Origin of the sequence: Streptomyces flavotricini (genome assembly GCF_020639365.1) — a bacterium.
Lineage (GTDB): Bacteria > Actinomycetota > Actinomycetes > Streptomycetales > Streptomycetaceae > Streptomyces > Streptomyces flavotricini.
Genome location: NZ_JAINUL010000001.1, coordinates 7,528,412 through 7,571,531 on the forward strand (window position 1 = coordinate 7,528,412; position 43,120 = coordinate 7,571,531).

General features: G+C 74.2%; 40 protein-coding genes and 1 pseudogene. 20 read left to right on the plus strand and 21 right to left on the minus strand.

The window, feature by feature from the left end; translation table 11 throughout:
* Nucleotides 1-3 precede the first annotated feature (3 nt).
* Nucleotides 4-1,827, plus strand: coding sequence for a glycoside hydrolase family 5 protein (locus K7B10_RS34450; RefSeq protein ID WP_229345627.1), 1,824 nt, complete (start codon nucleotides 4-6; stop codon nucleotides 1,825-1,827).
* An 88-nt stretch (nucleotides 1,828-1,915) separates the two neighbouring features.
* Here K7B10_RS34450 and K7B10_RS34455 read toward each other — a convergent pair whose 3' ends face one another.
* Nucleotides 1,916-2,356, minus strand: coding sequence for a hypothetical protein (locus K7B10_RS34455; protein WP_229342772.1), 441 nt, complete (start codon nucleotides 2,354-2,356; stop codon nucleotides 1,916-1,918).
* A 276-nt stretch (nucleotides 2,357-2,632) separates the two neighbouring features.
* On the opposite strand from K7B10_RS34455, the gene K7B10_RS34460 reads away from it, so the two are divergent.
* Nucleotides 2,633-5,371 (plus strand): DNRLRE domain-containing protein, encoded by a 2,739-nt coding sequence (locus tag K7B10_RS34460; protein WP_229342773.1) that lies wholly within the window; start codon nucleotides 2,633-2,635, stop codon nucleotides 5,369-5,371.
* 64 nt (nucleotides 5,372-5,435) lie between these two features.
* Here the strand turns inward: K7B10_RS34460 and K7B10_RS34465 are convergent, their stop codons facing one another.
* Nucleotides 5,436-5,843 (minus strand): DUF3224 domain-containing protein, encoded by a 408-nt coding sequence (locus K7B10_RS34465; protein WP_229342774.1) that lies wholly within the window; start codon nucleotides 5,841-5,843, stop codon nucleotides 5,436-5,438.
* A gap of 137 nt (nucleotides 5,844-5,980) precedes the next feature.
* On the opposite strand from K7B10_RS34465, the gene K7B10_RS34470 reads away from it, so the two are divergent.
* Nucleotides 5,981-6,961, plus strand: a complete 981-nt coding sequence (locus K7B10_RS34470; protein ID WP_229342775.1) for a helix-turn-helix transcriptional regulator — start codon at nucleotides 5,981-5,983, stop codon at nucleotides 6,959-6,961.
* Nucleotide 6,962: 1 nt separating this feature from the next.
* On the opposite strand, the gene K7B10_RS34475 is transcribed toward K7B10_RS34470, so the two are convergent.
* The gene (locus tag K7B10_RS34475) at nucleotides 6,963-7,454 is read right to left on the minus strand and encodes a GNAT family N-acetyltransferase (protein WP_229345630.1); all 492 of its coding nucleotides are present in this window, start codon (nucleotides 7,452-7,454) and stop codon (nucleotides 6,963-6,965) included.
* Between the two features lie 447 nt (nucleotides 7,455-7,901).
* Nucleotides 7,902-8,354: a hypothetical protein gene (locus tag K7B10_RS34480; protein WP_229342776.1), complete on the minus strand. Its 453-nt coding sequence runs from the start codon at nucleotides 8,352-8,354 to the stop codon at nucleotides 7,902-7,904.
* 97 nt (nucleotides 8,355-8,451) lie between these two features.
* Here K7B10_RS34480 and K7B10_RS34485 point away from each other — a divergent pair, with 97 nt between their 5' ends.
* Nucleotides 8,452-8,781: a hypothetical protein gene (locus K7B10_RS34485; protein WP_229342777.1), complete on the plus strand. Its 330-nt coding sequence runs from the start codon at nucleotides 8,452-8,454 to the stop codon at nucleotides 8,779-8,781.
* A gap of 12 nt (nucleotides 8,782-8,793) precedes the next feature.
* Here K7B10_RS34485 and K7B10_RS34490 read toward each other — a convergent pair whose 3' ends face one another.
* Together K7B10_RS34490 and K7B10_RS34495 are read right to left on the minus strand one after the other, a co-directional pair.
* Nucleotides 8,794-9,633 (minus strand): MerR family transcriptional regulator, encoded by an 840-nt coding sequence (locus K7B10_RS34490; protein ID WP_229345633.1) that lies wholly within the window; start codon nucleotides 9,631-9,633, stop codon nucleotides 8,794-8,796.
* Between the two features lie 62 nt (nucleotides 9,634-9,695).
* Nucleotides 9,696-10,136, minus strand: a complete 441-nt coding sequence (locus tag K7B10_RS34495; protein WP_229342778.1) for a hypothetical protein — start codon at nucleotides 10,134-10,136, stop codon at nucleotides 9,696-9,698.
* A gap of 421 nt (nucleotides 10,137-10,557) precedes the next feature.
* On the opposite strand from K7B10_RS34495, the gene K7B10_RS41390 reads away from it, so the two are divergent.
* A complete protein-coding gene (locus K7B10_RS41390) occupies nucleotides 10,558-11,295 on the plus strand; it encodes a peptidoglycan-binding domain-containing protein (protein ID WP_229342779.1) in 738 nt (245 codons plus the stop codon).
* A 9-nt stretch (nucleotides 11,296-11,304) separates the two neighbouring features.
* Here K7B10_RS41390 and K7B10_RS34505 read toward each other — a convergent pair whose 3' ends face one another.
* Nucleotides 11,305-12,048: an SDR family NAD(P)-dependent oxidoreductase gene (locus K7B10_RS34505; protein ID WP_229342780.1), complete on the minus strand. Its 744-nt coding sequence runs from the start codon at nucleotides 12,046-12,048 to the stop codon at nucleotides 11,305-11,307.
* Nucleotides 12,049-12,236: 188 nt separating this feature from the next.
* Here K7B10_RS34505 and K7B10_RS34510 point away from each other — a divergent pair, with 188 nt between their 5' ends.
* Nucleotides 12,237-13,313 (plus strand): RNA ligase (ATP), encoded by a 1,077-nt coding sequence (locus tag K7B10_RS34510; RefSeq protein ID WP_229342781.1) that lies wholly within the window; start codon nucleotides 12,237-12,239, stop codon nucleotides 13,311-13,313.
* A gap of 28 nt (nucleotides 13,314-13,341) precedes the next feature.
* Here the strand turns inward: K7B10_RS34510 and K7B10_RS34515 are convergent, their stop codons facing one another.
* Entirely contained in the window at nucleotides 13,342-13,761 is a 420-nt protein-coding gene (locus K7B10_RS34515; RefSeq protein ID WP_229342782.1) for a cupin domain-containing protein, read from the minus strand.
* Nucleotides 13,754-14,491 carry an SDR family oxidoreductase gene (locus K7B10_RS34520; protein WP_229342783.1) on the minus strand — a complete coding sequence of 246 codons (738 nt, stop codon included), beginning with the start codon at nucleotides 14,489-14,491 and terminating at the stop codon, nucleotides 13,754-13,756. Before K7B10_RS34520 ends, K7B10_RS34515 begins: the two co-directional genes overlap by 8 nt.
* A 142-nt stretch (nucleotides 14,492-14,633) precedes the next feature.
* Between K7B10_RS34520 and K7B10_RS34525 the strand changes: the two genes are divergently transcribed.
* On the plus strand, nucleotides 14,634-15,509 hold the full coding sequence (locus K7B10_RS34525) for a LysR family transcriptional regulator (RefSeq protein ID WP_229342784.1): 876 nt from the start codon (nucleotides 14,634-14,636) through the stop codon (nucleotides 15,507-15,509).
* A gap of 2 nt (nucleotides 15,510-15,511) precedes the next feature.
* On the opposite strand, the gene K7B10_RS34530 is transcribed toward K7B10_RS34525, so the two are convergent.
* Complete coding sequence (locus K7B10_RS34530) at nucleotides 15,512-16,822, minus strand: ROK family transcriptional regulator (RefSeq protein ID WP_229342785.1); 1,311 nt, start codon at nucleotides 16,820-16,822, stop codon at nucleotides 15,512-15,514.
* Between the two features lie 285 nt (nucleotides 16,823-17,107).
* On the opposite strand from K7B10_RS34530, the gene K7B10_RS34535 reads away from it, so the two are divergent.
* From K7B10_RS34535 to K7B10_RS34555, 5 genes are all read left to right on the plus strand, one after another.
* Nucleotides 17,108-18,424 carry an ABC transporter substrate-binding protein gene (locus K7B10_RS34535; RefSeq protein WP_229342786.1) on the plus strand — a complete coding sequence of 439 codons (1,317 nt, stop codon included), beginning with the start codon at nucleotides 17,108-17,110 and terminating at the stop codon, nucleotides 18,422-18,424.
* 10 nt (nucleotides 18,425-18,434) lie between these two features.
* Nucleotides 18,435-19,400: a carbohydrate ABC transporter permease gene (locus tag K7B10_RS34540; RefSeq protein ID WP_229342787.1), complete on the plus strand. Its 966-nt coding sequence runs from the start codon at nucleotides 18,435-18,437 to the stop codon at nucleotides 19,398-19,400.
* Nucleotides 19,393-20,265 (plus strand): carbohydrate ABC transporter permease, encoded by an 873-nt coding sequence (locus K7B10_RS34545; RefSeq protein WP_229342788.1) that lies wholly within the window; start codon nucleotides 19,393-19,395, stop codon nucleotides 20,263-20,265. Before K7B10_RS34540 ends, K7B10_RS34545 begins: the two co-directional genes overlap by 8 nt.
* A 22-nt stretch (nucleotides 20,266-20,287) precedes the next feature.
* A complete protein-coding gene (locus K7B10_RS34550) occupies nucleotides 20,288-21,673 on the plus strand; it encodes a GH1 family beta-glucosidase (RefSeq protein WP_229342789.1) in 1,386 nt (461 codons plus the stop codon).
* Between the two features lie 141 nt (nucleotides 21,674-21,814).
* Entirely contained in the window at nucleotides 21,815-22,732 is a 918-nt protein-coding gene (locus K7B10_RS34555; RefSeq protein ID WP_229345635.1) for an NADP-dependent oxidoreductase, read from the plus strand.
* 136 nt (nucleotides 22,733-22,868) lie between these two features.
* On the opposite strand, the gene K7B10_RS34560 is transcribed toward K7B10_RS34555, so the two are convergent.
* From K7B10_RS34560 to K7B10_RS34575, 4 genes are all read right to left on the minus strand, one after another.
* Nucleotides 22,869-25,025, minus strand: a complete 2,157-nt coding sequence (locus tag K7B10_RS34560; RefSeq protein WP_229342790.1) for a discoidin domain-containing protein — start codon at nucleotides 25,023-25,025, stop codon at nucleotides 22,869-22,871.
* A 327-nt stretch (nucleotides 25,026-25,352) separates the two neighbouring features.
* The gene (locus K7B10_RS34565; protein ID WP_229342791.1) at nucleotides 25,353-28,214 is read right to left on the minus strand and encodes a poly(A) polymerase; all 2,862 of its coding nucleotides are present in this window, start codon (nucleotides 28,212-28,214) and stop codon (nucleotides 25,353-25,355) included.
* Nucleotides 28,214-30,067 (minus strand): RNA ligase family protein, encoded by a 1,854-nt coding sequence (locus tag K7B10_RS34570; protein ID WP_229342792.1) that lies wholly within the window; start codon nucleotides 30,065-30,067, stop codon nucleotides 28,214-28,216. The genes K7B10_RS34565 and K7B10_RS34570 overlap by 1 nt, the downstream gene beginning before the upstream one ends.
* Nucleotides 30,068-30,155: 88 nt before the next feature.
* Nucleotides 30,156-30,815, minus strand: a complete 660-nt coding sequence (locus tag K7B10_RS34575; RefSeq protein WP_229342793.1) for a TIGR03086 family metal-binding protein — start codon at nucleotides 30,813-30,815, stop codon at nucleotides 30,156-30,158.
* 108 nt (nucleotides 30,816-30,923) lie between these two features.
* On the opposite strand from K7B10_RS34575, the gene K7B10_RS34580 reads away from it, so the two are divergent.
* Nucleotides 30,924-31,967 (plus strand): helix-turn-helix transcriptional regulator, encoded by a 1,044-nt coding sequence (locus K7B10_RS34580; protein ID WP_229342794.1) that lies wholly within the window; start codon nucleotides 30,924-30,926, stop codon nucleotides 31,965-31,967.
* Here K7B10_RS34580 and K7B10_RS34585 read toward each other — a convergent pair.
* The 4 genes from K7B10_RS34585 to K7B10_RS34600 form a co-directional block, all read right to left on the minus strand.
* A complete protein-coding gene (locus K7B10_RS34585) occupies nucleotides 31,951-32,604 on the minus strand; it encodes an NAD(P)-dependent oxidoreductase (RefSeq protein ID WP_229342795.1) in 654 nt (217 codons plus the stop codon). The genes K7B10_RS34580 and K7B10_RS34585 overlap by 17 nt on opposite strands.
* 277 nt (nucleotides 32,605-32,881) lie before the next feature.
* On the minus strand, nucleotides 32,882-33,325 hold the full coding sequence (locus K7B10_RS41015; RefSeq protein ID WP_267501531.1) for a hypothetical protein: 444 nt from the start codon (nucleotides 33,323-33,325) through the stop codon (nucleotides 32,882-32,884).
* A 79-nt stretch (nucleotides 33,326-33,404) separates the two neighbouring features.
* Nucleotides 33,405-34,628 carry a DUF418 domain-containing protein gene (locus K7B10_RS34595; protein ID WP_229342796.1) on the minus strand — a complete coding sequence of 408 codons (1,224 nt, stop codon included), beginning with the start codon at nucleotides 34,626-34,628 and terminating at the stop codon, nucleotides 33,405-33,407.
* On the minus strand, nucleotides 34,625-35,437 hold the full coding sequence (locus tag K7B10_RS34600) for a hypothetical protein (protein WP_229342797.1): 813 nt from the start codon (nucleotides 35,435-35,437) through the stop codon (nucleotides 34,625-34,627). The genes K7B10_RS34595 and K7B10_RS34600 overlap by 4 nt, the downstream gene beginning before the upstream one ends.
* A gap of 265 nt (nucleotides 35,438-35,702) precedes the next feature.
* Here K7B10_RS34600 and K7B10_RS34605 point away from each other — a divergent pair, with 265 nt between their 5' ends.
* The 5 genes from K7B10_RS34605 (at nucleotide 35,703) to K7B10_RS34625 (ending at nucleotide 39,885) form a co-directional block, all read left to right on the plus strand.
* Complete coding sequence (locus tag K7B10_RS34605) at nucleotides 35,703-36,716, plus strand: NUDIX domain-containing protein (RefSeq protein ID WP_229342798.1); 1,014 nt, start codon at nucleotides 35,703-35,705, stop codon at nucleotides 36,714-36,716.
* 112 nt (nucleotides 36,717-36,828) lie between these two features.
* A complete protein-coding gene (locus K7B10_RS34610) occupies nucleotides 36,829-37,563 on the plus strand; it encodes an SDR family oxidoreductase (protein ID WP_229342799.1) in 735 nt (244 codons plus the stop codon).
* 5 nt (nucleotides 37,564-37,568) lie between these two features.
* Nucleotides 37,569-38,225: a GNAT family N-acetyltransferase gene (locus K7B10_RS34615; RefSeq protein WP_229342800.1), complete on the plus strand. Its 657-nt coding sequence runs from the start codon at nucleotides 37,569-37,571 to the stop codon at nucleotides 38,223-38,225.
* A gap of 48 nt (nucleotides 38,226-38,273) precedes the next feature.
* A complete protein-coding gene (locus K7B10_RS41020) occupies nucleotides 38,274-38,768 on the plus strand; it encodes a hypothetical protein (protein WP_267501532.1) in 495 nt (164 codons plus the stop codon).
* 169 nt (nucleotides 38,769-38,937) lie between these two features.
* Nucleotides 38,938-39,885, plus strand: a complete 948-nt coding sequence (locus tag K7B10_RS34625; RefSeq protein ID WP_229342801.1) for a class I SAM-dependent methyltransferase — start codon at nucleotides 38,938-38,940, stop codon at nucleotides 39,883-39,885.
* Nucleotides 39,886-40,005: 120 nt separating this feature from the next.
* On the opposite strand, the gene K7B10_RS34630 is transcribed toward K7B10_RS34625, so the two are convergent.
* Together K7B10_RS34630 and K7B10_RS41025 are read right to left on the minus strand one after the other, a co-directional pair.
* On the minus strand, nucleotides 40,006-41,505 hold the full coding sequence (locus tag K7B10_RS34630) for a DEAD/DEAH box helicase (RefSeq protein WP_229342802.1): 1,500 nt from the start codon (nucleotides 41,503-41,505) through the stop codon (nucleotides 40,006-40,008).
* Between the two features lie 46 nt (nucleotides 41,506-41,551).
* Complete coding sequence (locus K7B10_RS41025) at nucleotides 41,552-42,046, minus strand: MarR family winged helix-turn-helix transcriptional regulator (RefSeq protein WP_308284661.1); 495 nt, start codon at nucleotides 42,044-42,046, stop codon at nucleotides 41,552-41,554.
* Between the two features lie 108 nt (nucleotides 42,047-42,154).
* Between K7B10_RS41025 and K7B10_RS34645 the strand changes: the two genes are divergently transcribed.
* A complete protein-coding gene (locus K7B10_RS34645; RefSeq protein ID WP_229342803.1) occupies nucleotides 42,155-42,535 on the plus strand; it encodes an HGxxPAAW family protein in 381 nt (126 codons plus the stop codon).
* Nucleotides 42,536-42,622: 87 nt separating this feature from the next.
* Nucleotides 42,623-42,829 (plus strand): cold-shock protein, encoded by a 207-nt coding sequence (locus K7B10_RS34650; RefSeq protein ID WP_030864884.1) that lies wholly within the window; start codon nucleotides 42,623-42,625, stop codon nucleotides 42,827-42,829.
* A gap of 76 nt (nucleotides 42,830-42,905) precedes the next feature.
* Here the strand turns inward: K7B10_RS34650 and K7B10_RS34655 are convergent.
* A pseudogene (locus tag K7B10_RS34655) lies at nucleotides 42,906-43,120 on the minus strand (hypothetical protein); the annotation flags it as partial.

Below are 43,120 nucleotides of genomic sequence, written 5' to 3' on the forward strand. Positions count from 1 at the left end.
CCGGTGTCCGCCGCCGCGCCCGCGGCCGAGGCGTGGACCCCGCCGCTGTCCACCCGCGGCCGCTACATCGTCGACGCCCAGGGCAACCGCTTCCGGCTGCGCTCCGGCAACTGGGACGGTGCCCAGGGCTCCTGGAACGGCAGCGGCGACCGCAACGACCCGGCCACGCACCACGCCGGCCAGAACTCCAACGGCATCCCGATCGGCCTGGACCGGGTCCCGCTGCCCACCCTGCTGGCCGACTTCCGGGCCCTCGGGCTCAACAGCATCCGGCTGCCCTTCTCCAACGAGATGCTCCGCACCACCGTCCCGGTCCCGGACGCGGCCGTCGCCGCCAACCCGGCACTGCGCGGCCGCACCCCGCTCCAGGTCTACGACGCCGTCGTCGCCGCACTCACCGACGCCGGTTTCGCCGTCATCCTCAACAACCACACCGTCACCACACGCTGGTGCTGTGGACTCGACGGCAACGAGCGCTGGAACAGCGGCCGTTCCACCGCCCAGTGGGCCGACGACTGGGTGTTCCTGGCCCGCCGCTACCGCGACAACCCGCGCGTGGTCGGCGCCGACCTCTACAACGAGGTCCGCCGCGACGTGCTCGACGACCCCAACTGGGGGCTCGGCGACAACCACGACTGGCAGGCGGCCGCCCAGGAGGCGGGTGACCGGATCCTCGCCGAGGCCAACCCGAACCTGCTCATCGTGATCGAGGGCATCAACTGGACGGGCATCCCCGTGGACGGCTTCGCCCACGGGCGTCCCACCCTCACCCCCGTCCGCACCCTGTCGCACACCCTCGTCGTGTCCGGCAAGCTCGTGTACTCGGCCCACTTCTACGGGTACACCGGCCCCCGGCACAGCGGCGCGACCGGCATCGGCGAGACCAGCGATCTGCGCTACCAGGACATGAGCCGGGCCCAGCTCGAACAGACCCTCTACGACCAGGCCCTCTACGTCTCCGCCGAGACCGGCACCCACTTCACCGCACCCGTCTGGGTCAGCGAGTTCGGCATCGGCGCCGACGAGACGGGCGCCCTCCCGCGCGCCTGGTTCCAGAACATGACCGGCTATCTGAACGCCGTCGACGCCGACTTCGCGTACTGGCCGCTGGTCGGCTGGAGCACCACCGCCCAGGGCGCACCGGGCGGCGACTCCTGGGCGATGCTCCGCTACGACGCCTCCGGCCGCCGCTCCGGTCTGCTCGACGCGGGCGACTGGCGCACGCAGCCGTGGACGGCCCTCGCCGGTGCCGCGGGGCGCACCGGACAGATCCCCGTCACCCCCGCGTGGTACCAGCTGACCACCGACCACCGCGACCACAACGCCTCGCTGCGCACGCGGGCCACGGGCGACTGGGACAACGGCGCCCGCAAGGCGGTCTGCCCCGACGGCGCCCGGCTGGCGGGACTCGGCCACACGGACGGGCGCGGCCTGTGCGGCACCTCCGACCTGCGGGCCCCGACGGGCGGGCACACCGTGGTCCGCGACGAGGCGTACGTCCCGCCGGGCGGTGACTGGGCCACCGGCTATACGAAGTTCCAGTGCCCGGCGGGCCAGTTCCTGATCGGCTACAGCCTGCGCGGCGAGCGGGTCTCGGCGGCCCTGTGCGCCCCGAGCCGGACGGCTCTGCCGGCGGGCGGCCGCACGCTCTGGTTCGACCGCGGCGACAACCGCCCGCCCGGCGCCCCCGGCGGCGAGTTCGCGTACGGGGACTACAAGGGCCAGTGCCTGCCGACCGAGTACGCGGCGGGCATCGCCTTCACGACCCGCGCGGCCTCCCGCCCGGGCCCGGCAGCCCTCCTGTGCCGCCCCCTGCCGCCGGTCTGAGCCGCCGCTGTTCCCCGTCCCGGCGGGCCCGCCGGTCCCGGTGGCGCGGCCCGCCGGGACCGGCCGCCCCCGGCTCCCGCCGGGGCTGTCATTCGGGCTGGAGCACGGCGAGGCCCCACCGTATGCCCCCGTCCGACGCGGTCACCTGGACGCCGAACGACCCCGACAGCCCGTCCCCGAGCTGCACCGTCCTGCGCGCCACCGCTCCGGCCGGGCACTCCAGCGTGAAGGTGACGGGCACGGACCCCGGCGTCCCGGAGGCCTCGAAGCCGACCTCGACGCTGCCGCCGCCCTCGCACGCGACCGCGATCTCGGTGCCCAGCCGGGCGTTCAGCCCACTGCTCACCAGGCCCCCCGACCCCGTGTGCTCGGAGATCCACACCACCGCGTCCGGTCCCGGGTACGGCACCAGCTCCCCGTCGGCGGCCCGCGCCACGCCCCCGCCCCCGACCAGCGCCACCGTCGTCGCCACGGCCGCGGCCGTCATCGCGGCCGCCCGCACGTACCCCACGTACCTCACGTACCCCATGTCTCCCCCATGCGCCGGTTGCTCGATCAGTCACGTACGACGCTAGCGGCCACCACTGACAACGACCCCGCCGACCGCGCGGTCCGGAAATGATCATGGCGCGAAGAGGAGGGGGCCCGGAGAGGCTCCGATTTGGCATCCGATTGCGTCAAGTGGGGTGAACGAGGGAGCAAAGGGGCCTAGGGTGCGCCCGTACGCACCGTCGAGGACAGCGACTCCACGTCTGTTTTCGGCCATCACCGCACAGCGACACAGTGACACCGAACTGGGGGGTTCATGCGTAGATCCAGAGGGTTCGCGGCCGCTCTCGCCCTGTCCCTGGCGGGGACCGGAGCGGGCATAGGCCTCGGCCTCGTCCCACAGGCGGCGGCCGTCACCCCGCCCGTGGCCTTCACCGCCGACGCGCTGTCCACCTGGCAGCCCAACGGCGTCGTCTGGGCCCTCGCCGAGGCGGGCGGCACCGTCTTCGTCGGCGGCACCTTCTCCGCCGTCCGCCCGCCCGAAGGCGACGGCTCCGGCGCTGCCGAGCAGCCCGCGGTGAACTTCGCCGCGCTCGACGCCGCGACCGGCGCCCCGACCTCCTGCCACCTCTCCTTCACCGTCGGCGGCGGCACCGCCACCGTCCGCGCCCTCACCCTCTCCCCGGACAAGAAGACCCTCTACGCGGGCGGCTATTTCGGCGCCGTCAACGGCACCCCGGTCTCCAGCCTCGCCGCCATCGACGTGGCCACCTGCACCGTCAAGACCGGCTTCCGCCCCGCCTTCGCGGCCACCGTGCGGGCCCTGGCCGTCACGGACGACACCGTCTACGCGGGCGGCGACTTCCTGACCGTCGCCGGCCAGCCGCGCGAGCGCTTCGCCGCCGTCGCCGCGTCCGACGGTGCGCTGCGGCCCTTCACCGCCGACGCCGACGAGCCCGGCCGCGCCGTCGAGGTCACCCCCGACGGCAACCACGTCGTCCTCGGCGGCGACTTCTTCACCGTCAACGGCACGAACACCCACGCCCTGGCCGTCGTCGACTCCACCAGCGGCGCGCTCACCAAGACGTACGCCGGCTTCATCGAGACCAACTCCGTCGTCAAGGACATCGCGACCGACGCGACCGGGTTCTACACCGCCAACGAAGGCACCGGCGGCGGCGTCTTCGACGGCCGGATCGCGCTCAACCTCAGCGACTTCAACCAGCGCTGGCGCGACACCTGCCTCGGCGCCACCCAGGCCGTGCTGCCGTACCAGAACGTGCTGTACAGCGCCTCGCACGCCCACGACTGCTCCAGCGTGGGCGAGTACCCGGACGGCCAGCGCCACCACCTCCTCGCCCAGCCGACCACCAGCGTCGGCAAGCTGGGCTGGGCCCCCGACACCAACGACGGCATCGGCGAGGGCATCGGCCCGCGCGTGATGGCGGTCGGCTCCAAGGGCGGCGTCCAGTACCTGTGGGTCGGCGGCGAGTTCACGACCGTCAACGGTTCCGCGCAGCAGAGCCTGACCCGGTTCGCGTCCACCGGCGACACGGGCGCGCCCACCGTCCCCGTGGCGACCGCGGCGAGCTTCAGGCCCGGCGAGGTGCAGGTGCGCTGGCGCACCAGCCTCGACCTGGACGACAGCGCGCTGACGTACCGGATCTACCGGAACGGCTCGGGCACGCCGATCGCCACGGTCACGGCGGACTCGCTGTTCTTCAAGCGCCCGCAGGCCTCCTGGACCGACACCACCGTCGCCGCGGGCCAGTCGTACACGTACCGGGTGACGGCCACCGACGCGGCCGGCAACACCAGCGCCCTTTCGGCGACCGCCAGCGTGACCGTCCCGACCTCGGTCGACTCCTACCCCAACCAGGTCCGCGCGGACGGCGCCCAGCTGTTCTGGCGCTACGACGACGCGGCCCTGCCGAACGTCGCCGACTCCTCCGCGAGCGGCAACCAGAACGGCGTGCACCTGAACGCCCCGGCCCTGCGCCAGACGCCCGGCGCGGTCTCGGGCGCGAGCACGGCGATCGGTTTCAACGGCACGGACACCCGTGTCTACGGGGACCAGCGGCAGAGCATCGGCAGCAGCTACACCATCGAGACCTGGTTCAAGACGAACACCACCCGGGGCGGCAAGCTCTTCGGTTTCGGCAACAACCAGGTGCGCGGCAGCAACCAGTACGACAAGCACATCTACATGACCAATGACGGACGCCTCGTCTACGGCGTGTACACCGGGGCCACCCGCACCATCACCACCGGCACCGCGTACAACGACAACACGTGGCACCACGTGGTCGCCACCCAGGGACCGGGCGGCATGGTGCTCTACGTGGACGGCGTGCAGAAGGGCACCCTGGCCGTCACCACGCACGAGAACTACGCCGGCTACTGGCACGCCGGCGGCGACAGCCTCGGCGGCTGGCCCAACCCCCCGACCAGCGAGTTCTGGGCGGGCCAGCTCGACGAGACCGCCGTCTACCCGAGCGTCCTGAGCGCGGCCCAGGTGCAGAACCACCACGCCCTGGCCACCGCGCCCGCCGACTCGGTCGTCCAGGTGCAGGCCGCCGAGGACACCTACGTCAACGCCGGCGCGCCGGACGGCAATTACGGGAGCTCTTCCTCGCTCGCCGTGCGGGGCAGCTCGCTGTACACGAGCTACCTGCGCTTCAACCTGCCCGCCGCGCCCGCGGGCACCGTCCTGAAATCGGCCTCCCTCAGCGTGAAGACCAGCACGATGAGCGGAGCCGGTACGGCGGATACGGTCTCGGTGGTCCCGGTCACCGGCACGTGGACGGAGGCGGGCACCACCTACAACAACCGCCCCGCCACCGGCAGCCCGGCCCTGGGCAGCTTCGCCGGAGTCCCGGACGGTTCGGCGGTGCACACCACCGGGCTGAGCACGGCCGCCCTGTCGGGCGCGCTCGGTACGAGCTACGGCCTGGCACTGACCAGCCCGGGTACGGACGCGCTGTGGCTGTGGTCCTCCGAGGCCGCGGCGAACGAGGGCACGCCGCAGCTGACGCTGACCTTCGGCGCACCGTAGCCGCGGCAGGCGGACGAAGGCGACAGGGGGCGCGGGCCGTCATGGTCCGCGCCCCTGCCGCCGTCTACCCCACCGTGTAGCCGAACTCGTACGCGACGGACGTGTCGCCGTGCCGGTAGGTGAAGGCCCCGGAGCCCGAGAGCCCGGCCAGCTCGCCCGATCCCGAGCCGGGGACCACTTCGAACGTGCACCGGGTGCCGGAGGCGTCGAAGGTGCCGCGCTGCTCCAGGACGAACGCGCCCTCGCGGCCGTCGACGGCGCCCGAGAGCAGCTCCAGACCGGTGTAGGAGCCGGTTCCCTCCCCGGTGTACGTGATCGTGTAGCCGGCGTGGGTCGCCCCGGCCTCGATGCCGCCCGCGAAGGCGTTGACGACCGTCGAGCGGGCCAGGCGCGGAGTGGAGCCGGCCGGGCCGATCGGCTGCTCCTCCCAGTCGGCGAACGTGAAACGACCGGTGGTGGTACGGGCGGACATGGAGGACCTCCTGGTTCACGGCCGGGAGGGACCGTTTCCCCCGGCGCGAGAACAGCCTGTCCGGCATACCTGACACCCTCTGTCAGGTACCGGTGTCCGGGTCCCGGCCGCACCGGCCCGCCGGACACAATGACCCCATGCGCGCGGACCGGCTCCTCTCCCTCCTCCTGCTGCTGCAGAACCGCGGCCCGATGACCGCACCCGAACTGGCCACCGAGCTGGAGGTGTCGGTCCGGACCGTCTACCGGGACGTCGAAGCCCTCGGCGCCTCCGGCGTCCCGGTCCACGCGGAGCGCGGACCGGCCGGCGGCTACCGGCTGATGGACGGCTACCGCACCCGGCTCACCGGCCTCACCGACGCCCAGGCCGGCTCCCTCTTCCTCGCCGGTGCGCCCGGGCCGGCGCAGGAACTGGGCCTCGGCGCCGATCTGGCCGCCGCCCAGCTCAAGCTCCAGGCGGCGCTGCCCGCCGCCCTCGCCGAACGGGCCCGCCGCCTCCAGGACCGCTTCCACCTGGACGCCCCGGCCTGGTTCCGCGATGCCGACCCCGTCCCGCACCTCGCGGCGATCGCCCGGGCCGTGTGGGACCAGCGCGTACTGCTCACCCACTACCGGCGCTGGAACGGCGAAGAGCGGGCCGGGCGCCCGCTGCACCCGCTCGGGCTCGTCCTCAAGGGAGGCATCTGGTACCTGGTGGCGAGGGCCGCCGACGAGCGCGTACGCAGCTACCGGGTCTCGCGGTTCCTCGCCGTGGACACCGCGGAGGAGGGATTCGAGCGTCCGGCCGGCTTCGGACTCGCCGCGTACTGGGCGGAGTCCGCCCGCCGGATGGAGCAGGCCACCCGACAGGGGACCGCCCGCCTGCTGCTGTCCCCGCGCGGGCGCCGGCTGCTCCCGATGCAGTTCGGCGCCGCCGGCGTACGGGCGCTGGCCGGGGCCTCCCCGGCCGAGCCGGGGGACCCGGAGGGCTGGATCCGCGTGGAGCTGGAAGTCGAGTCCGCGGCCGTCGCGGTCGGCGACCTGCTCCGCCTCGGCACCGAAACCGAGGTACTGGCCCCGCCGGAGCTCCGCCGGGCCCTGGCGGACACCGTCGCCGCCCTGGCAGAGCGCTACGGCTGACCTACGCCCCGGGCGGGCGAGCTGCCCGCGGGCGGAGCTCCCAGCGGGTCTCGCCGTCCTCCAGGTGGGGGGTCGGGGCGAAGCCGCAGGCCGCGGCGACCGCCGCCGAGGCGTGGTGGCCGGGGTGGACGTGGGCGATCAGCAGCCCGACGGGGAGCTGCGCCAGCCACGCCGTGAGGGCGCGGGCCGCCTCGGTGGCGAAGCCCCGGCCCTGCCAGGGGGTTCCGATCACCCAGGCCAGTTCGGCGGTGTCCCGCGCGGGCGTGACCGTGGCCTGTACGGTCCCCACCAGCTGCCCGTCCCCGCGCAGCCGCAGCACCCAGTTGCACCACACGACCGCGGGGTCGGGCGAGCCGGCCGCCAGCCGGGCGTAGCGTTCGCGCAGCGCACCGGCCGTGAGCGGGGCGCCGCCGGTGAACTCGTGGAGCACGGGATCGCCCAGCACGCGGGCCATCTCCGCGGCGTGCTCGACGCGCAGGGGGAGCAGTTCCAGCCGGGCGGAGCCGAGCCGGCCGGTGCCCTCCGTACGGACCGGCGGTCGCCGGACCTTGGCGGACGCGCCCGCGCGGGGTACGTCGTCCACGGCGAGGCAGATCCCGAAGACGCGGTCACATCCGGTCCAGCCGTTGACCCGGCCCCGGTTGTTGCCGATCTGCACGCGGCGGCGCGCGGCGTCCACGGCCGAGACCAGGTGCAGGTACACCGTGCCGGAGACCCGGGCCAGGACGATGTCCCCGGGCTCGACGAGCGCCGGATCGACGGGGGCCACCCGGACCCGCTGCCTGCTGCGGATCAGCGGCACCATCGAGTCGCCGGTCGGCCGGAACTCCACGGTCTCGCCCCGGCCGATGCGGTCCGCCACTGCGTCGAGCATGCCCATCGGGCGAGTGTGCCCGGCGCGGCGGGTTTCCGGAAACCGCATTTCCTTCCCGGACCCCGGTCAGCGGGGCGGTTCCACCTCCAGGAAGCGGCGCCGACGCGGTCCCCGGTAGAGCAGGCAGCCCCAGCCCAGGGGCTCCAGCGCGGCCGCACAGACCGTCAGCCGCTCCCGCTCCGCCTCGGCCGCGCCCCCGCCTGGCGGGCCCGGCCAGGTCACCTCCACCGTCGCGCTCCCGGACGGCCCGGGCGCCACCCGGTACCCCGTCCGCGTACGACGGCCCTGCGCGTCGACCGCCGACGGCGGGATCCCCGCGGCCTCGAGCACGAGGGCCACCGCGCGCGGCATCTGCCGCAGCTCCCAGGGAGCGGGAACCGCCGTCCCCGCCGGGCCGTTCACCAGGCGGCGGATCTGCAGCAGGCCCTCGTAGGCCGTGCGGACCTCGGCCTCCCGCGCCGCGGAGGCGGGCCGCTCCGGTCCGTCGCCGGTCGCGGGCTCGAAGGACGTGTCCACCACCCACCACCCCCTGCCCGTGCGCTCTGAGTACCTCACACCCAACGACCTGAGTATCCGCCCCGATTCCCCGCGGGCCCGCCGCTGGTCGAATGGGGGCATGACCTTCGACGCCACCGTCGCCGCTCGCCCGCGCCGCATGCAGCACGTGACCACCGCCGGCTCCGCACTGGCCGTGGCCCTGGTCCCGCTCGTGGTCGGCGTCCTGGTGGCCAAGGGCATCGCCGCCGACCCCCACACCCCGGTCAACGCCCTCATCACGGGCGGCGGCCAGCGTGCGGGCCTCCCGCGGGCCGAATGGCGCCGCCGCGGCCACGCCACACTGCACCGCCTCCGCACGGCCCGCCGCCTCACCGCCCGCCGCCGGCCCGTCTCCCCCCTCACGTGCCCGCGCCGCCCCGCTGCCGCGCCCGCGGACCGTGCGGCCTGACCGCCCGGCCGCCTACCCGGCGGGCGCGAGGGGCTCCTGGAGCTCCGTGACCCATTGGGTCCGGTCCTCCGGGCAGGCCAGGGTCAGTTCGCGCGCGTAGCCCGCCGAGCGGTGGCCGTTCGCGTCGATCCAGTGCGCGAGCGCCTGGGCGGTGGGCAGGATGCCGTCCATCGAGCCCCGGTGCACCACCGTCGCGGCCCGTTCCACCCCGGGCAGCTCCACCACCCGTACCGCGCCCCCGAGGGCCTCGGCGCGTACCGCGGGCCCCACCGGCAGCCCGGCGTGGACCAGGACGGCGCCGGCCTCCGCGCCCGGCGCGTCCTCGTAGTAGGCGATCCCCGGGCCGGTCGGGACCACCCCGGCGGCTTCGATCCGGCGGCAGAGCTCTTCGTAGAGCGGGCCGATGACCGGCCCGATGTCCTGAGGCTCGTAGCTCCCCGCGACCCCGGTCAGCTCGACGAGCCGGACGGGCGGGAGGCTTTTGACGACGATGTCGACGCTGGACATGGATCCCTCGCTCTCGATGGTCCGGAGCCTCGTCTCGACCTGGGTCAGCCGGGCCGCCGCGGCGGCCATGGCCGACTCCAGTTCGGCCCGCCGCAGCCGCAGCATGCCGCGCAACTCCTCCGAGCCCAGCCGCTCGTCGAGGATCGACCCCACTTCTTCCAGGCTGAAGCCGAGCTCCTTGAGCGCGATGACACGGTTGAGGCGGGCGAGTTGCCCGGCCTCGTAGTAGCGGTAGCCGCTGGCGGGGTCGACACGCGCCGGGCGCAGCAGTCCGATGGCGTCGTAGTGGCGCAGCATGCGGACCGATACCCGGCCGTGCTTGGCGAAGTCTCCGATGGTGAACATGACGTCCTCCAGTGCAGGCCCTGACACGGGGGGAGGGTCAAGTCCTGAGCGATATCTGCTGGTCAGCGGCCATACTGCCGGATGCACAGATCCACGATGGAGGGCGGTACGGCCCCCTCGGCGGCGGCGCACAGCTCGTCGGGGCGGGGCAGGCGCGGCGCGGCAGGCTGTCGCGGGGTGCGCGGCGGCGCGGGCTTGGCCGGGCGCGCCCGGCGGGGCGCCGCGGGCGGTTCGGCGCCGCGTACGGCGGGAGGCCGCTCCGGGGCGGCACGGACCGGCGGAGGGCCCGGCGGTTCGGGGAGCCGCCCAAGCGGGAGGGGAAGGGGCTCCGCGTGAGCCGGCGGCCGGTCGGGGGCGGCCGACGCATCGGCCGTGTCCTGCGCGTCCGCGGCCGCCGAGGAGTCGCGCGACGGAGCCGGAACCGCCTCCGGTCCCACACAGACGCAGCCGGCGCTCGCGAGCAGCGCGACGAGGGACAGGGGCAGGGCCCGGCGTAACTGCATCCGACCACCATGCCGCACCGCGGACCGCTCGCAGGGCCGCGCTCACGCGTCCGGGTGAAGCGGCGGCGGAGTCGGCCCCGCGGGTCCCACCGTCACGGTCCGGATGCCGAGGGCTACCGGGGTCGAGAAGCGGAACGGACGGATGGTGCAGATCGGACACCCGGCTTGACCGGGGCCATCCCGGGGGGAAAGAGTGCGCCGATCAAGCACTCAAGAACCATCGCATGAGCTGCACTTCGGAGATGTCTCATATGTTCGTACCGGTCCGCGATTCGCTTGACCCCATGACGACCCGAGGCGCACTTCAGCCGTGCGCCGCCACGGGCACGGTCCTGGTCGCGCGGCGGCGCAGGGCCTGACCGGGAGGGTGGGGGCCGACACCGCACCGCCGCGCCGGTCCCCACCCCCGCCGGGAGACACCGTGTCCCACCACTCCGACGAGAGCGCAGGCGCGCCCGACGACCGCCTGTTCGTGCGCCCGTACGTGGCCCCCTCCGCGCGGCCGCCCCGAGCGGCGACGCCCGCCTGGCCGCACACCGGGCCCGTCCCCGTGTCCTTCGACGCGCCCGGAACCCGGGGCGAGGGAGCTGCCGCGGAGCCGGCCGGCGCACCCGCCGCTCCGGAGCGCGGCAGCCGGGTCCCGCTGGCGGCCCTCGCCCTGCTCGCCCTCGCCGCGGCCGGCGGACTGGCGTTCTGGCTCAGCGGACCCGACCCGGAGCCCCGGCGGGCCGTGAGGGCACCGCAGTTGTCCCTGCCGGTGCTCCCGGCGCGCAGCCCCGGGGCCGACGCGGAGACCCCGCCCGAAGGGTCCGGGCGGGCCTCCGCGCCGCCCGCGGCGGCATCAGGGCCGGCAACGGCGTCGAGCCCGGGCCCGGCGGGACCCTCCGCGGGACGGACCCCCGCGCCGGCGAGGCCGAGCGGCCCGTCCGGGGCGGCGTCCCCGGGAGGTTCCGGGACGCTGCGCATGGGTGACCGCGGGCCCGAGGTGCGCGCCCTCCAGGAGCGGCTCTACGCCCAGGGGTTCACGTACGTCCAGGTCACCGGCGAGTACGACAGCCAGACCAAGCGCGGGGTCGCCCAGCTGCAGCGCGACCGGGACATCAAGGGCGACCAGCCCGGGGTCTACGGCCCGGCCACGCGCGCGGCCTTCGGGGGCTGACCCCCGAGGTCAGCGGCCTCCCGAGACCCGCAGGACGGCGCCCGTCGTGTACGAGGCGTCCGGGGACAGCAGCCAGGCCACGGCCCCGGCGACCTCCTCCGGCTGCCCGGCCCGCCCGAGCGGGATCCCGGCCGCCGCCCGGGCCGGCCGCCCGGGGTCGCCCATCGCGGCGTGCATGTCGGTCTCGATGATGCCGGGCGCCACCGCGTTGACCCGGATCCCGTCCGGCCCGAGCTCCTTGGACAGCCCCACCGTCAGGGCGTCGGTGGCGGCCTTGGTCGCCGCGTAGTGGACGTAGTCGCCGGGGCTGCCGAGCGTGGCTGCCGCCGAGGACACGTTCACGATGGCCCCGCCGCCCGCCCCCGCCATGTCCCGGGCGGCGCGGCGGCAGCACAGCAGGTACCCGAGCAGATTGACCTCGACCACGCGCCGCAGGTCCTCGGTCGAGGTGTCCGCGAGCCGGCCGAGCGGGCCGGTCACGCCGGCGTTGTTCACGAGCCCCGTCACCGCGCCGAACTCCGCGCCGGCGATGTCGAAGAGCCGCTCCACCCCGCACTCGTCGGCGGTGTCCGCGCGGACGGTCAGACACTGCGCGCCACTCGCCCGTACGCGCCGCGCGACGGCCTCGGCGGCCGCTTCGTCGCGGAGGTATCCGAGCACCACGTCATGGCCGTCCTCGGCCAGGCGCAGGCAGGTCGCGGCGCCGATGCCCCGGCTGCCTCCGGTGACGACGGTGACCGGACGACGTGGCACGAGGACCTCCTGGGGGCGGCGGACGGCGGGACGGCGGGACGGTGGGGTGGCGGGACGGTGGGGTGGCGCGGACGCGGGGGCGGGGCGCGTCAGGCTAACACCGGGATTTCGGCTGGACCAGCGCAAATGCCGGGCCGCACAGTGGACGCCGTCGTACACGACGCCGTCACATCCGAGGAGTTGCGCACATGTCGACCTTGCGGGTCACCGCCGAAGAGCTGACCGTCCACGAGCATCCGAACGCCGACGCGCTGGAGCTGGCCCAGGTGGGCCTCTACCGGGCCGTCGTCGCCAAGGGGGCCTATCGCACCGGCGAGTTCGCCCTCTACATACCCGAACAGGCCGTGCTGCCCGCCGACCTGATCGCGGAGCTCGGCCTGACCGGCCGCCTCGCGGGAGGCTCCGCCGACCGGGTCAAGGCGGTCCGGCTGCGCGGCGAGCTGTCGCAGGGGCTGGTGTGCCGGCCGAGGGCGCTGGCCGATGTGGACCTGGCGCGGGCGGCCGAGGAGGGCGTGGACTTCGCCGAGCTGCTCGGGATCACGAAATGGGCGCCGCCCGTCCCGACGACGATGAACGGCGAGGTGGAGTCGGCGCCCGAGCTGCTGCCGTGGGTGGACATCGAGAACCTCCAGCGTTACCCGGACCTGTTCGAGCCCGGCGAGCCGGTCGTCCTCACCGAGAAGCTGCACGGCACGGCCTGCCTGTCGACGTACGTCGTCGACGGCGGCCGGGTGTTCGTCTCCTCGAAGGGGTTCGGCTCCAAGGGGCTGGCCCTGCGGGAGGACGAGCGCAACCTGTACTGGCGGGCGGTGCGCGGGCACGGCGTACCGGAGGTCGCCGCGAAGCTGGCCGAGCGGCTGGGCGCCACCCGGATCGGAGTGTTCGGCGAGGTGTACGGCGCGGGCGTCCAGGACCTGGCGTACGGAACGGACGCGCGCACCGCCGCCACCGGGCCGGGCTACGCCGTCTTCGACATAGCGGCGGAGATCGACGGCCAGGTGCGGTGGCTGGACCCGCGGGAGCTGCTCCAGGACGGCGAACTGCCCCTGGTGCCGACGCTCTTCGAGGGCCCGTACGAGCTCGACACGGTGCTGGGGCTGGCGAGCGGCCGGGAGACGGTGTCCGGACGGTCCGCGCACCTGCGCGAGGGCGTGGTGATCCGCCCGGTGACGGAGCGCCACAGCCCGGTGGTCGGCGGCCGCGCCATAGCCAAGGCCGTCAGCCCGGCCTACCTCACCCGCAAGGGGGGCACGGAATACGAGTGACCCCGGCCCGCGGGCCGGGGTCTCCCGTTCACGCCGGCGGTCCTGCGGAGGGAATGAGGGGGAGGGGGGTGTTGGGGCCCCTCATGAACTCCACCGTCGTGAAGACGAGCGGGGCCGGGCCGATGTTCTCCAGGTCGTGCAGGAGGAACTCGCCCGGCCCGAAGGTGAGATGGCGGGTCTCGCCCTGTGCGTACGTGACCTCTCGGGTGACGCCGTCGGCGGTGTGCTGGCGGCTGCGGCCGGGGGTCACCGCCGTCCAGAAGTAGTCGAGCACGTGCCGGTGCGCCGGCAGCCGCTCGCCCGGCGCGAGCCGGATCTCCCAGACCCGGACCCGGCCCGTCTCGGTGAGCAGCCGCTGCCCGACGTGCCCGTTGAACGCGCAGGCCTCGAACTCCGCCCGCAGCGCGGGCGACCACCCCTCGAAGCCGGAGCCGGTGATCTCAGACAAGGCGCGCGCCGCCGTCCACGTGCAGCACGGTGCCGGTGACGAACGGGTTGGTGACCGCGTACAGCACCGACCGCACCACGTCCTGCGGGGTGCCGGTCCTCCTGGCCGGGTTGCGTTCCGCGACCCCGCGCAGGAAGGCCTCCTTGTCCTCGCCGAGCCGGTCCCACGCCCCGGAGTCGATGATGCCGGGGGAGACGGCGTTGACCCGCAGCGGCGCCAGCTCGACGGCCAGCGCCTCCACGAGGAACGACAGGGCGCCGTTGGTGGTGGCCATGACCACCCGCTCCGGTGCGGGCCGCCAGGCCGCGAAGCCGGAGAAGAAGGTGAGGGACCCGCCCTCGTCCATCCGCCCCGCCAGGTGCTTGGCGAGCAGCAGCGGCCCGAACACCTTCGCGGCGAAGGCCCGCTGGACGTCGGCGAGCACGAGCCCCGACACCGGCCCGTTGGCGGGGACGGCGGCCGTCGAGACGACGTGGTCGACGCGGCCCGCGGCTTCGGCGAGGGCGGCGACAGACCCCTCGTCGGTGAGGTCGGTCGGCTGGATGAGGGCCGGTCCGGGCAGGGCGGCCGCCGTCGCCGACAGCCGGTCCGCGTCGGGCCCGGCGAGGACGAGCTCGGCACCGGCCGCGGACGCCGTACGGGCCAGTGCCCGCCCGATGTGCGAGCCGGCGCCGACGACGACGATCCGCTTGCCGTCGAAGGAGTCCTGGAAGGGAGCAGCAGTGGTCATGGGATGTCCTGAGGTCGAAGTGGCCGAAGTGGCCCAAGTGATCGAAATGCTGAGGTCCTGCGTCGTGTACCTCCACGACTCTCCGCCCAGCGGATCCCATACGTCCAAGACATCGTTTCTACCGTTGCCATAAAATCTGCTCATGACCACGCTGCGGCAGCTCGAATACCTCGTCACCATCGTCGACACGGGCTCCTTCACCCGGGCCGCCGAGCTCCTGCACGTCTCCCAGCCCGCCCTGTCCCACCAGGTCCGCGCGCTGGAGCGGGATGCCGGCGGGCCGCTGCTGGAGCGGCTGCCGCGCGCGGTCCGGCTGACCCCGATGGGCCGCGCGATGCTCCCGCACGCCCGCGCCGCGCTCGCCGACGCCGAACGGGCCCGGACCGCCGCCCGCCGCGCCGTCGGCCTGGACGGCGGCGAGATCCAGGTCGCCGCCGTCTACTCGGTCACGCTCGGGATCCTGCTCCCGGTGCTGCGCACCTGGCACGAGCGCCACCCGCAGGTACGCGTCCGGCTGATGGAGTTCCCGCACACCGACGCACTGCTCGCCGCGATGACCGCGGGCCGCGCCGACCTCGCCGTGGGTCCTCGGCCCGGCGGATGGGACGGCCCGGTGACGGAGTTGGGGGAGGAGGAGTTCGTACTGGCCGTCCCCGCCGGGGATCCGGCCCCGGACCGGGTGCGCCTCGTGGACCTGGCGGACCGGTCATGGGTGCACTACGCCCCCGGCAACGGCCTGGCCGAGGTGGTGGACCAGGCCTGTGCCGCGGCCGGATTCCGGCCGCGGGCCGCCGTACGGACCGAACAGACCGCGGCCGCGCCGTTGTTGGCCGCCACCGGGCTCGGCCCGGCCCTGGTCCCGGAAAGCGTCGTGCCGCCCGGCTTCGCGGGCCGGGTGCTGCGCCCCGAGCCGCCGGTGCGCCGGATGCTGGCCGCCTACACGCGCCCGCACCCCGACCCGCTCACCACGGCCTTCCTGGGCACCCTCGCCCGGCACGCTGCGGACGGCGGTGCCTGAGCTCAGGGACGCCGGGCCGGAGATCCGGCGCGGACCTCGAGGGAGGTGCGCCAGCCCGGGGCCTCCGGCTGCGGGGGCCGGGGCGCGGGGCGGCCGCCCGTGGCGAAGAACGCCGACAGGGGGAGCGTCGCGGCGCCGACCGTGACCGCGTCCGGGCCGAGGGAGCCCAGACCGATGGAGACGCGGTCGGCGGGATGGCGCAGGGAGTACCGGGCCGCGTGCTCCCGTACGGCGGGCAGGATGTGCGGGCCCAGCAGCAGACCGGCCCAGCCGCCGATCAGGATGCGCTCCGGCCGGAACAGGTTGATCACGTCCGACAGGCCCGCGCCGAGGTATTCCGCGGTCTCCTCCAGGACCTCCAGGGCCACCGGATCCGCCGCTGCCGCCGCCGCCAGCAGCCCGGACAGGGCCTCCTCCTCGTCCGCCGCGTCCGCGGCGCCACCGCCCCGTTCCGCCCACCGCGCCAGCAGCGACTCCGCCCCCGTGTACGCCTCCAGGCAGCCCAGCGCCCCGCACCGGCAGCGCCGTCCCCGTACCGAAACCGTCAGGTGCCCCCACTCCAGCGGGGTGCCCTCCGTCGTCCCCCCGTCGGGCGAGCCGTCCGTGATCAGGCTGGCGCCGACGCCCGAGCCGAACAGGACGACGACGGCCTCGCGGGCGCCGCGGCCCGCCCCGAACCACATCTCGGCCTGGCCGAGCGTGCGCGCGCCGTTGTCGATGATGTACGGCACCTCCGGCGGCACGGCTCCGGTCGCGCGCAGCAGCGCCTCCAGCGGGACCGCGTCCCAGCCGATGGTCTGGCCGTGGACGACCGTCCCGCCCGGCGCCTCGCGGTCCACTATGCCGGGGACGCCGACGCCCACGCCGAGCAGTCGGTCGGTCCCGACCCGGGCCTGCGCGAGGACGGCGGTGATCCCGGTCCGGACGTGGTCCACGATCGGGCCGACGTCGTAGCAACCGCGCGGCTGCAACGGCACTTCCGAACGGGCGAGTTCGGTCAGGGCAAGGTCGAACAGCTCGACGCGGACCCGGGTTTCACCGACGTCGACCCCGATCATGTGGGCGCTGCCGGGGGCCACGCGCAGCAGGGTGCGCGGCCGGCCGCCGTCGGAGTCGACGACGCCGGCCTCCTCCAGGAGTCCGTCCGCGACGAGTTCGCCGACCACGTTGCTGACGGAGCCGGAGCTCAGCCCGGTGGCGGGCCCGAGTTCCTGCCGGCTCATCGGCCCGCCGAAGTACAGCCGCTGGAGTACGGCGCTGCGGTTGCCGCGCCGCAGGTCCCGCACCGTACGGCCGCCACGCCCTGTGGTCATCTGGCTCCTTCCGTCCTGCCGTCCGCCCTGTCGTCGCTCGCAACATACCCCTGCGAGACCTCTTGACGCGACCCTTTCGCAAGGCTTAACTCACGTCCTGAATTAAGGGCTTGAGGCACTCGACTCCCACGAGGCGGGTGCCGCCGAAGCGTGACGGTCGAAGCGTCCCGTCGATGCGCCACCGCTGAAGCACCACCGCTGAAGCACCACCGCCGAAGCACCACCGCCCGAGCCGAGAACACCCGCCGGCCTTCCCCCGACCCTGCCGAAAGGGGCCGATCCGCCATGCGCAGAACCAGAGCCGCCGCTGCCGCCGTCACCGCATCCCTGCTCGCCGCCGCCACCGCCTGCGGCGGCGGCACCGCGAACACCGGCGGCGGCTCCGACACCGCCCCCAAAGAGCTCACGTACTGGGCCTCCAACCAGGGCCCCGACCTCGCGGCGGACCAGGCGACCCTCACCCCGGAGCTGAAGAAGTTCGAGGAGCGGACAGGCATCAAGGTCAAGCTCGAAGTCGTCCCCTGGTCGGACCTGCTCAACCGGATCCTCGCCGCGACCGCCTCCGGCCAGGGTCCCGACGTCCTCAACATCGGCAACACCTGGTCCTCCTCCCTCCAGGCCACCGGCGCCCTGCTCCCGTGGAACGCCGAGAACTTCGGGGCGATAGGCGGCAAGGACCGCTTCGTGGAGTCCGCCATCGGCTCGTCGGGCGCCACCGGCCAGGACCCGGCCGCCGTACCGCTGTACTCCATGGCGTACGCGCTCTACTACAACAAGAAGATGTTCCAGGAGGCGGGCATAGCCAAGCCCCCGGCCACCTGGGACGAGATGGTCACCATCGGCCGGCAGCTGTCCAAGGACGGCAAGTGGGCGCTCGGCGCCGAGGGGGCCAACCTCTCCAACAACATCCACCAGGCCTTCGTCCTCGCCAAGCAGCACGGAGCGGACTTCTTCGACGCGGCCGGCAAGCCCACCTTCGACTCCCCGGGCGCGGTCGGCGCCGTCAAGCAGTACGTCGACCTGATGGCCAAGGACAAGATCATCGCGCCGGGCAACGCCGAGTACGCCCAGAACCAGTCGCTCCAGGACTTCGCCAACGGCAAGACCGCCATGGTCCTGTGGCAGAGCGCCGCCTCCTCCTTCAAGAGCCACGGGATGAAGGAGGGCGACTGGGGCGTGGCCCCGGTCCCGGTGCCCGCGGGCGGCGCACCCGGCCCGGGCGGCAACACCAACTCCATGGTCGCCGGCATCAACCTCGCCGTCTTCAAGAACACCGACAACATCGACGGCTCGCTGAAGTTCGTGAAGTTCATGACCAGCGACGAGGAGCAGAAGATCCTCAACAAGACGTACGGCTCCATCCCGCCGGTCAAGGCCGCACAGAGCGACCCCGCCTTCGCCACCGACGACCTCACCGTGCTCCGCACCACCCTGGGCACCAGCGCCGCCCCGCTCCCGCAGGTCCCGCAGGAATCCCAGTTCGAGACCGCCGTCGGCACCGCCGTCAAGGAGCTCTTCGCCGACGCCGCGGCGGGCCGCCCCGTCACCACCGAGTCGGTCAAGGCCAAACTGACCAAGGCCCAGCAGCAGATGGCGAGCTGAGCCCGACCCGATGAGCACCAAGAGCCGCGTGAGCCGGGTGAGTGGCACCCGTCCCAAGTCCGCACGTCCGCGCCGTAGTCACGTCCCCTACCTGCTGCTCCTTCCCGCCCTGCTCCTCGAACTGCTCATCCACCTCGTCCCGATGGCGATGGGCATCCTGATGAGCTTCCGCGGGCTGACCCAGTTCTTCATCCGCGACTGGTCCCGCGCCCCCTGGACGGGCTGGGCCAACTACGAGCTCGTCCTCGACGTCAACCGGCCCGTCGGCGAAGCCCTCCTGCGGTCCTTCCTCACCACCTGCCTCTTCACCCTGCTCTCCGTCGGCCTGTGCTGGCTGCTGGGCACCGCGGCGGCGGTGTTCATGCAGGAGAGCTTCCGCGGCCGCGGCCTCCTGCGGGCCCTGTTCCTCGTCCCGTACGCCCTGCCCGTGTACGCGGCAGTCATCACCTGGGCGTTCATGTTCCAGCGGGACAACGGCCTGGTGAACCACGTCCTCCACGACCAACTGGGCCTGGGCGGCTCCGGGCACACCTTCTGGCTGCTGGGCGACAACAGCTTCTGGGCCCTGCTGACCGTCTCCGTCTGGAAGGGCTGGCCGTTCGCCTTCCTCATCGTGACCGCCGCCCTCCAGAACATCCCCGGCGAGCTGTACGAGGCCGCCGCGCTGGACGGCGCCGGCATCTGGCAGCAGATCAGCCGGATCACCCTTCCCTCGGTCGGCGCGGTCAACCAGGTACTGGTCCTGGTGCTGTTCCTGTGGACCTTCAACGACTTCAACACGCCGTTCGTGCTGTTCGGCAAGGCGGCCCCCGAGGCCGCCGACCTGATCTCCCTCCACATCTACCAATCGAGCTTCGTCACCTGGAACTTCGGCACCGGATCGGCCATGTCCGTCCTGCTGCTGCTCTTCCTGCTGCTGGCCACCGCCGGATACCTGCTCGTCACGACCCGCGGAAGGAGGAACGGACATGGCTGACCACCGCGGCCGACCCTCGTCCCCGCTGGCCCCGCCCCTCACCTTCCGGGTGATCCGCGCGGCCTTCCTCACCCTGCTCTCCGGTTTCGTGCTGCTGCCCGTGTACGTCATGGTCACCAGCTCCCTCAAACCGCTCCAGGACGTCGCGGGCCGCTTCCGCTGGATCCCCACCGGTCTCACCGCCCGCCCCTACATCGACATCTGGCACACCGTCCCGCTCGGCCGGTACTTCGTGAACTCCCTGATCGTGGCGGGCGCCGCCACCGCCGCCTCCGTCGTCATCGCCGTCTTCGCGGCCTACGCGGTCAGCCGCCACCGCTTCCGCGGCAAGCGGCTGTTCACCGTCACCGTGCTCTCCACCCAGATGTTCCCCGGGATCCTCTTCCTCCTCCCGCTGTTCCTGATCTTCGTGAACATCGGCAACGCCACGGGAATCGCCCTCTACGGCTCCCGCGGCGCCCTGATCCTCACGTACCTGACCTTCTCCCTCCCCTTCTCCATCTGGATGCTCATCGGCTACTTCGACTCGGTGCCCCGCGATCTCGACGAAGCGGCCACCGTCGACGGCTGCGGACCGCTCGGCGCGCTGCTGCGGGTCGTGGTCCCGGCGGCCGTCCCGGGCATCGTCGCCGTCGCCGTGTACGCCTTCATGACGGCCTGGGGCGAGGTCCTCTTCGCCTCCGTCATGACGAACGACACCACCCGCACCCTCGCCGTCGGACTGCAGGGCTACTCCACGCAGACCGACGTCTACTGGAACCAGATCATGGCCGCCTCGCTCGTCGTCAGCATCCCCGTCGTCGCCGGATTCCTGCTGCTCCAGCGGTACTTGGTGGCCGGCCTCACGGCGGGAGCCGTCAAATGAACCCTTCGGCAGGAGCCGTCGAATGACCCTTTCCGACACCCGTTCCGACACCGGCGGCGAACTCCGCGGTATCGATCTCGCCGCCCTGCCCCCCGAGTTCGCCTGGGGCACCGCGACCTCCGCCTACCAGATCGAGGGCGCCGTCGCCGAGGACGGCCGGGCCCCCTCCATCTGGGACACCTTCTCCCACACCCCCGGCGCCGTCGACGGCGGCCACACCGGCGACACCGCCTGCGACCACTACCACCGCTGGCGCGAGGACATCGCCCTGATGCGGGAGCTCGGCACCAACGCCTACCGGATGTCCGTGGCCTGGCCGCGCGTGGTCCCCGGCGGGGACGGCCCGGCCAACGCCAAGGGGCTGGCCTTCTACGACCGGCTCGTCGACGGCCTCCTCGACGCCGGGATCACCCCCTCCGTCACCCTCTACCACTGGGACCTGCCCCAGGCCCTCCAGGACCGGGGGGGATGGCCCGAGCGGGCGACCGCCGAGCACTTCGCCGCGTACGCCGGGACCGTCGCCGCCCGCCTCGGCGACCGGGTCACCCAGTGGGCCACCCTGAACGAGCCCCTGTGCTCGGCGTGGATCGGCCACCTGGAGGGCAGGATGGCCCCGGGCTGGACCGACCTGACCGCCGCCGTCCGCGCCTCGTACCACCTGCTGCTCGGCCACGGGCTCGCCACGCAGGCCGTACGGGACGCCGCCCCCGGCGCGCGGATCGGCATCGTCAACAACCTCTCCACCATCGAGCCCGCCACCGACCGCGAGGCCGACCGCGAGGCCGCCCTGCGCATGGACGGCCACGTCAACCGCTGGTGGCTGGACCCCGTCCACGGCCGCGGCTTCCCCGCCGACATGCGCGAGGTCTACGCCGTCGACCTCCCCGAACGCCCCGGCGACCTGGCCGCCATCGCCGCCCCGCTCGACTGGACCGGCCTGAACTACTACTTCCCGCAGACGGTCACCGCCGACCCGGCCGGCCCCGCCCCGTACGCCCGCCAGATCGACCGGCCCGGCGTCCCGCGCACCGGCATGGACTGGGAGGTCGACGCGAACGGCCTGGAGTCCCTGCTCATGCGGCTGACCGAGGAGTACGGGGCCCGGCGCATCCACGTCACCGAGAACGGCTCCTCGTACGAGGACACCGTCGGCCCCGACGGCAGCGTCCACGACCCCGAGCGCGCCCGCTACCTGACCGGCCACCTCGCGGCCTGCGCCCGCGCCGCACGCCGCGGCGCACCACTGGCCGGGTACTACGCCTGGTCGCTCCTGGACAACTTCGAGTGGGCCTACGGCTACGACAAGCGCTTCGGCCTCGTCCGCGTCGACTACGCCACCCAGCGCCGCACGATCAAGACCAGCGGCCGCCGCTACGCCGAGGTCATCGCCGCGCACCGGGCCCTGTGAGACCGCGAGCCCCGCGCCGCGCCGTGCCCGCCCCGCTTCACGGGGCGGGCACGGCCTTTCGTGATGGGATGGGAAGGCGGTGCTTCCACCAGCTCACGGCTCATGGCACACGGAGAGGTCGGGTACATGTCCCAGGACACCATGCGGGCGATGGCGTACGAGACGTACGGCGGAACGGAGGTGCTCACCGAGACCGAGCTGCCGATGCCCAAGCTGGCCCCCGGCGAGCTCCTCGTCCGGGTCAAGTGCGCCTCGGTCAACCCCGTCGACTGGAAGATCATGGCGGGCGGGCTCGACCCCCTGATGGACGTCGTGTACCCGGTCGTCCCCGGCTGGGACGTCGCCGGCACGGTCGAGCGGGTCGGCATCGACACCCCCGAGTTCGCGGTCGGCGACGAGGTCATGGCGTACGCCCGCAAGGACTACGTGCACGGGGGGACCTTCGCCGAGTACGTGAGCGTGCCCGTACGGGCCGCCGCCGCCAAGCCGGCCTCGCTGTCCTGGCAGGAGGCGGCAGGCCTGCCGCTGGCCGGGCTCACCGCCTACCAGCTGCTCACCCGGCTCGCCACCGGCAAGGACGACGTCGTCCTCATCCACGGGGCCGCGGGCGGCGTCGGCTCCTTCGGCGTGCAGATCGCCCGCGCGCTGGGCGCCCGGGTCATCGGCACCGCCTCCCCGCGCAATCACGACCGGTTGCGCGAACTGGGCTGCGAGCCCGTGGAGTACGGGGAGGGCCTGGTCGACCGGGTCCGTGCGCTCGCCCCCGACGGGGTCACCGTCGCCGCGGACTTCGTCGGCGGCGTCCTCGACGTCACCCAGGCGGTCCTCGCGGAGGGCGGCCGGCACGCCTCCATCGCCGACCCCACCGTGCTCGGAGCGGGAGGCCAGTGGATGTGGGTCCGGCCGGACGCCGAGGGCCTGGCCGAGCTGGCCCGGCTCGCCGACAGCGGGCGGCTCAAGGTCACCGTCGCCAAGACCTTCCCGCTCGCGCAGCTCGCGGAGGCCTTCGAACTCAGCCAGACGGGCCGCACCGCCGGAAAGATCGTCATCGAGGTCTGAGACCGACGCCTTCTCGATCTGCCGTGAGGGCGGGCGGGTTGTGCGGACCTCCCGCCGCTTCCACCGCCGGCGGGAAGACGCGGGGAAGGGCGCGTGGCGGCCGAGGCCGCCACGCGCCTGCGTCGCCTCCCGCGGGTCAGGGGAAGGAGACGACCGTGGACGGGGTCGTCGAGGTTCCCGAGGTCGGTGCGCCCGTGGTGTTGATGACGTGCTCGTACTGGCCCTTGCCGCCCAGCGAGACGACGAGCAGGTCGTGGAACTTCACGCCCGGCTTCACCGGTGCCTGGAACCCGTGGTCCTGGCGGATCGTCGGGTCCACGTTGTAGTAGCAGTAGCTGCCCAGGCCCCAGCCCTCGTGGACGGTCACCGAGTCGGCCACCTTGTAGGCCGCGTAGCCCTTGGTGGAACCGTTCTGGATCGCCGCCTGATCGGGGGCGTCGTACGCCTTCTCGTTCTGGTAGAAGACCGTGCGGCCGCGCTCGCCGTTCCACTGGACGTCGTACTTGTTGAAGTGCTCGACGAACAGTCCGGTGGCCAGTACGTCGTCACCGTTCACGCGGAATCCGTAGTCGGCGCGGTTGGTCTCCCAGCCCACCCCGTCCCCGTGGTCGGCCCGCCAGATCCAGGTGTGGTCGACGATCGTGTCGTGGTTGTTGATCACCATGCCGACGTCCGTCCTGCCGGGGCCGGCGCCGCCGACCCGGATGAACACGTCCTGCACGGTCGTCGGGTTGGCTCCGTGGTCCGTGGTCGTGCCGGCCGGGCCGACCTCCAGCAGGCTGGGCGAGTCGACCGGTCCCGCGTCGATCAGGAACCCGGCGAGCCGCACCCCGTCCACGTCGGCGACCTTCATCGCGGTCACCCCGTTGTCGGGGACGAGCGTGGCCAGGCCGAGGCCCAGTACGACCGTGTCCGCGCGGTTCACCTGGAGGGTCCGGTCGACGTGGTAGACGCCGGGGGTGAACAGCAGGTGCAGGCCCTGGGCCAGCGCCTGGTTCATCGTCGCGGCGGTCGTGCCCGGCTTCACCACGTAGAAGCGGCTGAGCGGGAGCGAGGTGCCCTGCGGCGCTCCGTTGCCCCAGGAGGTGCCGCGCGCGTTCTCGCGCTTGGCCGGGACGAAGACCTTGTACTCGGTTCCGTCGAGGTAGAGGAAGGGCTTCTCCCGGGAGACGGGCGTGGTGTCGAGCGTGGTGTACGGCGGGTTGGGGAAGGACTGGGCGGGCGCGCCCTGGACTCCGGAGAAGACCTGGTTCCAGACGCCGTTGCCCCAGCTGCCGATCGAGCTGTCGCGCGTGTACCACTGTTGCTGCGAGTAGTTGCCGACCTGGCCGTCGATCTTCGAGTCGGCGATGTAGCCGCCGGAGGCCCAACCGAAGCCGTCGGGAGCGAGGTTGAGGCCGCCCTTGACGTGCATCCGGCGGAAGGGCGCGGCCTGGGACACGGCCCACCGGTCGGTTCCGTTCACGGGGTTGAGCGCGAGGTTCTCGGCGGAGCGCCAGAAGTTCTGGGTGGCGTTGCCGCCGAACCAGCCCGCGTCGACGGTGACGTCGCCGTTGATGGTGGTGTCGTCGGGGCTGAGGCCCAGACCCGAGACGGAGGTGTAGAAGCCGATCTGGGCGTTGAGGCCGTTGTAGGTGCCCGGCTTGAACAGGAACTGGTAGCGGCCGGAGCCGAACTGGGCCGACTCCTGCTGTCGGAAGACCTCGTCGAGCCTGCCCTGGATGTTCGGGGTCGACGGGTCGAAGACGATCACGTTGGGCCCGAGATCGCCGCCGCCGGGGAGGGTGGGGTCCGCGCCGGAAGTGCCGAAGACCTGGAACTCGAACAGCGAGTAGCCCCACTGGGTGGCGCGCTGGGTGCCGTACACGCGGACGTAGCGGGCGGTGCCGGTGATGTCGTGGGTGACGACCCCGCCGGTGGCCGTGGTCGTGGAGTAGGCGGTGCTCCAGCCGGCGCCGTCGGTGGACAGGTCGATCCGGTACGCCTTCGCGTACGCGGTCTCCCAGCGCAGTACGACCTGGCTGAGCCGGGCGGGGGCGCCCAGGTCCACCTGGATCCACTGCGGGTCGGAGAACTGGCTCGACCAGCGGGTGGCGTTGTCGCCGTCGACGGCGGCCGAGGCGGGTGTGCCGGCGTTCTCCTGGCTGGATGCGGTGACGGGCCTGCCCTGGGAGAGGAGGACGGGTGCGGCCTGGGCGGCGCTGCCGGGGAGCAGCACGAGGAGGGCGGCGATCAGGGCGGCGGTGAGGGCCGCCGCGGTGAGGCGTGGTGGATGGTCGGAGAGGCGAGGCATGGGGGGCACTCCTGACGTCTTGGATCCGGGGGATCGAAGCGTGAGTGAACTGCCCGGTCGCGAGGACCGTCAAGGGGTTCAGCGTTCACGAAGTGAAGGCCGGAAGGTGTGTCAACTGGCTTTCACGGCCGTGAACTCGGGGTTTCTTCAATCCTTGTGAAAAGTGTTGACGAAAAAAAACGGCGAGGCTCTACTGAGGCTCCTGACCGCTCCGTCCCGCCGCGCCCGCTGGGCGGGACGGAGCGGTCGGGGACGTTCGAGGAATGACCTCGTTCCGAGGACGGGTGCTGCCGTGCGTTCGCTACTTGTCGGTCGGGTGCACCCGGTTCACGAGAGGGCCGGTACCGCCCCGCACTCCGCCCAGGTGACCTCCACGCCCGGGAGGGCCGCCGCCCACGGGGCGCACAGCGCGGCCAGCCGGGCCGCGTCGGGCGGCGTGGCGCCGAGACCGATCGCGTACCGGGCCGCGGTGTCGCCGAGCTCGAACGGGCGCGGCCAGGCGTGCGTGCTCCCGACGCCTCCGGCCTCCAGGGCGCCGAGCAGGGCACGCATCCGTCCGCGCATCCGGCCCAGGGCCTCCTCGAACTCCTGGGGGCCGGCGCCCCGTACGGTGACCACCGCCCACGCCCCGTGCCGGCGGTGCAGCGGCGTCGGACCGGCCTGCGGGGACTCCCACGCCTCGTACAGCTCCCGCCCGAGCAGGTCGCGCAGGGCCGGACCGACCTGCGGCGTACAGCTGCGCACCGGCTCGGAGGGAGTCAGGACCGTGACCGGGTCGTACGGGCCCGGGCCGGGGGACGGGGACGGGCCGTGCAGGGCGATCGGGTCGCGCCAGTCCCAGGCGGCCCAGGTCCCGAAGAACTCCCGGAGCAGGGCCGCGGGGAGCAGGTCCGCGGCCTCGCGGACCGTACGTGCCGCCAGCACCGTCCAGGCCAGCCCCGGCAGTCCGCCGAACGGCGCCGAGTCCAGCCCCCGGGCGCGGGCCCACGCCTTGACCTCCCGGGCCAGCCGGGCGAACTCCGCATGCCGCTCGGCGCCGACGAAGTCCCGTACCGCATCGGCGTCGCTCACGGCGCTCAGCGCGATCGCGGCCGCCTCGCCGAGCTCCGCCCGGCGCTCCACCGCCCGCGCGGGATCGAGCGTGCCCGTGGCGACGACCACCAGGTCCACGTCCAGTCCGGAAGCCGCGCGCAGCCGCAGCCCAGGAACGCGCGCGCCGACGACCTCCCGCAGCCGCTCGGCCTCCGGAAGCGCCGCCGAGACCCGCTCCCGCACCTCCGCGATCCCGGCCGTGCCCGGCAGGGCCGCGACCAGGTCGAGGTCCGCCCCCGGCAGGGCGCAGCCCATACGACGGGATCCGGCGAGGTGCACCACGCCGTCGCCCAGCGCCCGCCCGATCCGGGCGGTGAGGGCCTCGGCCCCCCGCGTCGGCGCCGCCGGCCGGGATTCCGGCTCCGGCTCCGGCTCCGGCTCCGGCTCCGGCACCCAGCGCCAGGTGCCGGTGCCGAGTTCCACCGTCGCCCGTACCCGCATCGGCCCGTCCCCCCGCCGGGACAGCACCGCGAGCTCACCGACCCTCGCCGAGGTTCCTGCCCCGCTCCCGGTCCCGGTCCCGCCGAGCCGCGCGGCGATGTCCGCCAGCGCCCGCTGCGGATCCCGGCTGCGGCCCAGCGTCAGGTGCGGGGTGAAGCCCTCGCGCCCCCGGCATCCCGGGAACCGCTCCGCGAGCCCCCGCCGCAGCCGCTGCCACGGCTCGTCGCCGGCGGCGGCCGGGTCCAGCCACAGCGTGGCGTCCTCCCGGTGCCCGAAACTGTGCACCCCGGCCAGCCGTGCCGTGAACGGCGCCGTCCGCGCGGCGACTTCGGCCAGCAGTGGCAGCGCCGCCTCGAACGCGGACTCCGGTACGAAGCCGAACAGCAGGTTCACGTGCGCCGGCCAGCGGCGGACCGCCGGGTCGTGCGCGCGGCGCAGCTCCTCGACCGCCGGATCGTGCGGAGGCAGCCAGTCCACCGCCGTCCGCGCGGTCGCCGGTACGTCCAGCACCGCCCGCCCGTCGACCCGCTCGCCGAACTCCACCACCGCCTCCACCCCGAAGTGGTCGGAGATGAACAGCCCCTCCGGGCCCGGGGCGTTGCCGCGCAGCTCGGCCTCCCGCACCCGCGCCCCCGCCGAGCGCAGCAGGACCCGGTCCAGCCGGCCGGCCCGTCCCGACAGCGAACCCACCGCGGCCAGCGGATTGGCCACCGGATCGAAGGTCGGCGTGGTGTCCTGCGCCCCGTGCACCTCGCTCCAGGCGTCCCGCATGCCCAGCGCCGCAGCCGGCCCCTGCGGCCCGGACCGGCCGTCGTTGAAATCGCCGAGCAGCGCCGCGTCCGCGTCGAGGCCGCTCAATCCCTCCGCGATCCTGACCAGTTCGGCGCCGCGCCGCCCGGCACCGTTCTCCGTGTGATCGCTCGTCAAGTGGACCGATGCCACGACGAGCGGGCCGCTCGCGGTGTCCACCGCCACGGCCGCGACCGCCTTGTGCGGCCCGAGCAGGTGCAGCCCCGCCTCCCGTACGGGCAGCCGGCTCAGCACCAGCAGTCCGCTCCCGTCGACGTCCTTGCCGCGCGGATCGGTGCCCACCGTGTACGCGGCGCGCACCCACGGCTGCGCCATCAGCAGTTCGAGCAGGGCCGGTTCGACCTCCTGGAGGGCGATCACATCGGCGTCGGACGCCGCCAGGTCGGCCAGCAGCATCGGCCTGCGGCGGGCGGTGTCGATGCGCGGGGCGTCGTAGCGGTCCCACAGGGTGTTCCAGGTCAGCAGCCGTACGCGCCGCGGTCCCGGGCCGGGGTCCGGTGTCACGGATCCGGTCCGGGCCGGCCGCCAGGCACCGCCGTCCGCCGGATCCCACGCGTGCGGGGTCCGGGCGGTGAAGAACGGGGCGCGCAGCAGCCGCGGTTCACTGATCCGGCCGGCTTCGGTGGAGTCGATGCGGTCGAGGCCGCTCGCCCGGTCCCAGACGAGCTCGCCGTCGGCCTCGGCGAACAGCACCCGGTGCCAGGGGATGTCGCCGCCCGGCACGAAGGAGGGCAGCGGGACCCGCTTCGGCGGGGCCCCTCGCTGGTGCAGCCCGAACACGAAGCGCGCCGGATCGAAGCGGGGGTCCCAGCGGACCTGGTGGAAGAGCTCCTCACTCGTACGCATCAGCCGTCCTCGCCCACTGCCGCGGCCGCGGCCGTCGACGCCGTCCGTGTCGCCGTCCCGATGGACCCCGCCGTGTCCTCCACCGTCCCGCCCGCCCCGATGTACCGGATGCGGTGCGCGGCTCCCAGCCCGGGATACGGAGGGCTGAACCGGTGCAGCTGGGTGGCCAGTACCTCCGCCGGTACCGGATGGGGCCGTACGGCATTGCGCCGGACCAGCTCGGTCTCCTCGACCAGCACGACGGCCTGGGTGACGAGCGCGTCGCGGCGCCGCGCGACCGCACCGGCCAGGCCCCGCTGCTGCTCGGTGAGCGAGGTCGCGTCCCACACCACCGTGCCCCCGGTGTCCGCGGCGGCGGCCAGCGCGGCGTCCAGCCGGTCCAGGCCCTCCCGCAGCACGTCCGCGTTGGCCCGCTGGTCGGCGCGGGAACCCCGGGCGGCGCGCAGATCGTCCAGAGCGATGTACGCGGCCACGCCCGGCAGACTCCGGGCGTACGTGCTCTTCCCGCTGCCCGAGGGCCCGCACAGCTGCACCAGCCGGGGGAAGCGCCCGTCCCGCCACCGCCAGGTCGCGGCCACCGCCTCCCCGGCGGTGGAGACCCCGCCCCGCCCGAACGCCTCCCGGGCCTGTGCCCAGCAGCGGTCCGCCGCCTCCGCTCCGAGATCGCCGAGGGCGTCGCGCAGCCCGGTGCGCAGCGGACCCAGCGGATCGGGGCCGAGCAGCCCCGCCTCCTGCGCGTACAGCGCGGACCACTCGACGCACTCGAGCGCCTGCGGATCGCCCGCGGCCGTCGCCCCCGCCAGCGCGTGCAGCACCCCGAGGTCGGCGGCGAGGGCCATCCGGGCCAGACCGGCGCGCCGCCCCTCGTCCGGGAACGGCTGCTGCAGGTACGGGTGGAGCCCGACCAGATCGGCCACCCGCCGCGCGATCGGCATCCCGAGCGGCCCCGCCGCCAGCCGCGCCCCGATCCGGGCCCGCGGCGCGCGGTGCAGCAGGGCGGCCAGTACGCCGGCCAGCCGGGCCTCGCCGGTGCGCCCCGACGCGTCGAGCCGGCCCGCCACCTCGGCGACGACCGGCTCGACCCCGGCGAGGACCGGGCCGTCCTCCGCGAAGACCGGGTCGGCTCCCGAGACGACGGGCTCGGCTCCGCCGCCCGGCGCGGGCCGCGGGCCGAGCGCGGCCGCCAGCTGCGCCGCATCGGGCTCGGAACCCGAGCGCACCGCCCACAGCGGGGCCTGCGGACCCAGCCCGTTCGGCACGACCTGCGCGTACATCCAGTGCGTGTCGGTCTGGACGTGGCCGCCGCGCACCCACTTGGCGACGTAGCGCCCGAAGTCCGCCCGGGTGAAGGAGGCCACCGTCCGTACGACGTACCCCTCCTGCCGCGTGGTGTCGAGGCGCAGCCCGCGCAGCGCGCGCTCGTCGAAGGCGCCCCGCCAGAGCACGCGCGGGGTGGGCACCCCGAGGCCGTGCAGGAAGCTCACCGTCCGGTCCCAGTCCAGGCAGTGCTCGCCGTCCCACACCGAGAACCCGTAGAACCAGCTGTCGAGGTCCTCGTACGGGAGCGAGTGGCGCGCGTACAGGTTCTCCCCGCACACCCGCCACCCCGCCGGTATGCCGGCGCCGATCCGGCTCTGGAGGCCCTTGACCCAGGCGCGCGAGGGGTGGTGGCCGGAGTCGAGCGAGCGGGCGTGGAGGCCGTCCGCGTACAGGGTGGTGTTCTCCCCGTCGAGCTTCTCGGTGACCACGACCTCGCACCCGGCCGGCCCCCCGAACCGGGTGGCGCGCACGTCGTCCGCCGCCGCCCCGGGGGACCAGGGCAGGTGCGGGGTGCGGGGGTAGTGCGTGCGCATGACCGGCTCCTGCGATGACGACGGGGTTCGTCGTCACTCTAGGTATCCGGAGCCGGGTCATCCACCCAATAACCCCCGGACCGGGTCCTCAGGGGCGACGACCGGCCCAGGCCACCAGCCGGTCGATGGCCGGGGCGTCGGGATCCACGGTCACGACCTCGGCGAACGGGATCCGCCCGCCGCGGGTTTCGGCCGGCAGCGCACGACGTACGACGCCGATCACCCGCTCGATCAGGGCCGGGTCCCAGGCCGGGTGCTGCCCGGTCGCCCTCGCCAGGTCCCAGGTGTGCACGGTGAGTTCGTGGGTGTAGACGGCCGCGGCGGCCGCACCCGGCAGTTCGCCCATCGGAAGGCGCAGCCGCCGGCCCAGGATGCCCGGGTCCGACCACACCTCCGCGACCTCGCGGGCCCCCGGCTCCCAGGCGGCCGCCCAGGCGCCGTCGGCGAGCTCGTCGGCGAAGGACGGGACGCTGAACGGGTCCTCGCCCCGCCCGATCACCGAGATCCGGCGGACGACGGCGACGAGGTGGCTGGACAGCCGCCGTACGTCGAACTCCTCGCAGGGGGTGGGGGCGTCGTACTGCTCGGGCCGGACCGCGGCCAGCGTACGGCCCGCCAGCTCGACGGCCGCGGCGAGGTCGAGCCGCGGGTCGAAGGAGGCGACGGAGGTTTCGGCTGCGACGGAGGCGTCGGCGGTGTCGGCGCTGTCGGTGGAGGTGGTCTCGATGAGCTGCTCGGTCTGGTTCATGTGTTCATCCTGGAAGGAAAAGTGGCCACCTTGTGGCCAGTTTTCCGAAGAGAATGAAACGGAACGGCGACGACGACGCCGAAGCCGACGCGGGAGGTAAAGAGGCACATGAGAGCCGACCGGCTGGTGGCGACCCTGCTGTTCCTCCAGGAGCGGGGCCGCGTCACCGTCCCCGAAGTGGCCGCCGAACTGGAGGTGTCCGAGCGCACCGCGCGCCGGGATCTGGAGGCCCTGGCCGCGTCCGGCATCCCCGTCTACTCGCAGCGCGGCCGCGGCGGCGGATGGTCCCTCGTCGGCGGGGCCCGTACGAACCTCACCGGCCTGACCGCCGACGAGATCCGGGCGCTCTTCCTCGTCACCGGGCCCCTGGCGGCCACCCCCGAACTGCGCACCACCCTGCGCAAGCTGGTCCGCGCCCTGCCGCCCACCCTGCGTGCGGAGGCCGAGGCCGCCACCCGCGCCAAGGTCGTCGACGCCACCGACTGGTCCCGCAACGCCGTCACGGCCGATGCCGCCCACCGCTCGGCGCTCCAAGGCGCCGTCGTCGACGGGATCCGGGTGCGCCTCGGGTACGCGGGCGTCGGCAAACCGGCCGGCGAGCGTACGGTCGACCCGCTCGGGCTCGTCGCCAAGGCGGGAGTGGACTACCTGGTCGCCGGTACCGACAAGGGCCTGCGCACCTTCCGGCTCAGCCGGGTCACCTCCGTCCGCCCGACCGGCGAACCCGTGGTCCGCCCGCCCGGCTTCGACCTCGCCACGGCCTGGCGGACCCTGGCCGGCGCCTTCCAGGAAGGCATGTACGCGGTGACCGCGCGGGCCCGCGTCCACCCCGGCGCGCTCGCCCTGCTGCAACGGCTCCTGGGCGGCCGGGTCCGCGTCGGCGGTGCGCTGCCCGACGGCTGGACCGAGGTGTGGGTCGACGGCCCGGCCGCCAAGGCCCTGGCCGCCCACCTGGCCGGGCTGGGGGCGAGGGTCGAGGTCCTGGAGCCGCCGGAGGTACGGCAGTGGCTGGCCCGGCTCGGCGCCGAACTGACGGCGACCTACGCGGCGGATACGGGGGGCCCGGGGCCCGCTCTGCACGCACCGGACGCGCCGTACGCACGGGACGCACCGCCCGCACCGGACGCGCCCCCGGTCAGTAGCCGACGGTGAACCGCTTGCCCGCGTGCGCGTCGCGCTCGATCTCGTCGACCAGGGCCACGGCGTAGTCCTCGGCCGAAATGTGGCTGCCGCCGCCGTCCTCGTCGACGACCAGGTCGTCGAGGGCCAGCCGGTACGTGCCCCTCCGCTCGCCCGGCGCGATCTGCGCCGCGGGGCTCAGGCAGCTCCAGCGCACCTCCTCGACGGGCACGGTGCGCAGGAAGTCCAACGCCTCGCCGTGGGCGTGCATGAGCGCGCGGACCGGCTCCGGCACGCCCGCCGCGTCCCAGACCAGCTGTCCGCCGGGGGTGCGCAGCGAGCCCGCCCCGCCCACGACGATCACCCGGGGGCGCGGCTCGTCCGGGCCGAGCGTGCAGACGCCGCCGATCAGGGACTTGGCGGCGGTCACGAGGACGCCCGGGTCCCCGGAGCCGGGGCCGACGGCGCTGACGACCACGTCCCGGCCGCCGGCCACCTCGGCGACGGAGTGCGGGTCGAGGACGTCGCCGCGCACCACCTCGGCTCCGGAATCCGCGAGCTTCGCGGGGTCGCGGACGACCGCGGTGACCTGGTGGCCGCGGCCGAGTGCTTCGCGCAGCACGCGGGCTCCGATGGTGCCGGTCGCGCCGAACAGGGCGATCTTCGCCATGGCGACTCCCTGGGTGGTGGAGGCGGTACGGGCCTCACGTCGGACCCGTGCCGCCCATCCAAGCGAACCGGCCCCCCACCACCCGGCAGCCGGGCCGAGTCCACACGGATGATCCGCCCTTATCCGAAGGCCACCGAGATGTGACGTTCGCAGACGGTAATCCACGGCCCGGACCGCTCCGACAGGTCACGCCTCTGCACGCCGGTCCGCACCCGGTGCGGTCCTGGTCTCAGTCGACCGCATCACGGAGACCGCCCGGGCACCCCCGAGACACCCCCTAGCGGCACAGGGCGACGATGGACGGGGAGACCGTGCCCCTGGCCGCCTCGCACAGGGGTGCCATGTCGTACGTGCGCGGTGGCCCGGGCCGGGGTTTCGACTGTGCGGGCGGGCGCTTGCGGGGCTTCGGCGCCGGGGCGGGGCGTAGGGGCCGCACCGGCCGGGCCGGCGCGCGATCGCCGGCCCGGGGCCGGTCCTGCGCGGCCTGCGCCGCGGCCGGCGCCGGCCGCTCCGGCGCAGGGGCCGACGGGGTTTCCGACGCCGGGAGCCGCCCCAACGGCAGGGCCTCTACCACCGCCACCGGGCCCGCCGTCCGGTCCGCGGCCGGAGTCGTACGGGCCACCTCCGCGGGCCGGTCCGGCCGTACGGTCACGCAGCCGGAGGTCAGCGCCACCGCGGCGAGGATCAGGGGCAGGGGCAGAACCACCCGGCGCAACTGCATCCGCCCACCCTGCCGTACGCCGGCCGCTCCCACCTACGCACCGTCACACACACGGGTGACGGCACGCGGCGCACGCGGGTCACGCGGCCCGGCGGCCGCGGGTGGCCAGGCGGAGGAGGTGTTCCAGGGGGCCACGGCGCAGCGGGCTGTCCGCCCAGTGGAGTTGCCAGGCCCAGGCCACTGCCAGTGCCACACCGGCGAAGCCGGCCAGCGCACCCCAGGACGCGGCTCCGTGGGCCGGTCCGGCCAGGACCAGGGCGTGCAGGACGTACGCGCTGAGGGCCATCGCCCCGAGCGCGGCCAGCGGCCGCTGCAGCCGCGCTCCGGCCCGGCCGCGCGCGGCGAGCACGAAGAGCCCGATGAGGGCGCAGCCCACCCCCGCATTGCCGACGGTCTCCAGCGGCGTCTGGCTGTACGGGTCCGCCACCAGCAGCCACTCCCACGAGGTGCTCGGCACGGCGCCGAACTGCCCCCGCAGGACCTCCCGTACGGGATCGGCCGTCCCCAGGGCCTCCGGATGGCGGGCCGCGATCACGTCGAGCAGCCGTTCCCGGCCGCCGAGCACATGGGCGCCCACCCAGGCGGTGCCGTAGCCCGCGGCCGCAGCGGCCGCGCCCCAGACCGCCATCCGCCGGGCCGCCCGACGTTCGCGCAGATCGCACAGCCGGCCGAGGGCAAGCCCGACCAGGACGTAGGGGAAGTAGGTGGCCAGCGGATAGGCGCCGGTGAGCAGCAGCTCGCAGAGCCCCCGGGCCAGCCCCTCCCAGCCGGTCAGGGCGGTGAGTTCGGGGACCGCGCCGCGCCCGGAGGCCTCGTACCCGAACACCGGGCCGAGCAGGAAGGAGAGCAGCGGGCCCGCCGCCACGGAGACCCCGGCGACGGCGGTGAGCACCCGGGTGGACAGCCGGGTGAAGGGCTCGGCGGCGAGGAAGTAGACGGCGAAGAAGGCCAGGATGACCAGGATCCCCGGCCAGAGGGCGGCCAGCAGCAGGCCCAGCCCGGCCAGGATCGCGCAGCGGATCACCAGCGGGCGGTAGCGCCGTGCCCAGCCGTCCGGCTGCTCGGCGGGGGCGCGCCCGCGCTGCGCGAGGGCCAGCGAGAACCCGGCGAGGAGGGTGAACAGCGCCGGTGCCCGTCCGTCGGCCGCGACGATCAGGTATCCGGCGCCCTCCGGTCGCGGGCCCGGGCCGACATGCACGGCGAACATCCCGAGGACGGCCAGCCCGCGGACGGCATCGACGGCGGCGAGCCTCCCGCCGCCGCCCGCCCAGAGCCCGGTTCCCGCGGTCCGCGTCCCCGTCATCCGCAGGTGACGCTGTCGCGCGGCGTGTACCGGGTCTTCATCATCTCCCGCTCGACCTCCTGGCCGCCCTGCACGAACACGCGGTCGACGGCGACGTCGAACCCTTCCAGCGGGGACTGAGGTTCGTACTCGGGCCCGGTGTCGGTACGGGTGGCCGGCTGCTTGACATGCGTCCGGGGGGCCGCGCGTACCTCCTCGGCGACGGTGACCCGGCGCGAGCCGTCGGGCCGGCGCTTCGCCTCGACCGGGCGGGTGACCGGGGGCACCGGCTTGACCTTGCCCTTCTCGAAGGTGACGGTGCCTTCGCTGACCTCCTGCCCGGTCCTCCCGCCGATGCCGTCGAGGGCGGAACGGGCCGTCTTCTCGTCGAGGCGGACCACCGGGCGGGCGTCGGGGTCGCCGAAGGAGGGGAGCCGGCCGATCACGCTGACCGGGTCCGAGCCGGAGCGGGCGGCCCGGCCGACCGTGACGGCGGTGTCCAACGACAGCCCGAGAGCGGCCGGTTCGGCCCGCTCGGTGCGCTCGCCGATGCGCAGCCCGAGCGGGGCCGCGGTGGCCGGGCCGAGCTCCGCGTCCAGGCGCCGGCCGGCTTCGGTCCGGCTGAGCCCGCCGATGCCGATTCCACGGACCTTGGTGACGGACGCGATCTCCTCTCCGGCCGGGAGCGGACCGGCGGCGTACAGCCCGCCGAAGCCGAGGGCCGCGGCTCCGCCGGCCGCGCCCGCGACGGCGGGCGCGCTCCACCGCCGGGCGGGGGCGGCCCTGTCGGCCCCGCCCACACCCGTGGCCGTACGGGAACCGCGTCGCATCCTTCTGCCTCTCCTCGATGGTCCGGTGGGGCCCGGGGCAGGTCCCGGGACGGGTTCGGGGCGGGCCCGGTGACGTGGTCGGACCGGCGGTTTTCAAGCCGCCAGTCCGCGCGACGAACGTACCAACGAGGAGGTAACAAGGTAATAAAGAGGTATAGGGGTGGCAAAGCGGCGGTCAGTGATCGGAGTGCTTCGACGGCGTAACCCCCGGGCCGTCAGGGCTGTTGCACAGGCCGAGGGTCCCACCACGGTGAACGGAGTGCCGATGCCGCAGCTGACCGACGAGGCCTTGACCGAAGACGAGGGCGGCGGGCCGGGTACGTGGATGACCCCGCAGGAGTACGGGGCTTCGCGGGCCGCGCTCTGGACCGGAGCCGTCGTCCTGGTCACCGACACCGACGGCCGGGTCCTCGTGCAGAGCGTCGACTACCGCCCCGACCGGCTGCTGCCCGGCGGCGCCGTGGACGCGGGAGAGGCCCCGGCCGCCGCCGCGGCCCGGGAAGTACGGGAGGAGCTCGGCGTGGACGGCCGCTACCCGCGCGGACTCGCGGTGGACTGGATCCCGGCCGACACCCCCGGCATCCCGCCCGAGATGGGCTTTCCGGGGGAGATCCTGCACGTGTACGACGGCGGCACGTGGACCCCGGACCGGATCGACGAGATCTGCCTCCCGGCGCAGGAGGTCACCGGCATCCACTTCGCCGAACCGGCCGACCTGCCCGCCCTGATGGACCCCGGCGACGCCCGCCGCGCCCTGTCGGCGCTGCGCGCCCGCATCAACGGCGGCGGTCCGGCCCTGCTGGAGGACGGCCGCCCCACCCTGCCGACCGCCCTGGACCGGCTCGGGGTCCTGCGTGCCCGCCGCACCCCGCTCCACGGCACCTGGCACCCCGGCCCGGTACCGGCGGGCCCGCCCGTACGGGAGCCCTCGGCCTGGCTGTTCGCGCCCGACGGCCGGGTCCTGCTCCTGGTCTCCCGCGCCACCGGCGCCGTACGCCTCCCGCCCCCGACGGCGGACTCCGCCCCGCTCGGCTACCGCCACGCCGACGGGGCGGCCCATCCCCGGACGGCGGGCCGCCTGCCCTCACCGGCCCCGGCCGCGGACCCGGCGTACGCGCGCCTGCTGGCCACCCCGGAGCAGGTCCGCGAGCTCGCGGACTGGGGCCCGGCCGGCCATGCCGAACTCGCCGCGGTCCACGAGGCCCGCACCCGCCTGCGCATCCCGCCCCCGCCGCGCACCCCCCTCACCGAACTCCCGGAGGAGGGCTCCGGCCGCTGACCGGGCAGGAGCCGGGCCGTGCCCCCGGTTCGAGCACGCCGCCCCGCCGAACGGGCGCACGGCCCGGCTGCGATCATGTGCGTGTGCCGACCACGGAATCCGGAGCGTAGCCATGGGGCTTGAACACCACCGCGTCGTCATCACCGCCGGCGGGCGGGACTTCGGGCGGACCCTCGCCCTTCGGTTCGCCGCCCGGGGCGCGGAGGTCCACCTCTGCGCGCGCAGCCTCGAAGCGGCCGCACGCGTCCGCGACGAGATCCTCGCGCAGGGCCACGGGGCCGACCGGGTCCACGCGTACGCCTGCGACCTCGCGGACCCCGCCTCCGTACGGGAGTTCGCGGCCGCGGTGGCCGCCCGCACCGACCGCGTCGACGTGCTCCTCAACAACGGCTCCCGCTACCAGCACGGTCCGGACCTGCTCTCCGCCTCCGACGAGGACGTCGTCGACACCCTCGCCTCCGGCGCCACCGGCACCGTCCTCGTCGCCAAGGCCTTCCTCCCGCTGCTCCTGAACTCCGACAAGCCCGACATCGTGACGATGGTCTCCGCCTGCGGTGAGAGCGGCCACCACCGCTCCGACGCGCACGACGCCTTCTACGCCGCCAAATCCGCCCAGGCAGGTTTCACCGAGATCCTCTCCCGCCGGCTGCGCCAACACGGAGTCCGCGTCATCTCCCTCTACCCACCGGACTTCGACAACCACGACCCGCTGTCCCCGGAATGGGAGGGCGCCCCGCGCACGGCGAAGGACCCGCTGACCGCCCAGTCGCTGGTGGACTGCGTCTTCTTCGCCGTCGGCCAGCCCCGGGACTGCTTCATCAAGTCCTTCCACTTCGAGCAGGTCTGACGGGCATGGGACGCACGCCCGACGCGCTCGGGGAGATCCTGGCCGCGGCGGCCGCCGGGCAGTTCCCGCCGGCCGACGGCGGGACGACGGTGGTGCCCCAGCCGAGTCCGCGTGACGCGGGCGTCATCGCCTTCACCGCGCACTCCGTCGTCTTCACCGACGAGGACCCGCGGTGGGTGCGCTCCGCCCTCGCCGCCCTCGCGTGCGACGCCCTCGCCGCGACCATGCACCCCCGGTTCCTCGCCGCCCTGCTGGACCGCACCGGCCGCACCACCGACACCGTCGACCTGCTCACCGTCGCCGGACCGCTGCCCGGCGGCCCGCCGCTGGAGCTGCGCGAGGTCGACGACCCCGACCACCCCCGGGTGCGGCGGGCCCTGCGCCGCCGCGACGACGTACGGGTCTGGGCCGCGGACGGCGGAGTGCTCGTACTCGGCCGCGGTGTCGCGGGCCGCTGGGAGACGGCGATCGAGGTGGACGAGGAGGTCCGCCACCGTGGCCTGGGCCGCGACCTGGCCCGCGCGGCCCGCCACCTCGTCCCCGACGGGGAGCCGGTCTGGTCCCAGCAGGCCGCGGGCAATGCCCGCAGCATCCGGGCCTTCCAGGCCGCCGGGTTCCGTCCGGTCGGTTCGGAGGCACTGCTGCTGGCGCCCCCGGGCTGAGGCACCCCTGGGCGTCGGGGGTCCACCGGGGTCGTGTGGAATGGGTGCATGGGGAGAAGCGAGAACCACATACGGGCCGAGGCCACGGCCACCGTGCCCGAGCACTGGCGCTACGCCCGCCACCTCGAGGCCCTGGCCGCCGCGGCCCTCGGGGCGGGCGAGGCCGAGGCCGTGGCCGCCGTACTGCGCGACCGCGACCCGGTGATGGCCGAGAGCGCGGTGGTCACCCACCTCGACCGCCGCGCCGCCCAACTGCTGGCCGACGCGCGCTTCCCCGGCTGGGCCCGCGCCATGGGCACCGCGATCGGCGCCCGTGCCTTCCCGGCCCGCCGGCTGCGCGAATGGACCCTGCTCAAGGCCATCGCCGACGGAGAGCCGTGGTCCCCGGCCGAGCTCACCGCCGCCTCCGACTGGTGCCAGCGCACCGCCGCCCAGTCGCTGAGCTCGTACGAGGCCCTCGACCAGCTCGCCGCCACGGCCCGAACCCACCGCGTGCGCAGCGCCGCCGCCGCGCGCCTGCGGCGCCGGAACGTCACGGGCTGAGTCCGCCGGAAGAAAGGGCCGATAAGGAGCAAGACGGGAAATCGGCGGCAGCGGTTCTATCCGCTCCGCACAAGAGTCTCGTCACACGGGCGTTCGGGGGTTTAAGGTCTGCCTACCTGGCCGGGTATCAGCGTTGATTCCGATGCCGTTCCACTGGAGGCTGCTCTCCGTGTCGCACGTTTCCCAAGCTCCCGTCACCACCCCCGACGGCGAGCCGGCCCCGCCCGCACCCACCGCTTACGACCAGGTCAACGGTTGGTTCTCGGGCTATGACCAGGTGCTCTTCGACTGGTTCCTGACCCGCCGCAGGGGCGCGGAGGAGAAGCCGGGAGATCTTCTCGAGCTCGGCGCGTTCATGGGGAAGAGCGCGATCTTCCTCGGGGGGTACCTGGGGGAGGGCGAGGAGTTCACGGTCTGTGACCTCTTCGACTCGCCCGCGCCGGACGACTCCAATCTCGCCGAGATGCAGGACTCGTACCCCACGCTGACCCGCCGCGGCTTCGAGACCAACTACCTGGCCTTCCGTGAGGAGCTCCCCACGATCATCCAGGCGCCGACCTTCGTCGTCGCCGACCGGGTGCGCCCGGCCAGCTGCCGGTTCATCCACATCGACGCCTCACACCTCTACGAGCACGTCGTCCAGGACATAGCCTCCTCGCGCGTCGTGGCGGCCCCGGGCGCCGTCGTCGTCTTCGACGACTACCGCTCCGAGCACTGCCCCGGCGTCGCCGCCGCGGTCTGGGCCGCGGTGGCCACCGGCGAGCTGCACCTCATCTGCGTCTCGGCCTCGAAGCTGTACGCGACCTGGGACGATGCGGCGCCGTACCAGGCGGAGCTGCTCACCTGGCTGGAGGGCCGCGAGGACCTGTGGCACGGAGTCGACCTGGTGGCGGGCCAGTCGCTGGTCCGCATCGGTGACGAGGGGTCCGTACCGCCGGAGCCGCCGAAGCCGCTGCGTCCGGCGCCCGAGCCCGTCGCGGCGCCCGTGCCGCCGCCGGGGCACCAGCCCGGACCCCGCCCGCGGGCCGGGACCGCCTGGCGCAGGCTGGCCAAGGACCTGCTCCCGCCGGTGGTCACCCGCGCGATCGTGGCCTGGCGGCGCCGCCGCCGCGGCTGACCGCGACGCGGCCCGCCCGCGGACACGCGTACGCCGGACACGCGCCGGACACGCATACGGTGCCGGTCCCCGCGTCGGGGGCCGGCACCGTACACGTCGAGGTGGCACCGGGCGGTGACGTCAGCCGCCCTTGCGGACCCGGGCCGCGCGCCGCGCCTCGGCCAGCTTGCGCGCCTCCGAGGTCTTGCGGGATTCCTTGCCCGCCCCCGGCCGGCCCGGACGCGTGCCGATCCCGCGGAAGCCGAGGTCCGTGCCCGAGGGGCGGCCCTTGGCGTCCGTCGGCTCGGCGCCCGCCAGCGGCACCCCGGACGGGGCCTTGGCCCCGGTGATCCGGCTCAGCGCGGCCTCGCCGGAGCGGACCTGGGTGATGGTCGGCCGGATCTTGGCCTCGGCCATCAGCCGGACCATGTCCCGGCGCTGGTTCGGGGTGACCAGGGTGACGACCTTGCCGGACTCGCCCGCGCGGGCGGTACGGCCGCCCCGGTGCAGGTAGTCCTTGTGGTCGGCCGGCGGGTCCACGTTCACGACGAGGTCCAGGTCGTCGATGTGGATGCCGCGCGCGGCGACGTTCGTCGCGACGAGGACCGCCACGGCCCCGGTCTTGAACTGCGCGAGCGTGCGCGTGCGCTGCGGCTGCGACTTGCCGCTGTGCAGCCCCTCCGCCCGTACGCCCATGGCCCGCAGGTGCTTCACGAACTGGTCCACGCCGTGCTTGGTGTCCAGGAACATCAGCACCCGGCCCTCGCGCGCCGCGATCTCGGTGGCGGCCGAGTACTTGTCCGCCGAGTGGATGTGCAGCACGTGGTGGTCCATCGTGCTCACCGAGGCCGCCGACGGGTCCACGGTGTGGGAGACCGGGTCCTTCAGGTAGCTGCGCACGAGCTGGTCCACATTGCGGTCCAGGGTGGCCGAGAACAGCATCCGCTGCCCGGCGTGGTGCACCTGGTCCAGGATCTCGGTGACCTGCGGCATGAAGCCCATGTCGCACATCTGGTCGGCCTCGTCGAGGACGGTGATCTTCACCCGTTCCAGGTGGACGTCGCGCCGCCCGATCAGGTCGCTCAGGCGCCCGGGGGTGGCCACGACGACCTCGGCGCCGGTGCGCAGCGCGCCCACCTGCCTGCCGATCGACAGCCCGCCGACCACGGTGGCCATCCGCAGGTCCAGGGCCTGGGCGTACGGAGTCAGCGCCTCGGTCACCTGCTGCGCCAGCTCGCGCGTCGGCACGAGGACCAGGGCGAGCGGGCGCTTCGGGTCGGCCTTGAGGCCGGCGGTGCGCGCCAGCAGGGCCAGGCCGAAGGCCAGGGTCTTGCCGGAGCCGGTCCGGCCGCGGCCGAGGATGTCCCGGCCGGCCAGGGAGTTGGGGAGCGTCGCCGCCTGGATCGGGAACGGCTGCGTCACCCCCAGGTCGGTCATCGTCTTCACCAGCTCACGGGGCAGGTCGAGCTCGGAGAAGGCCTCCACCGGCGGCAGCGCCGGCTCGACCGTCCTGGGTATCGCGAACTCGCCCCGCAGGGGAGCCGTCCGGGGGGTCTTGCCGCCCGACTTCGCACCGCCCTTGGGGCCTGCCTTGGCTCCGGCCTTGATGCCGAAGCGCCCGTGAACCGACGGGTTCTTCATGCAGAACCTTCCGTGAGACGTGAAAAGGGTGATTTTACCATCGGGGCTAAGGGGTGACGGGGCCGAGCTTCCCGGACCGCACCTCGGCGAGATGGGCGGTCATCTCGACCGTCGCCCGCGCGAACCAGTCGGCGATCACGGCGACCTCGTCGGGGGAGTACTGCGCGAACACCGCGCCGAGGCGGGCGTAGAAGGGCTCGTACACGGCGAAGACGCGCGCGGCGGCCGCCGGATCGGCCACGACGCGCACCCGGCGCCGGTCCGCGGGGTCCGGCTGCCGGCGGGCGTATCCGGCCCGCTCCAGGCGGTTGAGCACCCCGGTCACGGCACCGGTGGTCAGGTTCGTCAGCTCCGCGAGGTCACCGGCGCCCAGCGGGGAGTCCCCGGCGCCCAGGATGTGGCCCAGGCAGGTCAGGTCGGTGACGTTCAGCCCCAGCAGCTGCGCGACTTCCTGCTGGCCGATGAGGCCCAGCGCGACGTACCGGTCCATGCGCGACAGCGCCTCCTGGGCCGTGGCCGGGGGGCGGGACTTGCCCTGCACGCACATACTCCTTAGTGTCTAAGTAACTTAGCTCGTGAGATGCTTATCTTGTTCACTAAGGCATCTCGCCTTTCGAGCCTACTGCCGCCCGTACGTCCGGAGGGAATCATGAGCGCGCACGGAGACGTCGACATGGGCCACACGGTCGCCGGCTGGACCGGCACCGCCCTGGCCCTGCTGGGCTGTACCGGAGCCGGGGCCGCCCTGTGCGCGGCCTGGGCCCCCGGCATCTGGCTCGGCCTCGGCCTCGTCGCGGTGGCCGGAGCCGTCACCTGGGTCCTGCACCTCGCCGGCTGGGGCAAGCCCAGCGGCCCCCGCCCCCGCGCCGACTGGGACTGGCGCACCAGGGACGCCGCCGCGCTGACCGGCCACGCGGACTGTCTGGGCTGCCGGGTGGGCGGGCCGCGCCGGGCGGCGGCGGCCCGCCGGCCCCGACCCGCCGAATTGGCCGGTCAGGAGTTCGAGGCAGCCCCGATCGGCCGCGCCTGAGGTGTGCTCGGTGTGACGTGCGGGCAGGATGGAACCGGCTGCACCGCACGTGCGGCCCGCGTGGAACGTTGAGAAGGATCAGTACTGATGGCAACAGGCACCGTGAAGTGGTTCAACTCGGAGAAGGGGTTCGGCTTCATCCAGCAGGACGACGGCGGCCCCGACGTGTTCGTGCACTTCTCCGCCATCCAGACCACCGGCTTCAAGGAGCTGGCGGAAGGCGCGTCGGTCGAGTTCGACGTCACTCAGGGCCCCAAGGGTCCGCAGGCGGAAAACGTGGTCCCGCTTCGGTGAAGCCACTGTGACGCCACTTCACGAGCCCAGCCCGTGACATGAGCCCCGCCGGTCCGTCCGGCGGGGCTCATGGCCGTCACGGGGCGGCCGCGGAGACCCCTGCGGGGGACCGGGAGCCCGCGCGGTGCAGGGCCAGCAGCAGCGGCCAGAGGTGGTCCGCCAGCTCGGCCGGGGAGCCCGGGACGCTGTCGTGCAGCCAGTCGGCGAGGATCCCGGTGAAGGTGGCGGCCACCGCCGAGGCGACCAGGTCGGCGTGCGGCGCGCCGGCCGCCGCGCGCTCGGCGCGGGCCC

What these genes read in the sequence shown, in the direction of transcription:
- K7B10_RS34510 (WP_229342781.1), top strand. Translation starts at nt 12,237, where the DNA reads ATGTCGACCTTGCGGGTCACCGCCGAAGAGCTGACCGTCCACGAGCAT.
- K7B10_RS41020 (WP_267501532.1), top strand. Translation starts at nt 38,274, where the DNA reads ATGGGGAGAAGCGAGAACCACATACGGGCCGAGGCCACGGCCACCGTG.
- K7B10_RS41015 (WP_267501531.1), bottom strand. Translation starts at nt 33,325, where the DNA reads ATGCAGTTGCGCCGGGTGGTTCTGCCCCTGCCCCTGATCCTCGCCGCG.
- K7B10_RS34600 (WP_229342797.1), bottom strand. Translation starts at nt 35,437, where the DNA reads ATGCGACGCGGTTCCCGTACGGCCACGGGTGTGGGCGGGGCCGACAGG.
- K7B10_RS34485 (WP_229342777.1), top strand. Translation starts at nt 8,452, where the DNA reads ATGACCTTCGACGCCACCGTCGCCGCTCGCCCGCGCCGCATGCAGCAC.
- K7B10_RS34525 (WP_229342784.1), top strand. Translation starts at nt 14,634, where the DNA reads ATGACCACGCTGCGGCAGCTCGAATACCTCGTCACCATCGTCGACACG.
- K7B10_RS34545 (WP_229342788.1), top strand. Translation starts at nt 19,393, where the DNA reads ATGGCTGACCACCGCGGCCGACCCTCGTCCCCGCTGGCCCCGCCCCTC.
- K7B10_RS34460 (WP_229342773.1), top strand. Translation starts at nt 2,633, where the DNA reads ATGCGTAGATCCAGAGGGTTCGCGGCCGCTCTCGCCCTGTCCCTGGCG.
- K7B10_RS34560 (WP_229342790.1), bottom strand. Translation starts at nt 25,025, where the DNA reads ATGCCTCGCCTCTCCGACCATCCACCACGCCTCACCGCGGCGGCCCTC.
- K7B10_RS34630 (WP_229342802.1), bottom strand. Translation starts at nt 41,505, where the DNA reads ATGAAGAACCCGTCGGTTCACGGGCGCTTCGGCATCAAGGCCGGAGCC.
- K7B10_RS34490 (WP_229345633.1), bottom strand. Translation starts at nt 9,633, where the DNA reads ATGTTCACCATCGGAGACTTCGCCAAGCACGGCCGGGTATCGGTCCGC.
- K7B10_RS34520 (WP_229342783.1), bottom strand. Translation starts at nt 14,491, where the DNA reads ATGACCACTGCTGCTCCCTTCCAGGACTCCTTCGACGGCAAGCGGATC.
- K7B10_RS34585 (WP_229342795.1), bottom strand. Translation starts at nt 32,604, where the DNA reads ATGGCGAAGATCGCCCTGTTCGGCGCGACCGGCACCATCGGAGCCCGC.
- K7B10_RS34555 (WP_229345635.1), top strand. Translation starts at nt 21,815, where the DNA reads ATGCGGGCGATGGCGTACGAGACGTACGGCGGAACGGAGGTGCTCACC.
- K7B10_RS34535 (WP_229342786.1), top strand. Translation starts at nt 17,108, where the DNA reads ATGCGCAGAACCAGAGCCGCCGCTGCCGCCGTCACCGCATCCCTGCTC.
- K7B10_RS34540 (WP_229342787.1), top strand. Translation starts at nt 18,435, where the DNA reads ATGAGCACCAAGAGCCGCGTGAGCCGGGTGAGTGGCACCCGTCCCAAG.
- K7B10_RS34455 (WP_229342772.1), bottom strand. Translation starts at nt 2,356, where the DNA reads ATGGGGTACGTGAGGTACGTGGGGTACGTGCGGGCGGCCGCGATGACG.
- K7B10_RS34565 (WP_229342791.1), bottom strand. Translation starts at nt 28,214, where the DNA reads ATGCGTACGAGTGAGGAGCTCTTCCACCAGGTCCGCTGGGACCCCCGC.
- K7B10_RS34595 (WP_229342796.1), bottom strand. Translation starts at nt 34,628, where the DNA reads ATGACGGGGACGCGGACCGCGGGAACCGGGCTCTGGGCGGGCGGCGGC.
- K7B10_RS34570 (WP_229342792.1), bottom strand. Translation starts at nt 30,067, where the DNA reads ATGCGCACGCACTACCCCCGCACCCCGCACCTGCCCTGGTCCCCCGGG.
- K7B10_RS34470 (WP_229342775.1), top strand. Translation starts at nt 5,981, where the DNA reads ATGCGCGCGGACCGGCTCCTCTCCCTCCTCCTGCTGCTGCAGAACCGC.
- K7B10_RS34575 (WP_229342793.1), bottom strand. Translation starts at nt 30,815, where the DNA reads ATGAACCAGACCGAGCAGCTCATCGAGACCACCTCCACCGACAGCGCC.
- K7B10_RS34605 (WP_229342798.1), top strand. Translation starts at nt 35,703, where the DNA reads ATGCCGCAGCTGACCGACGAGGCCTTGACCGAAGACGAGGGCGGCGGG.
- K7B10_RS34650 (WP_030864884.1), top strand. Translation starts at nt 42,623, where the DNA reads ATGGCAACAGGCACCGTGAAGTGGTTCAACTCGGAGAAGGGGTTCGGC.
- K7B10_RS34645 (WP_229342803.1), top strand. Translation starts at nt 42,155, where the DNA reads ATGAGCGCGCACGGAGACGTCGACATGGGCCACACGGTCGCCGGCTGG.
- K7B10_RS34465 (WP_229342774.1), bottom strand. Translation starts at nt 5,843, where the DNA reads ATGTCCGCCCGTACCACCACCGGTCGTTTCACGTTCGCCGACTGGGAG.
- K7B10_RS34550 (WP_229342789.1), top strand. Translation starts at nt 20,288, where the DNA reads ATGACCCTTTCCGACACCCGTTCCGACACCGGCGGCGAACTCCGCGGT.
- K7B10_RS34615 (WP_229342800.1), top strand. Translation starts at nt 37,569, where the DNA reads ATGGGACGCACGCCCGACGCGCTCGGGGAGATCCTGGCCGCGGCGGCC.
- K7B10_RS34610 (WP_229342799.1), top strand. Translation starts at nt 36,829, where the DNA reads ATGGGGCTTGAACACCACCGCGTCGTCATCACCGCCGGCGGGCGGGAC.
- K7B10_RS34495 (WP_229342778.1), bottom strand. Translation starts at nt 10,136, where the DNA reads ATGCAGTTACGCCGGGCCCTGCCCCTGTCCCTCGTCGCGCTGCTCGCG.
- K7B10_RS34580 (WP_229342794.1), top strand. Translation starts at nt 30,924, where the DNA reads ATGAGAGCCGACCGGCTGGTGGCGACCCTGCTGTTCCTCCAGGAGCGG.
- K7B10_RS34530 (WP_229342785.1), bottom strand. Translation starts at nt 16,822, where the DNA reads ATGACCACAGGGCGTGGCGGCCGTACGGTGCGGGACCTGCGGCGCGGC.